The organism is Rhodanobacter sp. ANJX3 (assembly GCF_014200755.1).
Taxonomy (GTDB): Bacteria; Pseudomonadota; Gammaproteobacteria; order Xanthomonadales; family Rhodanobacteraceae; genus Rhodanobacter.
Window position 1 is genome coordinate 1 of sequence record NZ_JACHCM010000011.1, and the last position, 57,508, is coordinate 57,508.

The following is a 57,508-nucleotide window of genomic DNA, read 5'->3' on the forward strand; positions in this document are numbered from 1 at the left end:
GGTCCAGCGTTTGATTTCTTCTTCCATCACGATGCTCATGGGGGTGCTCCCTTGGGAAAGTAACACCTGAGCAGGATTTCAGTGGGTCATTACATCGTCGCGCAAGCGGCCGTTGAACGATTCGATGTAAGCGTTCTGGTTCGGCTTACCCGGTTCAATCAGGCGTAACTGCACGCCACGCTCGTGCGCCCAGGTGACCATCGCCTTGCCACAGAACTCTTTGCCGTTGTGCCCAAGGGCAGGCTTCGCGCTGGCTGCGAATCACCTTGGGCAAGCCACGGCTGAGCGCGAGGCAATCCATCACCCGCGTCACGCCGAGGCCTGAGATCGCGCCGACCGACATACCGCTTTTGGCCTGACGCAAGGCAAAAGCGATCTGCTCTTCGCTGAACTTCGATTTTTCATAGCGAAACCGCCTCGCTGCTTGGGGTTAGTTCCGCCGAACTTCTAGATTTTTGGATGGCTCAAATAGCTGGAGGAGGTTACCCTCGACTTAGCCCATTGCTCGTTCCAATTCGGGAATCAGCTTGAAAAGGTCGCCGACCAAGCCGATGTCGGCGATCTCGAAGATAGGCGCTTCGCCGTCCTTGTTGATGGCGACGATGGTACCGGCGTCCTTGATACCGGTCAGGTGCTGGATGGCGCCGGAGATGCCGATGGCCATGTACAGCTCAGGGGCGATGATCTTGCCGGTCTGGCCGACCTGCATTTCGTTCGGTACGTAGCCTGCATCCACAGCAGCGCGCGAGGCGCCTACGGCAGCGCCGATCTTGTCGGCAAACTTGTAGATGATGTCAAAGTTTTCTTTCGAGCCGACGCCGCGGCCGCCGGAGACGACCTTGCTGGCGCTCTGCAGGTCGGGGCGATCGCTGCTGCCCTGCTTAAGTTCGACGAAGCGCGTATGTGTCGGCAGCGTAACGTCGAGCGAAAGTGCCTCGATCGGCGCGCTGTTCGCGCCGCTGTTGGCGGCCGGCCACGAGGCCGTGCGGATGGTAGCCACCACGGCATGATCGGCATTGGCCTCGACCGTGACGATAGCGTTGCCGGCGTAGATCGGCCGCTTGAAGGTGTGGCTCGATTCGACGCTCATGACGTCGCTGACCTGAGCCACGCCGAGCAGGGCGGCGACGCGCGGTGCGACGTCCTTGCCGAACGTGGTGGACGGCGCAAACACATGGCTGTAGCCGTTTGCAGCCTTGGCGATCTGCGGCGCCAATACGGCGGCGAGCGGGTGCGCGTTCTCGGCGCGGGCGACGGTCAGCACTTTGCTGACGCCTTCGATCCTGGCGGCATCGGCGGCGACCGCGTCGATGCTGTCACCGAGCACCAGCACATCGATGGACTCGGCTTTGACGGCAACGGCGGCGCTCACGGCGCGGGCGGTGGACGAATTGAGTTTGCCGTCCAGATGTTCGGCAATGACGAGAATCTTGCTCATGGGAAATCTCCAGGATTTCTATATAAATGTCGGCGGCCGGATGTCAGGTTGCTTCTTACAGCAAACCTTTCTGCTTCAGCGCTGCAACGAGTTCGGCGGCATCCTTCACCATCACGCCTTTGCCGCGTTTGACCGGGGGCGCGTAATGGGTGGTTTTCAGATGGTCGTGTGCTTCCACGCCCAGCGAGGCGAAATCGATGCTGTCGATCGGCTTGGCCTTGGCCTTCATGATATCGGGCAGCTTGATGAAGCGCGGCTCGTTGAGGCGCAGGTCGGTGGTGATGACGGCCGGCAGCTCGACTTCGATGGTTTCCAGGCCGGCGTCGACTTCGCGCGTCACCGTCGCTTTGCCGTCGGCAATCTCGACCTTGCCGGCAAAGGTGGCCTGCGGGCGATCCCACAGGGCTGCGAGCATCTGGCCGGTCTGGTTGGCGTCGTCGTCGATCGCCTGTTTGCCGACGATAAACAGCCCGGGCTGTTCTTTTTCGATCAGTTTGAGAAACACCCGCGCCGCGGTCAGCGGCTGCACGGCGTCGGAAGTCACCACGTGAATGGCGCGGTTGGCGCCCATCGCCAGGCCGTTGCGCAGATGGGCGGTGAGGTCGGCCGGGCCGATACCGACCACGACGACTTCCTCGGCCACACCCTTCTCGCGCAGGCGCAGCGCCTCCTCCAGCGCAATATCGTCGAACGGATTGGCCGACAGCTTGACGCCGTCGGTGACCACGCCGCTGCCGTCGGGTTTGACCTGAATGCGCACGTTGTAATCCACCACGCGCTTGTAGCCGACCAGAATTTTCATCAACGATTCCTCTAAATAATGTCCACGGGGACGCGTGTAGCGATGAGACAGTGCACTATTCTAACCCGAGCGGACGTCCGGCCCGACTGCGTTCCGGCCTGTGAAGCGGCTATCTGGCAGATTTACGGGTGAGGACTTCAGTATCATGCTCGATCGTCGTATAAAGCGGACACGAAAATTGCCGTTTGAAACGATTCCGCTGTTCAAGCGGCATTTGGACGCAGCGGTCGGAAGACGACGTATGGCGACTGTCCGGTTCGGTTTCTGCGCTTTTCTCAATGAGCAGCCATGCCCCTTCGCCTCTCCATTGTGATGTGTACCTACAACGGGGCGGAGTATCTGCAGGCGCAGCTCGACAGCCTGCTGGCGCAGACGCGTTTGCCGGACGAGATCGTGATCAGCGACGACGCGTCGACCGATGCCACGATGATGACGCTCGATGCGTTTGCCGCAATCGCCGGGAAGCACGGTGTCGACGTCAGGATTTCAAGACACACCGGCAATGTGGGCTTTGTGGAAAACTTTTCCTCGGCGCTGCGGCAGGCCACCGGCGACGTGGTGTTTCTTTGTGATCAGGACGATGTCTGGTGCCCCGATAAGCTGGCCGTGATGGCGGCGCGATTCGCGCAGGATCCAGATCTGTTGCTACTTCACAGCGATGCGCGGCTGGTCGATGCGCAGGGCCGCTCGCTGAATTGCTCGATGTTCGAGGCGCTGCAGATGACCGCCCAGGAAAAGCAGGCCATCCACGATGGCCGCGCGTTCGAGGTGGTGATGCGGCGCAGTTTCGTGACTGGCGCCACGGCAGCCATGCGTCGCGAGGTGATTGGGCTGGCGCTGCCGATCGCAGCGGACTGGATTCACGATGAATGGATCACGGCGGTAGTGTCGGCGGTCGGAAAAATGGATTTCGTCGACGCACCGCTGATCGACTACCGCCAGCACGGTGGCAACCAGATCGGTGCGCGCAAGCGCACGTTGGCGACGAAGTGGCAGGATCTGATTCTTCCCCGCGGTAGGTTTCTGGCTGACGAGGCGACGCGGTTGAGGCGCCTGGAAACGTTTTTTTCGCAGGCCGGTTTCTTCGATGGCACGGCACGGGCGTCCCAGGTTGCGTATAAGCGCGCGCACTTCGAGCATCGCATGGCGATTGGCCGGCTGCCCCGCTATCGGCGAGCGATACCTATTTTGCGGGAAGCTTACGCGGGCGACTACCGACGTTATGGCACCGGCATTCGTTCGATGCTGCGGGATATGTTACGGCATGACTGACACCCTCGCGACCGATACGTCCGCGGTATGCGCGGTCATCGTGACCTACCAGCCGGATGCTGCCGCCCTGAACGCGCTGCTCGATGCCGTGACGCCACAGGTCGGCGCCGTGGTGGTGGTCGATAACGCCAGCGATGGTGTCTGGCGGCAGACCATCGAGCACACCCGACCGGATATCGCCCTGCTGCGGCAGCCGTGCAACGTGGGACTGGCGGTCGCACAGAACGCGGGCATCGATTGGGCACGAGGGCGTGGATACAGCCACGTGCTGCTGCTGGATCAGGATAGCGAGCCGTGTGCAGGGATGGTGGCCGCTTTGTTGAAGGCGCTGCTGGCACTTTCGACAGACAACAAGGTGGCTGCGGTCGGTCCGCGTTTTCATGACCGGCGCGAGGATCGCGATGCGCCTTTCGTGCGCGTGGGCTTTCCACGCAGCCAGAAGCTGTGGTGCGAGAGCGATGCGCAGTGCATTGCCTGCGATTTTCTGATCAGCTCGGGCGCACTGATTCCCCTGGCCGTGATCGATCAAGTCGGTGCCATGGATGCCGGGCTGTTTATCGACAACGTCGATATGGAGTGGAGCTTCCGCGCTCGTGCAAAGGGTTACGCGCTGTATGGAGTCTGTGCCGCCACCATGCATCATCACCTGGGCGACGAGCGGCGACCGCTGCCGTTCGGCCTGGGCAAGATCGTGGTGCACGGACCGTCGCGGCTGTACTACATGATGCGCAACCGGCTGCGGCTGTACGGCATGCGGCAGACGCCTGCCGTCTGGATAGCGCAGGACGTACCGCGTGTGCTGGTGAAGCTGTTGTTTTTCGGCGTGCTGATCGGGCCGCGCTGGCGCAACCTGCGTTTCATGCTGCGCGGATTGTGGGATGGCCTGATGGGCCGGCAGGGCGCCTGCCCGGCCGACCTGTTGCGCTGACAGAACCGACGCCGCGCCGCCCGAGCCGGCGCCATTACATGTTCTGGTAATTCGGCCCCGAGCCACCTTCCGGCGTCACCCAGTTGATGATCTGGTACGGGTCCTTGATATCGCAGGTCTTGCAGTGCACGCAGTTGGCGGCGTTGATCTGCAGGCGCTTGCCGGCCGCATCGTCGACGATCTCGTAGACGCTGGCCGGGCAGAAGCGCGTGCAGGGGTTGCCATATTCCTCGGCGCATGTCGTGACGCAGATCGACGTGTCCGACACGTGCAGGTGAATCGGTTGATCCTCGTCGTGCTCGGTCGCGGCAAAGTACACGCCGGCGAGACGGTCGCGCGGCGGTAGCGTGCGCTGCACATAGTCGCGCTTTGGCTCTTCCTGCGCACCGAGCTTGTGCAGCGACGACCAGTCGGCCTTGTTCTTCAGCGTCCACGGCGACGCGCCGCCCAGGGCGGTTTCCCACGCGGCGTTCAGCAGGCCGAACCACAGGCCTTTCTTGAACGCGGGTTTGATGTTGCGGACTTTCTTAAGCTCTGCCACCACGTCGGAGGCGCGCAGCTTGGCGTCGAAGCCGGCGGGCTTCAGCTCATTGGCCACCAGATGTTCGGCGGCGAGCATGCCGCTCTTGATCGCCTGGTGCGTGCCTTTGACTTTCGGCACGTTGAGCAAGCCAGCGGTATCGCCGATCAGCAGTGCGCCGGGCATCTCCACGTTGGGCAGCGACTGGTAGCCGCCGGTGACGATGGCGCGCGCGCCGGCGGAAAGAATTTCGCCGCCCTCGAGCAGCGGCTTCAGCGACGGATGGTTCTTCCACTGCTGGAACGCTTCCCACGGTTTGTAGTCGGGGTCGCTATAGTCTAGGCCGCTGACGTAACCCAGGGCCACGCGGTCGCCGTCCAGGTGATAGATGAAGCTGCCGCCGTAAGTGTGGCTGTCGGCGGGCCAGCCGAAGCTGTGCACGATCTTGCCCGGCGTGGCGCGTCCTGCCGGCAGCTGCCACAGCTCCTTGATGCCGATGGAGTAGGCCTGCGGATCCTTGCCCTGGTCGAGCTTGAAGCGCTTGATCAGCTGCTTGGTCAGGCTGCCGCGCGCGCCCTCGGCCAGCACGGTGACCTTGGCCTTGATGTCGATGCCCTGCGCGTAACCGGCCTTGTGCGACCCGTCCTTCGCCACGCCCATGTCGCCGATGCTGACGCCGGCGACCGAGCCGTCCTCATTGAAGATGGTGTCGGCGGCGGCAAAACCGGGGAACACGTCGACGCCCAGCGCCTCGGCTTGCGGTGCCAGCCACGCACACATGGCGCCGAGCGACACGATGAAGTTGCCGTGGTTGCGCATCCCGGGCGGCACCGGCAGCTTGCGCCCGCTGTCCTTGCTGAGCAGCCAAAATTCGTCCTCGCCTGCCGGGACGCAGATCGGCGGCGGATTGTCGCGCCAGCCGGGCAGCAGCGCGTCCAGCGGCTGCGGTTCGATGACCGCGCCGGAAAGAATCTGCGCGCCGATGGTCGAGGCCTTCTCGATCACGCAGACGCTGACCTCGGGTTTGAGCTGTTTCAAGCGGATCGCAAACGACAGCCCGGCCGGCCCGGCACCGACGACGATCACGTCGTATTCCATCGTCTCGCGCTCGCTCATGGCTGGCTCCGTAGTTACTAAGTTGTGCGTGGGTCGGTTGCAAACCGGTGATCAGGCGGTATTGTCCGGCTTCGTGTGCGGCGCGGCAACGCATGCCGCATAACGTCCAATCCCGGCTCGACTTGCACTCTGTTAACCGTGCAACGCGATAATCGGCAGACATATTCAAGGAGAGACCATGAATTCGACGTCGCCGATTGCCGATCTCGACCTGCGCCGCGCCACGCTGTGCCAGCTGCTGCACTGGCTGGCGAGCGGACGGGTGCAGGCGCGCGCGCTGTCAGAGGTGTATCTGGAGGCGATCGAACGGATCAACCCGCAGATCAATGCCTATATCGATCATCGTCCCAGCCTGGTGCAGGACCAGGCGCATATGGCCGATCGCCGCCGCCGCGACGGCGCGATCGGTCGGCTCGACGGCATTCCGATCGCTTTGAAGGACAACTTCGACGTCGCCGGCTGGCCAACGCGCGCTGGCCTGCCGGGGCGTCGTGAGCCGGTCGAGCACGACGCGCATGTCGTGCAGCGGCTGCGCGCATCGGGTGCCGTGCTGGTGGGTCGAACCAATATGGACGAAGGCGCGCTGAGCACCGTGACCGACAACCCTCATTTCGGCGCCACGCACAATCCGCATCGTCACGGGTATACCGCCGGCGGTTCCTCCGGCGGCGCGGCGGCGGCTGTCGCTGCGGGTCTCGCTGTCGCGGCGATCGGCTCGGATAGCCTCGGCTCGATCCGCATTCCGGCCAGCTACTGTGGCGTCTACGCGCTCAAGCCCACGCATGGCGAACTATCGGCGCGCGGTTTGGTGCCGGCCGCGCGCCGTCTCGATGCCGTTGGACTGCTGGCGCGCGGTGTGGACGATCTCACCGTGCTGCTGCAGGTGCTGGCCGGGTACGACGCCGACGACGCGCGCTCGCGCCGGCGCCGGGTGGCGTTTGCGCTGCCGGACTGGGAGCCGGGTCATCTGCGCGCGGGCTTTCTGCCCGACCTCGCCGCCATCGGCGTGCAGCCGGATGTGATCGACGTGTTCGAGTCGGCGATGGCCAAGTTACCGCATGCGCTGGGCGATCGGCGCACGGTGGATTTCGACGACTGGGATTTCGCGCGCACGCGCCGAGCTGGCCTGTTGTTGATGGAAGCCGAGATGCTCGGTACGTTTGCGGCGGATCTGGCCGACGCGCAGCACCCGGTGTCGCCGCGCTTCCGCGACATGCTCGGCTACGCCGCTGGCAAGAGCGCCGCCGACTATGCTGCCGCCGATCGCGTGCTCGATGCGGCCACGTTGAAGATGCGTCGACTGTTCGCCCAGGTCGACGTGCTGATTCTTCCCACCACCTCGCAGGGTGCGTTTGCACTCGATGGCCCGATACCGGATTCGCAGGCGGATCTGGCCAGCTTTGCCAGTCTCGCCGGCTGCCCGGCGGTCAGTCTGCCGATGGGCACCTTGCCCGATGGCATGCCGATCGGCCTGCAGCTGGTCGGTGCGCGGGGCTCGGACCTGCGCCTGCTGGAACTGGCCGCGGTGTGTGCCGCCACCCTCGACGCCGAGCCGGCGTATCCGGTGATCGCCTGATCATCGCGTACCATGTGAGGTCTTGCATCTACGCGTGCATCTACGCGCCCGGGTCGCCCGGTCATCCACACCACTGCGTATCGTTTTATCCAGGCCATGACCACTGATTTTCTGCCGCCGCATTCCCATCTCGATGACCTCGAAGCCGAGAGTATCCACATCTTCCGCGAGGTGGCGGCGAGTTTTCGGCATCCGGTGATGCTGTATTCCATCGGCAAGGATTCTTCGGTGCTGCTGCACCTGCTGCGCAAGGCGTTCTTTCCGGCCCGCCCGCCGATGCCCCTGCTGCATGTCGATACGACCTGGAAGTTCCGCGAGATGATCGCCTTCCGCAATGAGGTGGCTGCGGCCGGCGATGTCGAGGTGCTCGTGCACATCAACGAGGACGGCGTGCGCCAGGGCATCTCGCCGCAAACGCACGGCGCCACCGTGCATACCGACGTGATGAAGACAGTGGCATTGAAGCAGGCGCTGGACAAACATGGCTTCGATGCTGCCATTGGCGGTGCCCGTCGTGATGAAGAGAAATCGCGGGCCAAGGAGCGGATTTTTTCCTTTCGCAATGCGCAGCATCGCTGGGATCCGAAGAACCAGCGCCCCGAGTTCTGGCATACCTACAACACGCACATCCGCAAGGGCGAGAGCGTGCGGGTTTTTCCGTTGTCCAACTGGACCGAGATGGATGTCTGGCTGTACATCCAGCACGAGAATATTCCGGTCGTGCCGCTGTATTTCGCCAAGCCGCGGCCGGTGGTCGAGCGTGACGGCGCCCTGATCATGGTCGACGACGAGCGTTTCGTTCTGCATCAGGGCGAATCGGTACAACTGCGCGAGGTGCGGTTTCGCACGTTAGGATGCTATCCGCTGACCGGCGCGGTGGAGTCGTCCGCCTCGACGCTGCGGGAGGTCATCGATGAAATGGTGCGCTCGCGCAGCTCCGAACGGCAGGGGCGGGTGATCGATCAGGACCCTTCGGCATCGATGGAGCGCAAGAAGCAGGAGGGCTACTTCTGATGACCGACGCCAAGGATTTGCTTCGCTTCATTACCTGCGGTAGCGTCGACGATGGCAAGAGCACGCTGCTCGGTCGCCTGCTGTACGACGCCGGCATGGTACCCGACGACCAGCTCGCCGCTCTCACACGGGACAGCCGCAAGCTGCACACCGAGCTCGGCGACGCGCTCGATTTTTCGCTGCTGACCGACGGCCTCGACGCCGAGCGCCAGCAGGGCATCACCATCGACGTGGCCTACCGCTACTTTCATACCGCGCGGCGCAGCTTCATCGTCGCCGACTGCCCTGGGCACGAGCAGTACACGCGCAACATGGCCACCGGCGCCTCCCACGCGGAACTCGCCGTGGTGCTGGTGGATGCGCGCAAAGGCCTGCTGACGCAGACGCGCCGGCACACTTATATATGTGGGCTGCTCGGCATCCGTCAGGTGGTGCTGGCGATCAACAAGATGGACCTGGTCGATTTCGATCAGGGTGTGTACGACGCCATCGCCGACGAGTATCGCGAACTGGCGCAGTCGCTCGGCATCGACCGCGTGCAATGTCTGCCGGTGGCCGCGCCGACAGGAGAAAATGTGGGCAGCCGTTCCGCGCGCATGCCTTGGTACGACGGCCCATGCCTGCTGGAGCTGCTCGAGTCGATCGACGTGGCGGCGGCGCAGGTCGGCGACTTCCGCATGCCGGTGCAGTGGGTGAATCGGCCGGATCAGTCGTTTCGCGGCTATGCCGGCACGATTTGCGGCGGCAGCGTGACCCGCGGCGACGAGGTGGTGATTCAGCCAGGGACGCAAACCGCTCGGATCGAGCGCATCGTCGGCCCTGGCGGCGATCTGCCCAGCGCTTCGCGTGGGCAGGCGGTCACGCTGTGTCTCGATCGCGAGGTCGATGCCAGTCGTGGCGACGTCATTTCCACGGCGCTGCGCCCGGCACCGGTGGCCGATCAGTTCAACTGCCACGTACTGTGGCTGGGCGACGCGGTGATGCTGCCCAACCGTACCTATCTGCTGAAGATCGGCGCGCGCGAGGTGAATGCTCGCGTCATGTCGATCAAGTACAAGGTCGACGTCAACACACAGGCGAAGCTGGCGGCGCGTCTGCTCGAACTGAACGAGGTCGGCTACTGCACGATGGGGCTGGATGGCGATATAGCTTTCGAGGCGTTCGCGACCAATCCCACCCTCGGCGGTTTCATCCTGATCGACCGTCAAAGCAACGCCACGGTCGCCTGCGGCATGCTCGACTATGCGCTGGGCCGTTCGTCCAACGTGCAGTGGCAGCATGTCGATATCGACAAGGTAGTACGCGGCAACAGCAAGGGACAGCGTCCGCTGTGCCTGTGGTTCACCGGGCTTTCCGGTGCCGGCAAATCGACCATTGCCAACCTGGTGGAAAAACGGCTGCACGCGCTGGGTTATCACACCTATCTGCTGGACGGCGACAATGTGCGCCACGGCATCAACAAGGATCTGGGTTTCACGCCCCAGGATCGTGTCGAGAACATCCGTCGCATCGCCGAGGTGGCGCATCTGATGGTGGATGCCGGGCTGATCGTGCTGGTGAGCGTGATTTCGCCGTATCGCAGCGAGCGGCGTTCGGCGCGCGAGCTGTTCGCCGAGGATGAGTTCATGGAAGTCTTCGTCGATACGCCGCTGGAGGAGTGCGAGCGGCGCGATGCAAAAGGCCTGTATCAGAAGGCGCGCGCGGGGCTGATCCGCAATTTCACCGGTATCGATGCGCCGTATGAGCGGCCCGAGTCGCCGGATGTGCACCTGCTTTCATCCGGTCGGCACGCCGAAAGTCTGGCTCAGCAGCTGAGCGAACAGCTGTTGGCCAGAATCGTTCCCTCCTACGATGACGAGGATGAACCGGCGCGTTAGATCGCCGACGTAAGCGGGTGCAACCCGTTGGCTGGATAGTGGGTGAGTGCATGGCGTCGAGCCTTTCGAAAACTGCTGCGCAACGTATCGATCTGTCCGGTGCTGATATCACGCTGCATCCGGGGTGGCTGGCGTCGCACGAGGCCGACGCGCTGTATGCGGACCTGCTGGAAAGCGTAGCCTGGGAGACGCACTACATAAAGCTGTTCGGCCGTGAGGTCGCTTCGCCGCGGTTGAGCTGCTGGATCGGCGACGCGGGTACGGGCTATACCTATTCGCGAACGCGCTTCGAGCCGCGGCCCTGGCCGGAATCGCTGGCCAGCTTGCGCGGTCGCCTCGAAACAGACTGCATGGCGTCCTTCAACAGCGTGCTGGCCAATTTCTATCGTGACGGCAGCGACTCGATGGGCTGGCACAGCGACGACGAGTCGGAGCTCGGCGCGCGACCGGTGATCGCCTCGCTGAGCCTGGGCGCCACGCGATCCTTTCGCCTTCGTCGCCGGTTGCCGCGTGGCGTTCGTGTACAGCGCGGCGACACGCTGTGCCTGCCGCTGACGCACGGCAGCCTGCTGCGTATGGCCGGCGATACGCAGCGGCTTTATCGTCATGAGATTCCCAAGACGCGGCAACCTATCGGCGGGCGGATCAACCTCACCTTTCGCTGGATCGATTCGAAACAGGATTGAACACGTCGAAACGTGGCGCTTATGGTCGCCGCTTGGATTGCCCCGAGCAGGCGGCGATAATGCGTGACTTTCCCGCAGGCTGCCGTCATGACCGACAAGACCGTACTCAATGCCACCCACCGCGCGCTGGGCGCCCGCATGGTCGACTTCGGCGGCTGGGACATGCCGATCAACTATGGCTCGCAGATCGAGGAACATCATGCGGTGCGTCGTGATGCGGGCATGTTCGACGTATCGCACATGACCGTGATCGATCTGCACGGCGCGCGCACCCGCGAGTTTCTGCGCCACCTGCTGGCCAACAGCGTCGACAAGCTCAAGGTCGCCGGCAAGGCGCTGTACTCGTGCATGCTCAACGAGCGTGGTGGCGTGATCGACGATCTGATCGTGTACTACTTCGACGACTCGCATTTTCGTCTGGTAGTGAACGCCGCAACGCGCGCCAAGGATATTGCCTGGATCGAGCGGCAGGCGCGCGCTTTCGACGTGGAGGTGAAGGAACGCCCCGAGTTCGCGATGATTGCGGTGCAGGGTCCGAACGCGCGTGCCAAGGTGATCGGTTTGCTGCACGAGGCGGATCGTTTGCGTATCGAGAAGCTCGGCAAGTTTTCCGCTGCCGCCGCACAGGGGCCTCGCGGTATGCCGCTCTTCGTCGCCCGCACGGGCTACACCGGCGAGGACGGTTTCGAGATCATCGTGCCGGAAGAACACGCCATCGCGTTGTGGGAGGCGCTGGCCAAGGCCGGCGTCGTTCCCGCCGGGCTCGGCGCGCGCGATACGCTGCGACTGGAGGCCGGCATGAACCTCTACGGTCAGGATATGGATGAGGACGTCTTGCCGTGGGAGGCCAATCTCGCCTGGACGGTGGCGCTGGACGAAGGACGCGACTTCATCGGGCGGGCCGCGCTCGAGGCGCAAAAAGCCGCAGGGGTTCCGCGCGCGATGGTCGGCCTGGTGCTCGACGACAAGGGCGTGCTGCGGCACGGTCAGAAGGTGCTCACGGCCCAGGGCGAGGGCGAGATTCTTTCCGGCAGCTTTGCCCCGACGCTCAACAAGGCGGTGGCGTTCGCGCGCATTCCCGCCGGTGATCCCGGCGACATCCGCGTGGATATCCGCGGCCGCGAGGTGCCGGTGCGTCTGGTGAAATATCCCTTCGTGCGCGACGGCAAGCCTTGCGAAGGTATCTGAAATCCACGTCCGGGCTGGTTCAGTCGCCGGACGTTTTGCGCTGCGCCGTATGCGGCTAGAATCCACCCATCCCCCTGCTACCCAACCACTGGACCCGATCATGAGTGAGATTCCCGGCGATCTGAAATTTCTCAAGTCCCACGAATGGGCCCGCGTCGAAGACGACGGCCTGGTTCGCGTGGGTATCTCCGACCATGCCCAGAGCCAACTTGGCGATCTGGTGTATGTCGAGCTGCCGGAAGTCGGTGCCGACATCAAGGCGGGTACCGGCGCTGCCGTGGTCGAGTCGGTGAAGGCGGCATCGGACATCTATTCGCCGATCTCCGGTGAAGTGGTCGAGGTCAACGAGATCCTCAGCGACAAGCCGGAGACCATCAACGAAGACGCCTACGGCGACGGCTGGATATTCCTGGTCCGACCCAGCGACCGCGCCGAGCTCGACGAGCTGCTCGATGCCAACGAATACGAAGAGCTGGTCGAGAACGAAGATCACTGAATCTTCGCTTTCGCGTCAAAGATCAACGGCCGCCTTTGCGGCCGTTGATCTTTTCGAACACTCGATTTCTCGATCACGCAAAACGAAGCTATCGAGCGGCTGCGACGGACAGTGGGCTGGTCGATAGGAAGAAGGTGTCGAGCCGAAAAATTTTCACACTCACGCATGCGATGGACGGCTCGTCGATTCCATCTCCAGATGACACATCGCGACGGCAAAAACATCGCCGATCGGCGCGAAGATTTCTCTTCGACGGGTTCACCCGCGGACGATCGGCAGGCTCCTTCGCGTCCGCTTCGAGCGAAGCGTCGGCCTTCAGAAACGAAAAATTCTGGCTCGACAAAAATATATTTTCGTCATGCCAGTGGCGTCCCGTTCATGTCCGCGGCGGCGATCGGATGGAAAAATTTGCGCGCTATTTTCAAGGCATTGAAATACCTTGATTTTGATCCGGAAAGAGAAGTTTTGTATTAAAACCCTTTGAAACAAGGGTTTTTGATGTCTTCGCGTATTTGAATGAAAACATTGTATGGACGTCTGGACGTCCATAGGAATATTTGTCTATGCCTCCGGAAGCGTTGGTGTGCCGGGGTTTGAGGGGGCTACAAAGGGGGTGAAGTGGATTGATTTCATGGCTAAAATCAATTGACAGCTGAAATCTTCAGGGATAGCTTTCGCAACAGATCACGGGGAATGTGCGTTATGGCAACAGCAAAATTCATTAAGCCGTATGTCGAGCACGGTGAAAAGGCAAACGCGGTACGCAAGATCACCGTCTCGATTCCGCTGCATGTTTTGCGGCGGCTTTCCGATTTGCGTACACACCGTCAAGTGAACAACCTTCGGCACGCTACCAACAGCGACTTGTTGGTTGAGGCGTTCCTGCACGCTTTTACTGGGCAACCACTGCCAACTGATGAGGAGCTGAGACGAACTATGGCCACTGCCAAAAAAACCACCGCAAAGAAACCGGCCGCCAAAAAGGCTGCCAAAAAATCCACCGTAAAGAAGGTTGCTGTCAAAAAGACCGCCACCAAGAAAGCCGCCGTGAAGAAAGTCGCCGCCAAGAAGGCTGTGAAGAAGGCGGTAAAGAAGGTTGCTGCCAAGAAGCCGGCAGCGAAGAAGGTTGCCGCCAAGAAGCCGGCTGCCAAGAAAGCCGTGAAGAAAGCTGCACCGGCCAAGGTGGTCAAGGCCACCAAGACCTCCAAGAAGTAAGCAAGGCAACACGTACACCAATAAAACTAGGTCATCGATACTTCTTTCCCCGCGGTGCCCAGCGCGGGGAAAGCACTTCGAAAAGATTCGTCCCGGCTTGCCGGGACGCTTCGTTTCAGGAGTCTGAAACATCCAGCGACCCCTGTTGGGGGCTGACAGGTTCCATGCGATCGCGGGAACCACGCGGTGGCGGCGTAAGGCGAATCGTCTTGGGTGGTTTGGCGCGGCCGCTTCGGCCTTACGCTGAGAGCACTCGCTATTTGCCGTGCTGCCTCATTGGGGTTACCTTTCACACATCCGCGCCGCGACCCGTCAGGGGACTGGTCGCTCCTACAGGGGGAAAAGCGCGGGTATCTATTCGATACCCAAGCGAGAGACCATGGATACCCGATACTTACTCGATACGCGTCGTCGTGCGCGCGGGGCTGCGAAGCCCCTGGTTGTTGCCGTCATTGTTGTACTCGCCGTACTGGTGATCGGCGCGTGGTTTCTGATCATCAAGCCGCATCAGGAGATGATGGCGGAGGATGCCGGAGGCCGCCCGTCCGCACTGATCGCGCCGTCGCCTGGAGCAGCCCCGACGCCACCGGCGAATGTGGCATCCATGGACGTCAACCAGCTGCTCGATGAAGCGCGCCGGGCCATCAACGAACAGCGCTATCTCGCGCCAGCGGGAAACAACGCGTTCGAATTCTATCTACGCGTATTGGCCAAGCAACCGGGCAATCAGGTGGCGGCCGATGCGTTGCGTGAAACGTTCCCGTATGCGGCGACATCCGCGGAGCAGGTGATCAACGCCCGCGACTTCAACGAATCCCAACGTCAGATCGATCTGTTGGCCAAGGCCGACCCGGCCAACTTCACTTTGACCATTCTGCGTTCCAAGCTCGACGCTCAGCGCAAGCTGCAGGACAAGCAAGAGCAGCAGGCGATCGATCAGCAGAAGGCGCAGCAGCTGGCGGCGCAGAGGGCCGCCACAGAAAAGGCCGAAGCGGACAAGCTGGCTGAGCAGCAGAAAGTTCAGGCCGCCGAAACGGCGCAGCTGAGGACGCGCCAGGCTAGTGCGGCGACGCAACCGGCCCAGCAGCAGGCCATAGTGGCAGCGCCGACGGCTGCCGGCCAGAGCGAGCGCGCCGCGGCTGGCGCTATCGGGAAAACCAGTGAGGCGGTTCTGGTGAAGGGTGCCGAGCCCGTGTATCCGCAGAGCGCATTGCGCGCTCACCAGGCCGGCTGGGCTGTGGTGGCATTCACCATCGATCCCAATGGCCGCACCAGTGACGTCCACGTTACGAACTCTCAGCCCAGGCACGTATTCGATCGTGCCGCCATCGATGCGGTGACGCGTTATCGTTTTACTCCGGCGATGAAAAACGGAGAGCCTGTCGCCAGTACGCGAGAGCAAAGAATCGAGTTCAACCTCTGATCGAAGATTCAGGGTGGGAAAGAACGGTGCAGAGATGCGCCGTTCTTTTTGGTATTTGCTGCGGAATCAATGCGGCTTTCGAGCTTTGCGGGGCTTGCCGCTTTTCTTTGTTGTAGCTCCTGGCGCGGTGGCGCTCTCGATGCCCGCCCAATCGACGTGCGGCAGCCCCAGCAGGTTGTCGAACACCATGGGCATGAGTCCGCTGGGCACTGGACCGGTCGAGTTCCACAGAGTCACCACGCCAGCGCGGTACTTCGGAAAGAAGCCGATCATGGTGCGATAGCCGGCCACGGCGCCGGCGTGATAGATCAGCGTTTCGCCGCCGTAATTGTAGACACGCCAGCCCAGCGCGTAGTACGCGGATTTCAGTCGCGCGCTGCGCCAGGGTGTGGCGCGCAGTTCGGTCGGTGTGACCACGCCGGGTGTGTGCAGCACATCGAGCAGGGATTGGGGAAGGACGTCCGGACGTGCGCCCATTTGCGCGGCCAACCACTTTTCCATATCGTGCAGGCTGGCGTTGACGCCGGCCGCTGGCGCGACGCGGTAATAGGTTTCCGTGGGCTCGAACGGGATCCAGCCGTTTGCCGAGGGTCGGTGCGGCCGTGCCCAGCTCGGGCTGGATTCCAGCGCAGCCAGGCCGTAGCTCGCCGTGGTCATGCCCAGCGGATAAAAGATGCGCTTGTCGACCAGGCGATAGAAAAAGTCGCCGGTGCGCGCCAGCACGATGTCGCCGATCATGCCGAAGGCCACGTTCTGATAGCCGTAGCACTGGCCCACGCCACAGGCCATGTCCACTTCATCGAGCTTGCGCACGAGCTCTTCGTAGGACACCTCGCCTTCGAGCATGCTGTCGTAGGTGTTGCGCGGCAGACCGAGGCGCTGGCCGAGGATGTCGCTCACCGTCGCTTGCGCGCTCGCCTGCGCGTCCTTGAGCTTGAAGTACGGCAGCACATCGACCAGCTTGGTATCCCAGCTCAGCTTGCCGTCCTGGACCAGCAGGCCCGTCAGCGCGGTGGCAAACGCTTTGGACAGCGAGGCGAGTCGAAATACGGTGTCGGGTGTGATCGGCTTTTGCGTCGACACGTCGGCGTAGCCGACGGTGCGTTCCAGTACGACCTTGTCATCGATCACCACCGCGGTCGCCAGGCCAGCCACTGCGTCACTCTCGGCGAGCCGATCGAGCCAGCGTTGATAGTCGGCCAGCGTGTCTTTGATACGTGCAGCCGGCAGGTTCTGCTCGACCGCTGCACCAGTGGCGACTTTCGGCGGCGCGGTGACGGCAGGCTGGGCGATCACCGCGGGGCTCGCCAATGCGCCTATGCTCGCGATCAGCAAAAAACACTTTTTCAAAGGCATGGTTTTTTTGGTTTCATGCGGCGAACGAGCGGTCCGCGATTGGATGATATGACGCGTATGGGCGTCGGAATCGACTTCTTATTTCTTTGATTGTCTAGCACTGGATGTCAGTCCACAACGGATAGGACGGTTTTTTGCGTTAGCCGGCAAAGGCGTCGATGTAACGCGGCGCCGAACCCTGTGTGGACGCCCTTGTTTCGGAGCGCGCGCGCTCTGCCTTGAGCTTTGACATAAAGAGCCGGCCTTGGTTCGTCGCCATCGCCACACCGAAGCCGACACGCGCGTCCGGCATCTGGCCAACGTGCGTCAATCGTCCCGAAAGAAACAGCGGCGTCGACAAGCGTGTTTTTGCGTTGCTTTGTCTGTCTACCTTCACGCATATCCGTTGGAGCGCGATCTGCGCGTGCTAGTCTTTTTGCGAACGCCCTGGATAAGCCCGTGAACTCATCTCGTGACGCTGTTGTGGGCAAACCTGACGCGGGTCAATCCGCCGCACCGATGCTGTCGGCAGTGGCGTTTTTCTTCGTGATGACGTCGTACTACATCGTGCGACCCGTGCGCGATCAACTCAGCGGTGCGGTGGGCTCACCGTCGCTCCCGCTTTTCTATGGCGTGGTGTTTGCCGTGATGCTGCTGTTCACGCCCGCCTTCGGTCTGCTGGTTGCTCGTTATCCGCGAAGGCAGCTGCTGGGTTGGAGCTACAGCTTTTTCATTCTGTCGCTGCTCGCCTTCGTGCCGGCCTTCATGGCGCAGGATCGCATCGGAGCGCGTCAGCTCGGTGTCGCCTTTTTCGTGTGGGTCAGCGTGTTCAATCTGTTTGTGGTGTCGCTGTTCTGGAGCTTCATGGCCGACATCTTTTCCAGCCTGCGCGCGCGCAAGGTCTTTTCACTGATTGCGCTGGGCGGCATGGCGGGCGCGATCTTCGGTCCGCTGATCACCAAATTTCTGGTGGTGTGGATCGGCGTGGCGCCGCTGCTGGTGGTGTCGGCTGTCGCGCTGGGGCTGGCGCTGGTCATTCTGTTGACGATTTCCGCGCAGCACGATCGCCAGCCGGGCAGCCACGGTGACGAGGCGGTGGGCGGTTCGCTCTGGGCCGGCGTGCGCGAACTGTGGACGAGGCCGTTCCTGCGTTACATGGCGCTGCTGATGCTGTTCGGTGACGGCATCGGCACGCTTGCCTATGCGCTGGTGGCCGACTACGCCAAGGCGCATATCGTCGGCAATGTCGCGCGTACGTCGTTCTACAACGATCTGGATCTCTACACCAACCTGCTCGGTGCGCTGCTGCAGCTGACGCTGACGCCGTGGCTGCTGATTCGGCGTGGCGCCGGCTGGGGGTTGGTGCTGGCGTCGCTGGTCAATGTGGCATTGCTCGCCGGCGTGGCGTGGGTCGGTGGCGGCGGTGTCGTGCTGTTCGGCTACGGCGTATCCGTGTTGGCGGTAATGATTGTCACCACACGTGGCTTTGCCTATGGCATGACCAAGCCGGCGGTCGATTCGCTGTACACCCGGGTGCCGCGCGAAACGCGCTACAAGGGCAAGAACTTCGTCGAGACGGCCGTCTGGCGCCTGGGCGATGTGCTGGTCACCAGCGGCGTGAATGGCCTGCATGCGTTCGGTTTGGGTGTGGCAGGGCTCGCTGTGGTTGGCACCGGCGTTGCGGCTATCGCCACTGTCGTTGCGCGGCGCGCAGGATGGTCCGCCGATCTGGCGCCGGAGACGCCTCAGCAGGTGACGAAAGCAAAGCACATCGATGAATAAACCCGATCTTCAGCTGGTGATGTAGCGCTGCAGGTGTTCGATCTGCTCGGCCTGCGCGTCGATGACCGCCTTTACCAGATCGCCGATCGAAATCACGCCGACCACAGCACCGTCCTTGACCACGGGCAAATGGCGAACGCGGCTGTCGGTGCATAGGCGCATGCAGTCGAATACGTCGGTATCCAGACTTACCGTAAGCGGTTCGCTGTGCATGATGTCGGAGACGGCCGTGGCGGCCGACGAACGCCCCTGCAGGATCACTTTACGCGCGTAATCGCGTTCCGACACGATGCCCAGCAGATGCTCGCCCCGCATCACCAGCAGCGCGCCCACGCGGTGCTCGGCCATTTGCTTGATCGCGTCGAGCACCGGGGCGTCCGGCGCAATGGTGAAAATCGTGCTGTCCTTGCTTTCGAGCAGATGTCGGACCTGGTGCATGACGGGGTCTCCTGCAGGCCCGGACGGGCCGAGTTCAGCGAGTCTACTGCGGCGCCATGACGGGCGGTAGTGACCTGCCGAAGCCGGTTGAAAGTGCGCGCTTGCCGTTCATCGCGGTGGTTCAGCTCGACTGTCGCGGCGGCCGGTGTTCTTCGATGAAATACAGCGGGCGCCGCTTGCTCTCGGCGTAGTTGCGCCCCAGGTATTCGCCGATCACGCCAAGCGCCAGCAGCTGCACTCCGCCGAGGAACAGAATGACCAGTATCAGCGTAGGGTAGCCGCGCACCACATCGCCGTAGAACAGCGCGCGGATCAGCACGAAGAAACCGTAGACGAAGGCAAAGCCGGCGGACGCGACGCCGACCCAGGTGGCCAGCCGCAGCGGTGCGGTGGAAAACGAGGTGATGCCCTCGATCGCCAGTTGCGCCAGCCGCCAGTAATTCCACTTGGTGATACCGGCCTGGCGAGGGTCGCGCAGGTAACGCACGGCGGTCTGCTTGTAGCCGATCCAGCTGAAAAGCCCTTTCATGAAACGTTGGCGTTCGCGCATCTGGGCCAGCGCATCGAGGGCGCGTCGCGACAGCAGGCGGAAGTCGCCGGTGTCTCGAGGTATCGCAGTATCCGATAGCTTGTTCATGCTGCGATAGAACGCCGCTGCAGTGAATCGCTTGAAGCGTGTTTCGCCGGCGCGCGCGCTGCGCGTCGCGTAGACGACGTCAAAGCCGGCGCGCCACTGTTCCACCAAGGCCGGAATGAGCTCGGGCGGGTCCTGCAGGTCGGAGTCGATCACCACAGCGGCATCGGCCGTCACGTGGTCGAGGCCGGCCGTCATCGCCGCCTCCTTGCCGAAATTACGCGAGAGCTTGAGCGCGCCGGCGCGTGGATCGCTCGCGACCAGGCGCTCGATGATGGACCAGGTGTCGTCCTTGCTGCCGTCATCCACGTAGAGCACGTCGCAATCCAGAGCGAGACCGTCCAGCACCTTGCTCAGGCGCTGATGAAAAGTCGTCAGCACATCCGATTCGTTGTACGCGGGAACAACAACGGTGAGTTGCGGCATGGCAGGCGCCGGGGAAGGGATGCGCCATGCTAACCAAGTAGCGTCGATCAGGCGAATAGGTTGAGGAGACGCTCAGCGCTTAGCGTGCGGCGGCGCCTTGCCTTCGATATAGCCTGGTCCGCCGAGCTGGCTCATCTGCTGTTCGATCCAGCCGGCGCGGCGCAGCACGTACGCGCTGGGCTGGTCGGCATGCAGGCGCCGCGGGCTGGGCAGCACGGCCGCCAGGCGCGCGGCTTGCGACGGGCCGAGCCGCGCAGGCACCGTATGAAAAAACGCGTCGCTGGCGGCGCCGACGCCATAAACCCCGTCGCCCAGCTCGGCGATGTTGGCGTACACCTCCAGAATGCGCTGTTTGGGCCAGGTCATTTCGATCAGCAAGGTGAAATACGCCTCAAGCCCCTTGCGCACAAAGCTGCGCCCGTTCCAAAGGAACAGATTTTTTGCCGTCTGCTGGCTGATCGTGCTGGCGCCGCGCAGTCGGCCGCCGTCGTCGGCCTCGTCGATGGCGCTGTGGATCGAGTCGAAATCGAAGCCGTGGTGGTAGGGAAACTTCTGATCCTCGCCAGCCACCATCGCCAGCGGAACCCACGGCGATATCTGGCTCCACGGCACCCAGCGATGGCGCAGATGAAAATTCGGCTCGTGATGCACCCATGCGCCGATCTGGCGTTCCACCATCACGGCCGATGTCCACGGCGGTATAAAGCGCAGCATCAGCACCATCAGCCACGTCACACCGAACCAGGCCAGTGCGACGATCGCCAGGAGGCGCAGCAGGCGACGCAGCGGAGATCGTCGGGAAAACTCGGACATGGGCGACACGCTATCGGAAGTCCAGCGAGTATAAGGGCGTTGTTCCCCAGCGTCCGCGCCCCCATTTGAAAGCGTTGTCGGTGCGGCTCGCGCAGCCCCGATACTTCGATCTCACGAGGACCACCGTTTTGGAAAAGCTGCCAGTCGACGATGTTCTTTACCGGTTTCTATTGGAGCACGCAGGCATTCGCGGCGCGCTGGTCCGATTGGGCCCGGCATGGCGCGAGGTGGCCGGCCGTGCGCAGTATCCGCCGGCGCTACACGCGGTGCTGGGTGAAGCGCTGGCCGCCAGCGCGCTGCTTACCGGCAACATCAAGCTCGATGGCGCGCTGTCGATCGAGTTGAAAAGCACCGGTGCGCTTCGCCTGCTGTTTGCCGAATGCAATGACCAGGGCAGCCTGCGCGGCCTCGCTCGCTGGAACGATCCGCTGCCCGAGCCGCTGCAGCTGCAGGCGCTGCCCGAAGCCATCATGGCGATCACCATCGGCAATGTGGAGCGCGGCCAGCGCTATCAGGGCCTAGTGGATCTGCAGCACGCGAGCTTGGCCGACGCGTTGGAAAATTACTTCGTTCAATCCGAACAACTGCCGGCGCGGATCGTGCTGGCCACCAGCGGCGACTATGCCGTCGGCCTGATGCTGCAAAAGGTTCCCGATGAAGGCGGCCGCGACGCGTCTCACGACGCGGACGCGTGGAATCGCGTGGTCCAGCTCACCGCTACGTTGGGCACGGAAGAACTGCTCGCCACGGCGCCCGCGGAGCTGCTGTATCGGCTGTATCACGAAGAGTCGGTTCGACTGTTTGAATCGCGCCCTCTCGCCTTCGGCTGCAGCTGCAGTCGGGAGCGTGTCACGGCGATGCTGCGTTCGCTGGGCCGCGAGGAGGTGGAGGCCGCGCTGGAAGCGCGCGATGGCGAGATCGAAGTGATCTGCGAGTTCTGCGCGCAGCGCTACCTGTTCGACCGTATCGACGCCGAGCACCTGCTCAGCGAGAGCCCCGTGTTGAGTACCCCGGATACGGCACAATAGCCATCGGGTTGGCTTGATCCGGGGTACTCAACACGTCGAGCGGCGCTGGCCGCGTGCCTTTCGCAGCGCCGTCGATCGACCGATCAATTCGGTCGCGGCGGCGTGACCGAGCCAAGCCACGTTTCGGCGGCCTGAGCGGCGGCGAACAGGAAGCCCTGGCCATAGCGGCAGCCGACTTTCATCAACGCCTGTCGCTGCGATTCTTCCTCGATGCCTTCGGCGATCACCTTCATCTGCAGCGAATCGGCCAGCACCTGGATTGCGCGAACCAGGGCGAGGCCCTGAGTTTCCTGATCGTCCGCCGGCAGTTCGGTGATGAAGGATCGATCGATCTTCAGCGTCTCGAACGGATATTGGTGCAGATAGCTCAACGACGAGTAACCGGTGCCGAAATCATCCAGTGCAATGCCGACGCCGTGGCTGCGCAGGTTCTGCAGCATCTGCTTCACCTGGTTCGGATTTTCCAGCAGCGCACGCTCGGTGACCTCGATACGAATGCAGTGCGTGGGTACGGCGTAACGATCGAACAGCGCAAGCAGCTTTTGATCCAGGTCCGGTGAGCGGAAGTGCCGGCCCGAGACGTTGATGCTGATGAAACCATCGGCACCGATCAGCTTCATGCCCTGTTTGCATACCTGCTCGAAGATATGCCAGTCGATCGCCTCGGCGCAGCCGCAGTCTTCGGCAATCAGCAAAAAGTCCTGCGGCAGCAGCAGGCCGCGCTGCGGATGGTGCCAGCGCAGCAGCGCCTCGTAGCCGGCGACCCGGCCATCGGCCAGTTCCACGATCGGCTGGTAGAACGGCACGAATTCGTTACGGCTGAGCGCATGGCGAAGGTCGCTCTCCATGTCCAGCAGCGACAGCGCCTGGCGTCGCAGCCGCTCGTCGAACATCGCGGCGCGATGGCGGCCACCGTCCTTGGCGTTGTACATCGCTGCATCGGCGTCACGCAGCAGCTCTTCGGGCTGCTTGTAGTGCGGGCTGGAAAGGGTGATGCCGATCGAGGCCGAGGTGAAGATTTCCTTGGTCCCCAGCCGGAACGGCGTCTGCAGTTCGACGATGATGCGCTCGGCGACGACCATCGCCTTGCTGGTGTCGGCGATGCCCTCGAGCAGCACGGCAAACTCATCGCCGCCGAGGCGGGCGACCACATCGCGGGTTTTCAGGCAGGCGCGGATGCGGCCGCCGACCTGGAACAGCAGATCGTCGCCGACCAGGTGCCCGACCGAATCGTTGATCACCTTGAAGCGGTCCAGATCGATAAAGAGTACGGCGAATTGTTCGGCCGGATTGGCGGTATAGCGCTGCATCGCCTGTTCCAGCCGCTGTAGCAGCAGGGTGCGATTGGGCAGGCCAGTGAGCGAATCATGCAGGGTTTCGTACTTCAGCCGCCGCTCGACGCGCTCGCGCTCGGCGATTTGTTCGCGTAAATCGCGATTGGCCAGCGCCAGCGCGCGGGTGCGTTCGGTGACGCGTCGCTCCAGCCCCGCATACGCCTGTTTCAGCGATGAATCGGCGTAGCGCCGCTGCAGCGCGTTGGCGATGTGGTAGCTGACGAAGGTCAGCAGTTCCTGGTCGCGCTCGTGATAGTTGTGTTCGAGCGAATAGCTTTGCAGCGCGAGCACGCCCATCACTTTGTCGCCCCAGACCAGCGGCACGCCAAGCCAGCAGACCGAGCGCGTGCCGAAGTGGGCGATTTCACCGGCCTCGACCAGTCGATCGATGTCGGTAGGGAATGCCAGGAGCGGCCGCCCGCGGCGCAGCACATATTCCGTGGCGCCGCGGCCGTGCGCGCGCGATGGCCGCACGTTGTCGACTTCATCGACCGAATAGGGAAAGGTCAGCTCGTTGGTTTCCTCATCGACCAGCGCGATATAGAAATTACGCGCGTAGAGCAGGCCGCTGATGGCCTGATGTACGGCGGCGTAGAAATTGTCCAGACTGATCGGGGTATTGGCCAGTTCGGCAATACGGAACAGCGCGGCCTGCAGACGTTCACCGCGCTGGCGCTGCAGCACCTGCTGACGCAGCACGCGGTTGGCTTCGCGCAGCGCTGCCGTGCGATCGGTCACCCTCCGGCCCAGCTCCAGATGCGCCTCGCGCCGCTCCAGCGCGGTCTGTACGTGCTGTGCCACGTAGTTCAGCAGCTCCAGGTCGTGCCGCGAATAATGCGTATCCGCGCGATAGCTCTGCACCACGATGCCGCCGACGACGCGCCCCGCGCGCAGCAGCGGTACGCCCAGCCAATGCTCGCAGCGGGGGCCCACCAGCACGAATCGTTCGCCGAACTGTCGCTCCAGCTCCTCAGTCGAGCCCATCATCGGGCGACCCTCCTGCAGCAGATTCCAGGTCAGGCTGTGCAGCACCTCCTGCAGCGGCATGTCCTGATCGGGCGGCGGCGGATCGGTATCGACCGTGTCGACGTAGTAGGGGAACCGTATGGTGTCGCTCGTGGCGTCGTGCAGCACGATGTAAAAGTTCTCGGCATACATCAGGCTGCTGACGATCGCGTGCAGCGAGCGCATCATTTCCGGCATGTCGTGCTCGGCGCCGGCCTGCTCGGCAATGGCGTACAGCGCCCGCTGCAATCGTTCGGCCAGTGCGAGCCGAGAAATGGCCTCGTACAAACGGCTGGTTTCGGCCAGCTGGCGCAGGCGTGTATTGCCCAGTCGACCCAGCCATGCCAGCTGTTCCCGCACGCCGTCCAGCAGTGGCCTGCCGTCCCATTCCAGCGTCATGACGCGGTCGCCTTGCGGGTCTTGCGCCAGGTCGAGCTGAGTTTCCGCAGCCGCTTGCTCGTCCTTCGGCCGCCAGCGTAGCCGTCCCTCGACGCCCAGGCTGAGCATCATCCGCTCGCAGATCTCCATCACGCCGGCCGCGTCGACCGCGTCGAACAGCTTTTCGACCGCGTAACGCAGGGACGCAAGATCCCGCACCACTAAAAATGGCAGGGACGGGCGGGTCGTGGGTGTGACGCTCATGCGACGTGATCGCTTCCGGGCCGCGCTTGTGGATCGAGGTATCGGTACGTTATTTTCTTGTGTAAGCTTATATCGCGTAAGTTGGCTTGGTAGCCAGCATTGTTGACGCACGGGGAACACTCATAACCTTCCAAGGTCCTTCAGGGGCCTGAAACTGCTTTTTCTTGAGCTGGTGGGGAATGTTTGGCCTGATCAACGGTGTTAGTTATTTGTAAAGTTGAGTTATACTGACCACTCAAGACATTCATTCGGAAACGTTGCCCAGACAAGCCGATGCGCCGACTTTATTCGCCCCTGCTGATGCTTCTGCTGCCGCTCGCCGCGGCCGGGCAGTCTGCGGTCGGCGACGACGCGACGGCCCAGCAGTTGCTTTCACAGCAGCCGGCGCAGATGGCTCCGGTGGGCGCTGGCGTATCGGTCCCGCTGTGGCTGGGTTCCAACGGGCATTTGCTCGCTCTGAAGGCCGACCAGGCAAGCGGCGCCGATGCGCTGCGCAGCAGCACCCTGTTGTCGTTTCACGTGGTCGATGCGGCCAGCGTCAACTCGACCGGTCTGCAATATGGCCTGGCGCCCAATCTTCAGGCCAACGCCGAAGTCAGTCAGCGGACCTGGGTCAACCAGCCAATCCGTATCATCGGCAGCGAAGTCGGGGCTACCTACAACGCCGGCCGTTACAGTCTGGGCCTCAGCGTGGGCGCCAACAGCACGCAGGACAGCAGCGCGACCTTGCCACGCATACTTCCTAGTGCGGCAGCGGGCGTGGATGGCCTATCGAGCTTCGACAGCAGCTCTCAGGTCAACGCGCGCGGTCGCCTGGCGTTGGGCAGTACCAGCGGCATCGATCTGGGTGCCAGCGTAGGCCGCATCCATCTGCTGCCGGGTAACCTGCTGGGGGTGAATACGCTGGATCAGAAAGCGTTGAGCTTCGGCGTGGATCACGGTTCGCTGAGCGGCATGCTGATCGGCCGTACGATGGAGCCTCAGGTCGGTGTTCCCGGTGGCAATATCGCCCCTGACCGTCGCTGGAACAGTATCGATCTGGGCGTCACCTGGCGATTGCCGTGGCGCGGCCAGCTGAGCGTGGGCGCGCAAAACCTCTGGTCGTCCGGCACGTCGACGAATACTCCGGTAGGCCCCGAACCGGATCAGTCGCGCACGCCCTATGTGCAATACCACCAGGATCTCTGATCGTCCGGCAGCCAGCCGATGTGACTTGGTGATCTCGATGACGCCGTCGCCTATGCGACGGCGTTTTCGTTGGTGTTGAAGGGGAACGAATCGGGCCGACGCGACCGGCATCAATTCTTTCGGATGCGCAGATCGCCGCTGAACGTTTCGACATTGATCTTGCCGCCGTCGCTGCCCAGATGCACGTCCAGGCTACTGCCGGGTCCGTGCTCGGCTTTCTCCGGCGTGCCGAAATCGCTGCGCAGATCGCCGCTGAAGCTGCTGGCATGCAGCGAACCGGCGACCGTCGCGGGTAGTTGCAGCAGCACATCGCCGCTCATGCTGTCGATGCCGAGGCTGCCGTCGGGAGCGATGCCGCCGGACAACTGGACATCGCCAGATACCGTGCTCAATGTGAATTTTTTCCAGGGGCCGCCGCTGGCCTGGATATGACCGGAAATGGTCTCCAGTTTCGCCTCGTTGCCGAGTGTCGGTGCAAGGATGTCGCCGCTGACCGTCTGCAGCCCGGCCGTGTCGGCATGACCACTCAACTCGATATTGCCGCTGACGCTGTTCACCTTGAGCGACGGCGTGCGTGCGCTGATGCGCGCCCGGCCGCTGACGCTGTCGATCTGGATACTGCCGCCGTCCAGCCCATCGAGGACCACCGCTGCGCTGACGACATTGACATCCAGCGCGGCGGCCTTGGGCACATGCAGTTCCAGCGTACTCGGCGACATCCTGCTGTCGCTGCTCCAGTTGAGCCAGCCGGAGCCACCCTGCGGTTCGACCTTTATCGAGAGATCGCCATTGCTGCCGGTGATCGCCAGCGGCTTGCTGCCGTCGCCGAGTTGGCCGGTGACCTGCACCTCATTGCGATCCCAGCCGCTGATCGTCACATCGCCTGCCACGTTGCTCACGCTGACGCGGACGGTGGGGCTGGCTTCATGGTGCAGGTTGATCGGCGTTTCGGCCAATGCTCGACCGACGCAGAGGCATAGCAGCAGGGGAATGTAGCGTGCGGTTTTCATAGTTAGTCCAGGTGTTGATCAACCCGCGTCGCTGGCCAGCTGACGCAGCTGGCTTTGTTGACGCTCGGTTTGGATAAGCAGACGCTGCAGCGCCGACGAATGGGGCGCCTGTTGCATCGCCTGCTGCAGCTCCATGCGAGCCGCATTCAGCTGAGTTGCCGCACCCGCCAGTCGGGGATCGGCGGGCTTCCAGTTTTGCACCGAAGGCGCGCTGGCGACCGGCGTTGTCATGGTTGCGTTTCTGGCATGCCATCCAATGGCGCCGGCCAGCGCCACCGACGCGGCAAAGCTGGCGGCGATCAGCCAGCGCCGTCGGCTTCCCGATGGCGTTGTCGCTGTGGGCGCATCACCGGCTGCGGTGGATTCGGCGTCGCCCAGCGCGGCGTCGATCGACGCCCACAGATCCTGACGCGGCGCCAGCGGCTGGCGCAGGTCCCGCATTTGTCGACGCCATTCAAATTCGTTCATATCACTCTCCCGCATCAGCGGATCCCAGCATTTTGCGTAGCAGACCGCGAGCGCGGTGCAGTTGTGCTTTGGACGTACCCACGGCCATGCCCAGCTCGTTGCCGATATCTTCATGTCGCCAGCCTTCGATATCGTGCAGCACTAGTACCGCGCGGGCTCGCGGCGGAAGCAGCGCGATGGCGCGTTCCAACTCCTCGCGTTCGGCTGCGCAGAACGGCGTCTGACCGGGATCGGGCAGGTGTTCGTCGTCGACCATGCTCACCGGATCTGCGCCGCGCGCGCGAATGTCCATCAGTGCGACATTCACGGCGAGCCGGTACAGCCAAGTACCGAAAGCGCTTTCGTAGCGAAAATCCGGCAATTTCTGCCAGGCGCGCACGAAAGCGTCCTGGGTCAGATCTTCCGCTCGGGCGTGGTCATAGCCGGCGAGTCGAAAAACCGCGCCATGCACGCGGCCAACATGCAGGTGATACAGCCGCTGGAACGCGCGCCGGTCACCGCCTGCTGCTGCGCGAACGTCGTCACTGTCGTTGGCTACCGCAGTGGCGACGGGTGACATGAAAAGTCCAATGGCGTGGCTGGCGAGGGTCATCTTGCCAGCTTGGATGCATCCGGGCGCAGAAGGGTTTGAATCGAGCTGCACGTGATGCGTGCCCCGCACTGTGCGCTCTCTCGCCTTGGCGCAGTTTCCGCGTGAGCTCGTAAACGTCCACCGACCGCGCCCCAGGACTCAGATGTTCACGATGATGCCGCTTTTCGACGTGGCTGTTCGACTGCCGCGGTCAGGGCGAGTGCCACACGCTGTTGCTCGTCTCGCAGAGCGTCGGGCAGGCGCGGCGCAAACGTATCGAGATAGTCGCCGATTGCGGCGAGTTCATCCCGCCAGGCGCCGTTGTCGACCTCGAGCAGTGTTTCGAGACTGGCGCTATCGATTTTCAGACCGTCCAGATGAAGTTCGCCGACCTGCGGCAGCGTGCCGATAGCGGTCTCGACACCGGTAACGCGGCCTTCGACGCGATCGATCATCCACTGCAACACGCGCAGGTTGTCGCCAAAGCCCGGCCACAGGAACTTGCCGTCCGTACTTTTGCGGAACCAGTTCACGTGGAAAACTTTCGGCAGCTTGGCACCGGCCCGGTGGAACGACAGCCAGTGCGCAAAATAATCGCCGTAGTGATAGCCGCAGAAGGGTTTCATCGCCATCGAATCGCGGCGAAGCACGCCCACCTCGCCGGTCGCCGCCGCCGTGGTTTCCGAACCCATCGCCGCGCCCATCAGCACGCCATGCGTCCAGTCGCGAGCCTCCATCACCAGCGGCAGCAGCGAGGGGCGACGGCCGCCGAACACGATCGCACTCAGCGGCACGCCCTGCGGCGCCTCGGCTTTGTCCGACCAGGTCGGGCACTGTTTGGCGCTGACGGTGAAACGCGAATTCGGGTGCGCTGCAGGGCCGTTGGCAGGGTCGTAGGGGCGGCCCTGCCAGTCGGTGACCGGGGTACCCGGCAGGCCTTCCCACCACGGCTGGTTGTCGGCCGTTACTGCCACGTTGGTATAGATGGTGTCGTGCGCAATGGTGGCCAGCGCATTGGGATTGCTGCTGTCGCTGGTGCCCGGGGCCACGCCGAAAAAACCGGCCTCGGGGTTGATGGCGTATAGGCGTCCATCGTCGCCTGGTCGCATCCAGCAAATATCGTCCCCGATCGTCCAGACCTTCCAGCCGTTCTGGCGATAGCCTTCCGGCGGAATCAACATGGCGAGGTTGGTCTTTCCGCAGGCGGATGGAAAGGCGGCGGCGATGTAGTGCGTTTCTCCCTGCGGATTTTCGATGCCGACGATCAGCATGTGTTCGGCCAGCCAGCCTTCCGTATGCGCCTGATTGCTGGCGATGCGCAGCGCGTGGCACTTCTTGCCCAGCAGCGCGTTGCCGCCGTAGCCGGAGCCGTACGACTGGATCGAAAGCTCTTCGGGAAAGTGCATGATGAAGCGGCGATCGGGATCGAGTTCACCCGTGGAGTGCAGGCCTTTGACGAAGTGTCCCTCGCGCTCGATGCGCGCCTGCGCGGCGACACCCATGCGGGTCATGATGCGCATGTTGGCGACGACATAGGGGCTGTCGGTGATCTCCACGCCGCAACGCGCCAGCGGCGAATCGATCGGACCCATGCAGTAGGGAATCACGTAAAGCGTGCGGCCGACCATACAGCCGTCGAACAGCGCGTTCATCTTAGCGTGTGCGTCGGCCGGCGCCATCCAGTGATTGTTCGGTCCGCTGTCCTGCCGGTCGGTGTGGCAGACGAAGGTCAAGTGCTCCACACGCGCCACGTCCGACGGACTGGATCGATGCAGATAACAGCCGGGATGCGTCCGCTGGTTCAGCTCGATCAGCTCGCCGGTCCGCAGCATTTGCTGTACCAGGGATCGATATTCGGCGTCCGAACCGTCGCACCAATGCACCCGCTCGGGGCGGGTCAGTGCGGCCACGTCGTTTACCCACTGCTGCAGTGATTCGAGCGAGCTCGCCATCGGTGTCCCTCTCTGGTCTTGCGTGAATTCAGAGCGGAAACGGTAGTTTGCAGAGATTGGCATTGCAAGGCGTATCGCAACAATGCACTCAGCGCAGGCGATACACCGCCCGCATGGGGCGATGCGGATTACGCTGGGATCAGCGTGGCGATCATGTGCTCGACATAGGCGTCGAACTCTTCATGGTTGATGCGCGGCAGGCCCAGCGTGAAGTTCAGCTGCAGAAAGCCGACATAGGCGGCGTAGGTCAATCGGGCGCGGTTGAGCGCTTCGGGCGAGGGCAGGCCGGCCTCGCTGTAGGCGGTGGTGAGAAACTCCATCCGCCGCTGCGATACGCGCGCCATCACCGGGACCACCTGCGGGTGATCGAGCGCCTTGAGCAGGGCGGCGTAAACGCGATGGGGCTGCAGCTCGTGCGCCACGCGGCGAAACAGTTCCGGCAGACGCTTGCGCGGGTCCGCGATCTGCTCGATCTGGTTGATCACCTCGCGCTCGCCGTACTGCTCCCAGCGCTCCAGCGCGGCGTTGAGCAGCGCTTCGCGCGTGCGGAAGTGCCAGTAAAAGCTGCCCTTGGTCACACCAAGCTGCCGCGCCAGCGCCTCGACCGCCAGGGCGCCCACGCCCTGTTCGGCAATCAGGTGCAGCGCGGCTAGCTCCCAATCCTCGGCGGAAAGGCGGGTACGTTCGGGTTTGATCGCGACGTTCATGCGAGCATGGTAGCCACACGTCCCGCGTTTGTAATGCGGTGCCGGCGCAAACGGCGAAAAAACCGCGTCAATGGCCACGCGGGTACGGCAAGCCGGCGTATTGACGGCGCTTGCCGAGTCAGCCCATACTCTTCCGTATGGTTGCCCAGAATACCACCGCCGTCGAGTTGAGCCGTTTCCCCGTTGCTGATCTCGAGCTGGCGGTGGAAACGCATAACCCGGATGGCCGGCCGGCGCTGCTTTTTTCCCACGGCTTCGGGCAAACCCGCGGTGCCTGGTACGGCGCGGCAGCGGCCTTGGCGAAGGAAGGCTGCCGCTGCGTGACTTTCGATTGCCGCGGCCACGGGCAGAGTGATCGGGTAGCTGACGGCGCGTACCGCATGGAGCAATTTGCCGATGACTTGATCCGCCTCAGCAAGGCCCAGCCCGAGCCGCCGATATTGGTCGGCGCGTCGATGGGCGGATTGATAGGCATGCTGGTGGCTGGAGAAGTCAGGCCGTCGCCGTTTCGCGCGCTGGTGCTGGTCGATATCACACCGCGCTGGGAGCCGGCCGGGGTCGAACGCATTCTTGGGTTTATGAAGGCGCACCCCGAAGGGTTCGCCGATTACGCCGAAGCGGCGGACAAAATCGCCGGTTACCTGCCACAGCGTCGCGAGCGCAAGACCGAGGAACAGCTTCGACCGCTGTTGCGCCAGGGCACCGACGGCCGGCTTCGCTGGCACTGGGATCCGGCCCTGCTCGCCGGCGTGGTGAACGATAGCGAGCGCTACCAGCCTCGTCTGCTGGCGGCAACGTCGAAAATCGATGTACCGGTATTGCTGCTTTCCGGCGCACGCAGCGACGTAGTCTCGAGCGATACCGTCAACGAGTTTCTGCTGCGGGTACCGCACGCGCGGCACGTGGAAATCGCCCAGGCCACGCACATGGTGGCGGGCGATGCCAATGATGCCTTCACGCGTGAAGTGACGCGGTTTGTGCAAGATTTGACCCGGTGCGGTCCAGCCGAGTCGAAAGCGAATCTGCAAGTGCATTGAACGACGAAAAAGCTGGATCGACCCGATAACCGGCAAATCGCCGGTGCTGTTCAACCGTGATGAGGTGTTGACATGTCCGTGTTACTGACCATTCTGGCGGCGCTGATTGCTACCGGTGCCTGCGCATATCACCGTACCAGCCTGCGCACGTGGGCGATCGCCACGTTGGCCGCGACGTTCGTGGTCGGGCTGTTCTCGGGCGCCATCGGCACCATGGTGATCCTGCTGATCATCGAGCTGGCCATCGCGGTACCGCTGCTGATGGTGAGCTTCCGTCGCCGCAACATCACGGCGCCGATCCTGAAAACCTTCGCCAAGGTCACGCCGAAGCTTTCCGACACCGAGCAGACGGCGCTGGAAGCCGGCACGATCGGGTTCGAGGGCGAGCTGTTCTCCGGCAAGCCCGATTGGAGCGTGCTGATGAGGCAGCCCAAGCCGGTGCTGAGCGTGGAGGAGCAGGCGTTCATGGACGGTCCGGTGGAAGAGCTTTGCGGCATGCTCGACGACTGGCAGATCACCCACGAGCTGGCGGATCTGCCGCCGAACGTGTGGGACTTCATCAAGAAGAACAAATTCTTCGGCATGATCATTCCGAAGTCGTACGGCGGTCTACAGTTTTCCGCGCTGGCGCATTCGGCGGTGCTGCAGAAGCTGTCGACCATCTCCTCGACGGTGGCTTCGACGGTGGCTGTGCCCAATTCCCTCGGGCCGGCCGAGCTGCTGCTGCATTACGGCAGCGACGAGCAGAAGAACCACTATCTGCCGCGTCTCGCGGTGGGCGAAGATATTCCGTGCTTTGCATTGACCGGTCCCTACGCCGGCTCCGATGCCACATCGCTGCCCGACTACGGCATCGTCTGCAAGCAGACCGTCGACGGCGTCGAGACGCTCGGTCTGAAGCTCACGTTCAACAAGCACTACATCACGCTGGCGCCGATCGCCACCGTGGTCGGCCTGGCCTTCCGCATGTACGATCCCGAGCATCTGCTCGGTGAGAAGGAAGACCTGGGCATCACGCTGGCGCTGCTGCCGCGTGCCACTGCGGGCCTGCAGATCGGCCGCCGTCATTTCCCGCTGAACGTGCCGTTCCAGAACGGTCCGGTGCAAGGCAAGGACGTGTTCGTGCCGATGTCCACGCTGATCGGTGGTCCGCACATGGCCGGTCACGGCTGGCGCATGCTGGTGGAATGCCTGTCGGTGGGTCGCGCGATTTCGCTGCCGTCCAGCGCTACCGGCGCCGTCCGCGGTGCGGTCGCTGCCACGGGCGCCTATGCGCGTATCCGCAAGCAGTTCGGCCTGTCGATCGCCCGCTTCGAGGGCGTCGAAGAGGCGCTGGCGCGCATCGGCGGCCTGACCTACGCCACGGCGGCGCTGTCGAAGTCGACCGCGGCCGCGGTCGACCGTGGCGAAAAGCCGGCGGTCACGTCGGCCATCGCGAAATACCATGCCACCGAGTGGGGCCGCGAGGTCGCCGCCAACACCATGGACGTGCTCGGCGGCAAAGGCGTGCAGATGGGGCCCAAGAATTACGCCGGCCGTTCGTTCCAGGCCGTGCCGATCGCCATCACGGTCGAAGGCGCCAACATCATGACGCGCAGCCTGATGATCTTCGGTCAGGGCGCGATTCGCTGCCACCCTTACGTACTGAAGGAAATGCAGGCGCTGGCGATCGCCGACCGCAGCGAACAGCTGAAAACCTTCGATCGCCTCCTTTTCAGTCACCTGGGCTTCGGCGTGTCCAATGCCGTACGCAGCCTGGTGCTGGGGCTGACCGGGTCGCGCCTGGGCGAAAGCGCCGGCGACGCTTATACCCGTCGCTATTACCGCAAGCTCGACCGCTACTCGGCCGCGCTGGCGCTGTGCGCCGATGTCTTCATGGGCGTGCTGGGCGGCAAGCTGAAATTCAAGGAGAAGCTGTCGGCCCGTCTGGGCGACGTGCTGAGCAATATTTATATCGCCAGCGCCATGCTCAAGCATTACGAGGACAGCGGTCGTCCGGAATCCGATCGCCCGTTGCTGGCCTGGGCGTTCCACGAGTGCATGTGGCGCACGCAGACCGCGCTGGACGGCGCGATCCGCAACTTCCCTGTGCGTCCCGTGGCATGGCTGCTGCGTGCCCTGGTGTTTCCGTTCGGCCGTCGCGAAGTACCGCCGTCCGATCGTCTGGGCCGCCGCGTCGCCGCCTTGATCACCGGGCCGAGCGAGGCGCGCGATCACCTGCTGGAGTACGTCTATCTCACCCCGACGCCCAATAACGTGGTTGGCCGTCTGAACGCGCTGCTGCCGGAAGTGATTCTGGCCGAGCCGGTCGATCGCAAGTTTGCCAAGGCGCAGAAGAGTGGCCAGTTCAAGTCGCTGGAATACGTCGATCAGCTGGCCGAGGCGGAGAAGGCCGGCGTGCTGACGGCGACCGAATCGGCGCTGCTCAAGCATGTGCGCGAGAGCCTGTACGAGTTCATCTCGGTGGACGATTTCCACACTGACGAACTGCGTGCGTTCAAGACGCGTGCCGATCGTCAGGCCGAGGCGCAGGCCGACGCATGGATTCGCAAGCCCGAAGTGCGCACGCCGGAAAGTGCGGAAGGCTGAGACGCGAGGACCTGGCGTTAGTCAGGGTCAAAAAGCGGCGGGCAGTGAATCTGCCCGCCGCTTTTTTGTGCTTGTTGTCTTCGAGCAGCGCTGAACGTGACGTCGCCGCTTAGGCGGCTGCCGCAGGCTGGCCGGCCAGTACGCAACGGCTTTTTCCGGCGCGCTTGGCTTCGTACATGGCGCGGTCGGCGGCCTGGATCAGCTGCTCGTCGGCGTTCTGCCGATCGGTATGAAGATAGGGCGCCACGCCGATGCTGGCGCCCACACGTGCAGTGATTTGGGTTTCGCCGATCGAAAACGCATAGGGCTCGGCCAGTGCGTCACAGAGCGACTGACACAACTGCATGGCCAGCCGCGGGTCATCGATGTCCTCGAGAATCAGCGCGAACTCGTCGCCGCCGAGCCGTGCGACAGTGTCGTTACTGCGCAGTTGCCTTTGCAGGCGCGCGGCGATTTCCTGCAGCAGCACGTCGCCGGCGGGGTGGCCGTGCTCGTCGTTCACATTTTTAAAGCCGTCGATATCGATGCAGGCCAGGGCAAAGCCGCCGCGTTGGCGCTGCGCGCGCTGGATCGAGCCACGCAGGCGATCGTGGAAGAGCATGCGGTTGGGCAGGCCGGTGAGCGTGTCATGGCTGGCCTGATGGCGCACCATGGCCTCGATGCGTTTGCGTTCGGCAATTTCCACCGTGAGCTGCTGGTTGCGCTCGGACAGCGAGGTCAGCGCCTGCTCCAGTTCGGCGCGCGCGGCATACAGTTCGAGAAAGACGCGCACCTTCGATTGCAGGATCACGTCGTTGATCGGTTTGGCCACGTAATCCACCGCGCCGGACCGATAGCCTTTCAGTCGGCTAAGGTCGTCGGCATAGGCGGCGGTGACGAAAATGATCGGCGTCTCGCGCAGTTGTTCGGTTTCGCCGAGCAGGGCGGCGACTTCGAAGCCGTCCATGTCCGGCATGTTGACGTCGAGCAGGATCAGCGCGAACTGATGATCCAGGCAAAGCGCGAGCGCCGCATTGCCGCTGTTCGCCTCGAATATCTCTGCGCCGCAGCGCGCCAGCAGTCGGCGCATGGCGACCAGGTTGGCGGTGGTATCGTCTACAACGAGAATTTTTGGCGGCATCGGATTCAACGCAAGGGTTGGGCCAGACAAAGGCGGTTGAGCAGCGGAGCGATCTCTTCCAGCGGCAGGCAATAGTCGGCCCCCGCTTGTTCCAGCGCGGCTCGGGGCATCGCCGGGGCTTCGGCGCCCTCGGGCGTCTGCACCACGGCCACGCCACCGCGCCGGCGTATTCTCGCCAGTCCCTCGGCGCCATCGCTGTTCGCTCCAGTAAGCACCACACCGATCAGATCGCAGGTATAGACGTCGGCCGCGGAATCGAACATGACGTCGATCGACGGCCGGGAATAGCGCACCTGATCGTCCACGGAAAGGGCAAAGTGGCGATCGTTCTCCAGCAGCAGGTGATAACCTGCCGGTGCCACATGCACGGTGCCGCCGATGGCCTGCTGTCGCTCGCGCGCCTCGACAATCGGCAACGTTGAATGACTGGCCAACAATGCGCACAGACCCGACACGTCGGTCGAAGTATGACAGCAGATCAGCAGGGTTTGCGTCAGTCGTCGATCGAGTCCGCCAAGTATCACGCGCAGCGCGTGGAGGCTGCCCTGGGAGCATCCGATGGCGATCGCCTCAGGCGGACGCATCGTGCTCACCGGAGGGGGCCTGCAGCTTTCGACGGTAGAGCCGCTGGCTGGCGTCGACGGCGGTGAAATCCGCGGCGGCGGGAGCAAAATCGAGGCTTTCGCGCAGTCCCAGACACAGGTAGCCGCCACGCACCAGGCTGTCGCGAAACAGCGCGAGCGTGCGATCTTGCAGCGGATTGGAAAAGTAGATCAGCACGTTGCGGCACAGCACCAGATGCGCCTCGCAAAACACCTTGTCGGTTACGAGGTTGTGATTGGTGAAGGTGATGTTCTTGCGCAGACGTTCGTGCAGGCGGATGAAGTCGTAGCGTGCGCTGTAGTAGCTGGAAAGCGACTGGCTGCCGCCCGCCTCGATGTAGTTGCGCGACCACAGCTGCGCATCCTTGGCCGGGTAGATGCCTTCGTGCGCGCGCTTGAGCGCCGCGGGATTGAAGTCGGTGGCGAAGATGTGGCTGCGCTCGTAAAGGCCGGCTTCTTCCAGCAGAATTGCCAGCGAATAGACTTCCTGACCATAGGCGCAGCCGGCCTGCCACACATTGATGCGCGGGTAGGAGGCCAGCAGCGGCAGCACCTGTTCGCGCAGCGCGCGGAACATCAGCGGATCGCGAAACATCTCCGATACCGGCACCGAAAGCCCTTCGATCACCTGGGTGACGAAATCCGCCTTGTGCAGCAGTCGCGCGGTCAGCGCGCTGATGCTGTCGCAGTGATGCACGTGCATCAGCTGGCGCACGCGCCGGGTCAGCGAGGCCGGCGCGTACTGGCTGAAGTCGAAGCCGTAGCGGCGTTTGAGCGCCGATACGAACAGATCCACCTCGATCCGTTCCAGTTCGATATCAGGCAGCGGTGTCGACATGCGTGCTCAACGCTGCAGCCAGACGCGGATCATCGAGGCGAGTTTGTCGATGTCGATCGGTTTGGAAAGATAATCGCTGGCTCCGGCCTCGATGCATTTCTCGCGATCGCCGCGCATGGCCTTGGCGGTCAGCGCAATGATCGGCAGGCGGGTAAATTGCGTTTGCGCGCGGATCGCCCGAATGGTGTCGTAGCCGTCCATCACCGGCATCATGATATCCATCAGTACAAGTTCCGGCGCCTCGTCGTCGGCCAGCGCCTTCAGCGCCTTCTGGCCGTCCTGCGCCATCGTAACCGCCAGACCCCAGCTGCGCAGCACCTTGGACAGCGCAAACAGGTTGCGCATGTCGTCGTCCACCAGCAGTACCCGTCGGCCGGTCATTTCGGCGCTGGCCAGCGTGTTGCCGCCGTTCGCCAGATGCCGGGGCGCATGCTGGATGCTGTGCAGGAAGAGGCTGACCTCGTCCAGCAACCGCTCGGGCGAGCGAGCGCCCTTGATCACGATCGAATCGGTGTATTGCCGCAGCAGCAGGTTTTCCTCGCGGCTCAGATCGCGGCCGGAATACACCACGACCGGCGGCACGCCCTCGGCCGAGCCGGACAGGTGTTCGAGCAGCTGCAGTCCGGACATGCCGGGCAGGCCCAGATCCAGCACGATACAGTCGTAGCGCGTGGCGGCGGTTTTCTCCAGCGCTTCCTCGGCCGAGCCGGCTTCATCGATCAGCACGTTGTCGGCTCGTAGCATCGTTCGAACGGCCTTACGCGAGTCGGCCTCGTCGTCGACGATCAGCAGATGGCGCTGGTGACCCTCGGCAAAGTGCAGCAGCTTCTCGAAGGCCGCGCCGATCGACTCGCGGCTTACCGGCTTGGTGAGAAAGCCGACCGCGCCCAGCTCAAGCCCGCGCGGGGCTTCGTCGGTGGCGGAAATGAAATGCACGGGAATCGCGCGCGTGCCGGCATCGGTCTTGAGCCGGTCCATCACGGTCCAGCCGTCCATCATCGGCAGCATCACGTCCAGCAGAATGCCGGTGGGATGATGCTCACGGGCCAGCTGCAGGCCGTCTTCGCCATTGCTGGCTGCCAGTGCGCGATAGCCCTTGCGATGGATCATGTCGATCAGGATGCGGGTAAAGGCGGCATCGTCCTCGATCACCAGAATGCACGTCTGTCCTGGTTCGATCGCGCGGCGGTCGTCGTCGATGTTGTCCGGCCGTAGATGCTGATGCGCCGTGCCGCTGCGCACGAAGGGCGGTGCAGCGGTACGCGGAGCACGGTCGATCGCGTCGTCGGTGCGGTCGGGCGGCGTCTCCGGCAGCAGTATGGTGAAACAGCTGCCTCGGCCGGTTTCGCTTTGCAGCAGGATATCACCGCCCATCAGCACGCTCATCTTGCGCGAAATGGCCAGGCCGAGGCCGGTGCCGCCAAACTGCCGGCTGGTACTTGCATCGACCTGTTCGAACGCGTTGAAGATGTGCTGAAACTTGTCGGCCGGAATACCGATGCCCGAATCGGTGACGCTGATCGCGATCACCGACTGTCCGGCCAGGTCTTCCGGAACAGCCAGTTCCGCATCCGGACGTCCGATACGCACGGCAACGTTGCCCTTGGCGGTGAACTTGAACGCATTGCTCAGCAGGTTGTTGGCGATCTGTTCGAGCTTGGCGCCGTCGGTACGCAGAATCGCCGGAAGGTCCGGATCGATAACGATGGTGAAGCCGAGACTCTTCTTTTCCGCCACATGCGCGAACGTACGCATCAGCCGGTGCTGCAGGTCGGCCAGCGGAAGCTCGTCGATCATCAGCTCCATCTTGCCGGCCTCGATCTTGGAAAGGTCGAGGATGTCGTTGATCAGGTGCAGCAGGCTCGTGCCGGAGTCGTGGATGATTCGTGCCGATTCGATCTGCTCCTCGTCCAGATTGCCGGTGTCGTTGTCCGACAGGCTGCGCGACAGGATCAAAAGGCTGTTCAGCGGCGTGCGCAGCTCGTGCGACATGTTGGCCAGGAATTCCGATTTGTACTGGCTGGCGCGCGCCAGCTCCTGGGCCTTTTCCTCGGTTTCCACCTGAAGATCTTCCAGCACATGTTTCTGCCGGTTGAGACTGTCGGTCTTTTCGCGCAGCTCCTCGTTCGAGGCCTGCAGCTCTTCGGCCTGCACGCGCAGCTCTTCTTCGGAAGCGATCAAGCGCTCGGACTGCTCCTGGAGTTCGATCGTCTTGGCCTGCAGCGCCTCGTTGTTGTCGCGCAGAACTTCCCGCTGCTGGCGCATGACCAGTTCGGACAGGCGCAGTTCGTCGGCCTGTTCCTGCGTGCGCTCGAGCAGGTCCAGTGTGTTGACGGCGCGATTGAGGTTTTCCAGGGTTAGCGCCACGATCGGCAGCAATTCATCGAGCAATTGCTGATGCAGCGCATCGATGGCGGTAAAGCCGGCCATCTCGATCACACCGATCAGCCGGTCGCGAAACAGCACCGGCAGAATGGCGATGGTGTTGGGTAGCGCGGCGCCGCTGCCCGAATCGATGTGCACGTAGTTGGCCGGCACGTTGTCGACAAAAATCGGCTTGCGCTCAATGGCACATTGACCGACCAGACCTTCACCCGGCGTAAAACTTTCTGCGGAATGGGCGCCCAGGCGCAGGCCATAGCTGCCCAGCAGATCGAGTCGAAAGCGGGTTTCGTCGAACGAATAGAACAGACCCACCCCCATCTTGAACAACGGCGCCAGTTCGCTGGTCAGCCACTGGGCAAACTCGCGATGCGTGGTGGCTTCCTGCAGCCGGTGCGAAATGCTGCTGACCTGCGTCTTCAGCCACGTTTGCCCCTGCGTATCGATGGCCATCTGCTTGAACACCTGCAGACCGCGCGCGATCTTGCCGATCTCGTCCTGCCGGTTCAGTCGGCCAATCTCGAAGTCGTGATCGTGGTTCGACAGTCGTGCCATCAAATCGGTGAGCCGATGCAGCGGTCGCGTCACCAGTCGCGAGGTGAGCCGCACGATGGTGAAACCGAGCAGCAGCCCGAGCAATATCGCCGCCAGGTTGACCATGCGGGTGGTGCGCAGCGAGCTGTCCTGGCGCTGGGTGCGTTCGGCCAGCAGCTGGTTTTCCTCGTCGGCCATGCGGTCGAGCACGCCCTGCAGTTCCTCGAGGGTGACGGTGCGTTTTTCCAGATAGCTGGATTGGATGCGCTGGCGTTCCAGTACCGCCGCCGCCGTATCGACAGCGGCGAGCTGCGACAACGGGCCGAGCACGTTGAGAGTGAATTCCTGATGCCAGCGGGTCGCCATGGTCTCGATGGCGCCGACACGCGACTGCTGGATGGCATTGTCCGCGGTCAACCGGCGCAACCGAGCGAGGTCCACGTAGATGTCTTTGTTGCCACCGTCGAATATGGCGCGCTGATCCGCGCGTTGGTCCGCACGCTGGGACAGCAAGTAACCGCGCGCGCCGATCTGCTCGGTCTGCACTGCGCGGCGCACGTCAGCAATGGCCAGCATCACCTCGTAGGTATGATTGGTCCACTGGCGATAGACATGCTGCTCTCGCAGCGAGTTCATCGTGACCACGCAGATCAGTAGAAACAGCCCCAGCAGCAGGCCGATGCCGAGTGTGATCTTGCGCTGCAACGGCTGATTGACCAGCCATGATTGCTTCGATAGTGGCGTGGAAGTCTGTGGCATGCGCGGGCCGTCAGGGTTGATGGGCAATTCGGTGGCAGGCATCGGACGATGGGCCACGCAACAGAGTAGCCGTTGTCGCCGTTATGCCATAGCGGCGCGCTCTCGCCAGCTGTGTATGACAATAAGTCAGCGATGGCGTCGGAAAGGTACGATCGAACCGCGACGTAGCGCCACCGTCGCCAGGGCTGCGGTGAGCAGCGAGCACATCAGCAGCGCCACCACCGACGCTTCGGCGCCGAAAACGCCGCCGCTGAGCCACGCCGGGCCTATGCGATGGGAGACCAGCCAGCCATCGACCGTGCTACCGGAAACCGGGATGCCGTAGACCGTGCCCTGCATGATGTTCCATCCGGCATGCAGGCCCATGCATGCCCATAGCGAGCGGGTGACGTGGTACAGCAGGGCCAGCATCACCCCGGCTTCGACGGCGATGGCTGCCGAACTCCACAGCGTGGCACCCGGGTTGAAGCTATGCGCGCCGCCGAAAAACAGCGCCGAGACCGCAACGGCGATCCACGTGCCACAGCCTTCCTCCATGCTGCGAAACAGCACGCCGCGCATCACGATTTCCTCGCCGATGCCGGCGCCAACGCCGGCTACCAGCAGCTGCGGCAGCCAGTTCACCTGCGGATTGGTGCCGGTCACGTGATAGACGCCGAGCAGCCACAGCGCGCCGACGATGGTCGTGAACAGTGCCGCCCCCGTCACCAGGCCACCGACGCCGAAAGTGGGCAAAGTCGCCAGCGACCATTCACGCATGCGCCGCCGCTCGATCCGCTTGACCAGAACGAGATAGGCGATGACTGTCGGCAACAGTTGCAGGCTCAGCGTGACCAGCGCCAGTTTCAACGGCGACGCGGTTTTCGGGGTCCAGCCAAGCATCCCCAGCGCGAGGTGAATGACGACGCCGACGCCGAGCAGCATCGCCGCGAAGAAGGCGATTCGCGCTGCCGCCGAAAACACCAGCCAGCGCTGCCAGCGCGGCGCATCGGGCGGGGTGACGAAGGCGAGCGAAGCGGCTTGCATGGCAATTCCCGGTGATGGTCGTTACGTCGCTCGAACGTCCGCCGCGCGGGCTTTGTCTGCAACTTTGCCGCAGATCAACCGCAGCGCTTAGGCAACCACCGACGCGGCGTGCTCGCGCGTATTGACAAAACGCACCTGCGGCCAGCGCTCCTGTGCCAGCTGCAGGTTGACGCGCGTCGGCGCGATGTAGACCAGCTCGCCGGCGCCGTCGATGGCGAGGTTCATCGCGTTCTTCTCGCGGAATTCGGCCAGCACCTTTTCGTCGTCGCAGTGCACCCAGCGCGCGGTGGTGACGGTGACCGGTTCGAAGCTGGCGTCGACGTTGTATTCGTCTTTCAGCCGATACGCCACCACATCGAACTGCAGCACGCCCACCGCACCCAGGATCAGGTCGTTGCTCATCAGCGGCCGGAAGAACTGGGTGGCGCCTTCCTCGCTGAGCTGGGCCAGACCTTTCTGCAGCGCCTTCATCTTCAGCGGATCGCGCAGGCGCGCGCGGCGAAAAAGCTCCGGCGCAAAGTTCGGGATGCCGGTGAAGTTGACCGACTCGCCTTCGGTGAACGTGTCGCCGATGGTGATGGTGCCATGGTTGTGCAGGCCGATCACGTCGCCGGGGTAGGCGGTTTCGACGATCTCGCGGTCGCTGGCCATGAAGGTCAGCGCGTTGGCGATGCGAACCTCCTTGTTGGTGCGGGTCTGCATCATTTTCATGCCGGCGGTATAGGTGCCCGAGCAGACGCGCATGAAGGCGACGCGATCGCGGTGCGCTGGATCCATGTTCGCCTGGATCTTGAAGACGAAGCCGCTGAGTTTTTCCTCCTCCGGCTCGACCTCGCGCGTGAGCGTGGCGCGCGGGCGTGGCGAGGGTGCGTTCTCGACGAAGAAATCCAGCAGCAGCTGCACGCCGAAATTGTTCACTGCCGAGCCGAAAAACACCGGTGTCTGCCGACCGGCGAGATATTCGTCCATATCGAACGAAGGCGCGGCGCCTTGCACCAGTTCGAGCTCGTCGCGCAGCTCGCGCATCGCCTCGTCGCCGATCTTTTCCAGCAGGCCGGGTGCGTCGAGGCCTTTGAAGATGGTCGAGTCCTGGCGGGTGAAATTCTTGCCCGGCTCGAACACGTGAACTTCGTCCAGCAGCAGGTGATATACGCCCTTCAGGCGCTTGCCCATGCCGATCGGCCAGGTCAGCGGCGCGCAGGCGATGCCCAGCACCGATTCCACTTCGTCCAGCAGTTCGATCGGCGAGCGGCCTTCGCGGTCGAGCTTGTTGATGAAGGTCATGATCGGTGTGTCGCGCAGCCGGCAGACCTCCATCAGCTTGATCGTGCGTTCTTCCACGCCCTTGGCGCAGTCGATCACCATCAGTGCCGAATCCACCGCGGTCAGCACGCGATAGGTGTCTTCGGAAAAGTCCGCATGGCCCGGCGTATCAAGCAGGTTGACGATCTTGCCCTCGTATGGAAATTGCATCACCGACGAGGTCACCGAAATGCCGCGCTCTTTTTCCAGGGCCATCCAGTCCGACGTGGCGTGGCGTGCGGCCTTGCGGCCCTTGACCGAGCCGGCCATCTGGATCGCGCCGCCGAACAGCAGCAGCTTTTCCGTCAGCGTGGTCTTGCCCGCGTCAGGATGGCTGACGATGGCAAACGTGCGGCGGCGGCGGGTTTCTTGAAGATGCGAAGACATGCGGGCGGGTCGGCTGGAGCGTCAACCCGTAATGATACCGCGGATCGGCCGCGCGCCCGTTCCGCTCGTAGGTTGGCGGTGAGCGCAGCGAACCCCAACGTGACGGAATATACGGCGTTGGGGTTCGCTGTGGTCATCGCCAACCTACGTGGGCAACGTGTTATTCGGCGGCGTTGATGGCACAAATCCACCTCACAACTTGTAATTTACGCCGAACAGTACCGTGCGCCCGTAGGTGTCGTATTCGAGCGGGCTGGACAGGGAAACGCCGTTAGGCAGGTTTGAAACCTGCACGGTGGTGTCCGGAGTGTTGGTGAGGTTGTTGACCTGCAGCAGCAGTGACAGGCCGCTCCAGCGGCCTTCGGTGAAGTCGTAGCCGAGCTGCAAGTCGGTTTGCTTGTTGGGCAGGATCTTCGTGTAGCCAAGCTGGTCGAACAGCGCCACAGCTTCGCCGGTGAACGACGACCGGTATCGCTCGGCAATGCGCACGGAGAATCCATGTTTTTCGTAATACAGCTGCAGGTTGGCCACCTTGCGCGACAGGCCTGGCAGGGTGCTCGGGCTGCCGGGAATGGACGAGATCGCGTTGGTGGGAATGGAGCTGTTTGTGAGCGAGAAGTTGGCCTGCGCCCCAAAACCATCCAGCGCATGCGCGATCAGACCGCCTTCCAGCGCGCCGGATAATTCCAGCCCCTGCATGCGCCCACCGGTGCCGTTTTCCGGTCGGGTGAACGCGCCGAAATTGCTGGTCGGCGTGAGCGTGGGAGTGTCGTTGACGTAGTTGGAAAAGTCGTAATTCAGCGTGGTCTGGTTGTAGATGTAGTTGAGGAGATTCTTGTTGAACACCGCTACCGCCACGTAGCTGGACGTGCCGAAGTATTTTTCCCACGACAGGTCGGTGCCGACCGCGATATACGGCAGCAGCTTCGGGTTGCCGCCGCTTCCGGACCACAGCACCTGACCCGTGCCGGGGCCGTCGGTTACAACGGCTACGCCCGCCGACGTGGCCACCTTCTCGTCGTCGATGCGACCGCGCGCCATCGTCTTGGCCAGGCCAAATCGCAGGTATTGCTGATCGCCTAGCTCGGCGACCAGGTTCAGGCTGGGAAGCGCCTTGGTATAACTGGCCCCGCCATCGATGCGGCCGACCAGGGTGTCGCCATCGGTCTGCAGCGCTTCCGACGACTGGTCGGTATGCACGACCTGCACACCGGCGTTGCCGCGCAGCGGGATACTTCCCAGCGAGGTGTCGATGTTGAATTTGAGGTAGCCCAGCGGCACCTTTTCTTCCACCGAGTAGTTGCGGCTGAAGTCGCCCTGGCCGTTGCGCTGGGTCAGATAAAACTGGCTGCCCAGCGCGTCGAGCACGTTGTAGTTGAGGATGCCGGGTATGCCGCCGTAGCCCAGCGACGTGGGGCCCAGCAGATAAGCCGGGTCGATCGGCACGCTGAAGTTGTGGTTGTAAGTGGCGTCATCGGAACCGTTGCCGTTGAGCCACGCGAAAAACACATTGGCCTGCTTCACCTTGATGCGATCGGAGTAGTCCACGCCGAGATTCATGCTGTCGAAGATCCAGCCGAGCTGTCGCGTGGCTTCGAGGCGGATGGCCTTGATCGAATCCTTCTGCTGATCAAACTCCTCGCGGCCGTTGTAGCCGTAATTGTCCGGATCGGTGAACACCACCGTGCCGGGGGCGGCCAGATTCACCGCCGGACGAAAATCCGGATAGCCGTTGTCGGCCGGCGTGTTGAAGTCCACGCTGGTGAACGCGCCGTCCGGCAGGCCGGCGAACAGGTAGGCATCCTGCAGTTTTTTCTTGGCGCTGGAATAGGAGAGATCGGCCGTGCCGGACCAGTCGCCGCCGAACTCGAACTGGTTGTTCCAGCCGGCGGAGAAGAGCTTGTCGCGTTCCTTGGTGTAGTCGTTCTGCAGAATCGGCGCGATGTTGGTCATCGAGCCCGAGGTGACGACAGGATAAGGTTGCGCCTGCGTCAATCCGACGTTGCTGTAGCTGTGTGGGACAGTGTCGTACGGGCTGCTCGACCACTGCGCGTCATTGCTGTAAGTGCGTTGGCGGAAGGCGGAGTAGTAAAGATCCAGCGTGGAGTGGTATGCCTTGCTCGGCGCCCATTCAAGTACCGTTATCAACCCGTTGCGTTGCTGGCTCTCTGACTTGGCACGCAGGGCCATGCCTTCCTGCGACAGCACGTTGTCCGGTATGCCTGGCGTATGCGGGTAGTTGTAGTTCTGCTCAATGCCGGCGGGGCCGTTGTCGACGCTCCAGTACCAAGCCTGATACTGCTTTTCCTGGATCGGCGAATCGAGCTGCGCGAATCCCACGGCAACGCCGAGCGTGTGGTCGAAAAACTGGTCGATGTAGGAGAAGCTGGCCCGATGCCCCGTATCGCCGACGCCGCTGCCTGGATTGAGGTTGCCGTTGGAGGTGGACTCACCGCGAAGGTTCGCCGAAATGGTCCGGTTCGGCAGGTCCAGCGGTTTGATCGTGTGCAGATCGACGGTGCCGGACAGGCCCTGGCCGATCAGGCTGGCGTCGGGCGTCTTATAGACGGCCACGCCGCTGATCAGCTCGGATGGATACTGGTCGTATTCCACGCCGCGGTTTTCGCCGATGGTGGCCTGCTCGCGTCCGTTGAGCGTGGTGCCGGCAAAGTCGGGCGACAGGCCGCGAATCGAGATCTGGTTGGCGCGACCGTCGACGCGCTGCGTGGCCAAGCCGGGCAGGCGGGCGAGACTTTCGGCAATGCTGGAATCAGGCAGCTTGCCGATATCTTCCGCCGAGATCGCTTCGATGATGTCATCGGAAAACTGCTTGGCCTTGATCGAATTCTCGATGCTGGCCCGAATGCCGGTGACCACGACAGTGTCCAGCGTGCTGGCCAAGTCCTCTGGTTTGGCGGCGGGCTTGACCGGTTTTGCCGCTGCCGTTTTAGTGTCCTTGGCGTCTTTATTTGCGGTCGCCGCAGCAGGCTTCGGGTCCTGGCGGCCTTGCGCTGTCGCCGCTGAATCCTGCGCCGAGACGGCCTGGTTGGCCGCGGCCATCAGCAAAGCCAGCGCGCATGTGCTGGCGGCGAGCCTCTGGCGTCGGCCCTGCGGTGCCCGCGTGTGTGCGAACGGCGTCCGCCTAAAATCGTTCATGCAGCTTCCCTACCCTGGAATACATCGCGCCATCACTTGGCGTCCTTTTTTGAGCCGCTACCCGACGGCGCCGGCAATATGCCGGTGAGGTCGTAGGTTTCGTGTCCCCTTCGCCGAGCATGAACGAAAGAAATTGCCGCTGTCATCATGCGATGCAGCACCGACAAGAGCAGACCCCGGTGCCGCGCCCAAAGTTTTAATCATTCCAGGTGTCGCATCACGTCGACCGCGGTCAAAAAAACCCGAGGATCGCTCCCCGGGTTCTTTGATTTCGCGCTGACGGTGAGGGCAGCGCGCTATGAAAGCGAAGCTTACTTCGCTTCCTTCTCCATCAGCTTCTCGACCATGCTGGCCGGCACTTCTTCGTAATGATCGAAGATCATGGTGAAGTTGCCGCGGCCGCTGGTGGCCGAACGCAGGAAGTTGATGTAGCCGAACATTTCCGACAGCGGCACAAAGCCCTGCACGAAGGCCGACATGCCCTTCTGGCCCTGGTCGGAGATGCTGCCGCGACGACGGTTGATGTCGCCGATGACGTCGCCGAGATAGGTCGCTTCGGTGACCACTTCCAGGGCCATGATCGGCTCGAGCAGCTTCGGTTTGGACATCTTCTGTGCCTCGCGGAAGCAGGCGCGCGCGGCAATTTCGAAGGCTAGCGCCGAGGAGTCGACGTCATGGTACTTGCCGTCGATCAGGCGCGCCTTGAAATCCAGCACTTCGTAGCCGGCTACCTGGCCCTGGCGCGACTCGACTTCGATTGCGTGCTGCACGGCCGGGATGTACTCGCGCGGGATGCGGCCACCGACCACTTCGTCGGAGAACACCACGCCCGAGCCGGACTCGCCTGGCTCGAAGATGATCTTCACTTCGGCGAACTGGCCCGAACCACCGGACTGCTTCTTGTGGGTGTAGGTGTGCTCAACGGTCTGGCCGAACGCTTCGCGGAAGCTGACCTTCGGCTTGCCCATGTTGGCGTCTACGCCCAGCTCGGTACGCATGCGATCCAGGGTGATTTCCAGATGCAGCTCACCCATGCCCTTGAGCACGGTCTGGCCGGTTTCCTTGTCGACTTCCATGCGCAGCGACGGATCGGCCTTGACCATCTTGTAGAGCGCAGTGGACATCTTGTCGACGTCGTTGCGCGTCTTCGGCTCGACCGACACGCTGATCACGGGGTCCGGGAAGCGCATGCGCTCGAGCAGGGCCGGGTGCGCCGGATCGCTCAGCGAGTCGCCTGTCTCGGTGTCCTTCATCGAGACGAACGCGCAGATGTCGCCGGCGCGCACTTCGTCGATTTCCTTGGTCGCATTGGCCTGCACTTCCACGATACGACCCACGCGCTCTTTCTTGCCGCGGGTGACGTTCTGCAGCGTGTCGCCCTTCTTGATCACGCCCGAGTAGACGCGGCAGAAGGTGAGGGTGCCGAACTGGTCGTTGATGACCTTGAACGCCAGCGCGCGTGCCGGTGCGTCGTCGCGCACTTCCTGTTCGCCGATGACGTTACCGTCCTCGTCGACCATCGAGATGCCGCCGTTCTCGCCCGGGTAGGGCATGTAGTCGACCACGGCGTCCAGCAGCTGCTGCACACCCTTATTTTTGTACGAGGAGCCGCAGAACACGGGCACCAGCTTGCCGGTGACGCAGCCCTTGCGGATGCACTCCTTCAGCACCTTCGGATCGTGCTCGCCGGTGTTGATGAGCTGCTCGAACGCGTCGTCGTCCATTGCCAGCGCGGTTTCCAGCATTTCTTCGCGCAGCTTCGGCAGCTGATCGATCCAGTCGTTGTCGACGGTGGAACCGAACTTCAGGCGGGCCTTCGCTTCTTCAAAGGAAACGGTTTCCCATTTGCTGTCCTTGTCGTCCGACGCCCAGATATAGGCCACGTTGGCAACCAGGTCGGCCATGCCGCAGAACTCGTCGCTGCTGCCCAGTGGAATCTGGCACAGCAGGGCCGGCGCGCCGAGGCGCTCGCGGATGCCCTTGACGCAGTGCGCGAAGCTGGCGCCGATGCGATCCATCTTGTTGATGTAGCAGACGCGCGGCACGTTGTACTGGTCGGCCAGGCGCCAGTTGGTTTCGGTCTGCGGTTCCACGCCGGCCACGCCGTCGAACACCACCACGGCGCCGTCGAGCACGCGCAGCGAACGGTTCACTTCGATGGTGAAGTCCACGTGTCCCGGGGTGTCGATCACGTTGATCTGGTGACCCTTCCACTCGGTCGACACGGCGGCCGACTGAATGGTGATGCCACGCTTGCGCTCCTGCTCGAGGTAGTCGGTCGTGGTCGAGCCCTTGCCGTCTTTCGTGTCGTGCACGTCGACGATCTGGTGCTTCTTGCCGGTGTAGTACAGAACACGCTCGGTCGTCGTGGTCTTGCCCGCATCGATATGCGCAATGATGCCGATGTTGCGATAAAGGGTGAGTGGTTTGTTTCTGGCCATGACCTGGTTTCCGAAATGTCGAGCGTGGTTGGATGAGTAATCGTTGGGTATATAACGTCGATCGGCGGGCCGCACGGGGCCGTCCGCCTTGCGGCCGCGCTTCATAGGGCGTGCCTTGAACCCGGTTCAAAGGCATCGCCGGCGAAGATCGGCAGCGGCTAACTCATGATTTTAGCGTGTTTTCGGGTCCGAGTTGTGATTCGGCCGATTTTCATGCGCACCCGCACTCGCCGCGCCGTGCTGGGGCAGGGTTTGCGGCTCGCGATGAGCGCCGTCGGTTGGGTGGAATAGGGGCTTCGTCAGCCCTGAATGGCTGTCCGAGAACCCGGGGTGGCGTGGTGGTTTACCGCTGCGACCCGCGCGCCGGAAACGGCACGACCTGGGCCGATGCCGATCCGGGCTGATGCCAGTACGGCGTAGCTGGCCACTGGCCGTCAAAATTGACGCCGCTGGTCAGCGCCTGGCCGACCTGGCCCCGGTCCAGATGCGGCGCGAACTGCGCCACGAACTCCAGCGCTTGCTCGCGCAGCGGACTCTCACGCCGCAGCACGATCCAGGTAGTGCAGGTCGGGAACAGGTGATCGGCCGGCAGCGCGCGCAGGTGCTCCGCGTCCGACGGCTGCAGCGCCATCTCGGCCAGAATGCCTACACCCATGCCGGCGTGGACGTAGGTTTTGATCAGGTCGGCGTCGCCGGCGGTCATGGCGATCTGCGGGTGCAGGCCCGCCGTCTCGAAGATCTGCCGCAGCGACGAATCCGCTTTCAGCGACGAGTCGTAGCTGATCAGCGGCACGCCGGCCAGTTCCGCCAGGGTCAACGGCCGCGTCAGCTGGGCAAAGGCGTGTTCGCGCGGCACCAGGGCGACGCGATGCCAGCGGTAGGCCGGCAGCGCCAGGCCGTTGGTTTTCGGCGGCCCGCCCGACGTGCTGACGATGGCGATATCGGCGCCGTCGCTGTCCAGCACGTCGAGCAGCAGGGCATCGGCCGTCGGCTGAAGGTGCACGCTCAGGTTGGGAAAGCGCTGGCTCAGCGCGCCGATCGTTGCAGGCAGGGCGAAGCGCGCCTGGGTGTGCGTAGTGGCGATGCGCAGCATGGTGCGCGTCACCCCATGCATGGTGGCGACCACCGAGCGGATCGAATCCACTTCGGCAAGGATCATGCGGGCGCTTTCCAGCACGCGGCCACCGACATGGGTCAGGCTTTCCAGGTTGCGCCCGCGCCGGTTGAACATCGGAAAGCCGAGTTCTTCCTCCAGGTGACGCAGGTGCTTGCTCAGCCCGGGCTGGGTGGCATGCACGCGCTCGGCAGCGAGGGAGATATTGAGTCCGCAATCGACGATCGCGACGAGGTGGCGCAGCTGGGTCAGGGTCATGGCTTGTTCGCAATGCGTGTTGGGGGCTGGCTGGGATCCGGTTGAGGAGAAGACGCTACCCCCGCGAACATCGCCCGTTCTTGCCGCATGGCGAACCAGTGCAAAGCGCGCCGCTAGCCCCGGCGGGAGCCACAAAGATGTTGGGCTGCACAATAAATGTCATATGGACGTCTATACATCCATAATGAATGACGAGTCAAGCGCGCATTTCATGCCGGTCGCGGATAATCGCGCCAGCAAGTAGCCGGAATCTATGGTGGCGACGTCACGTATTCGTGCTTCGTGCCCGTATGCGCATCGAAGATTTGCCGATGCTGCCGGTACGACCAGTGATCGCTGCGTCGGTAGTAACCGGCGACCCATGTCTGAAGTTTTTCCAGCATCGCATCCTGTGCTTCCTTCGAGGCGTACTTGTGCGGTTCCCACGGGCGCCGCCGGTTGTTGGCCAGACAGGTCTGGAGCCCCGGATTGAGAAACACCAGCCGGTCGCAGCGCATCGCTGCAGCCGATACGAGCTCTCCGTAGCAGCCTTCGATGACCCAGCGCGAATGAGCATCGAGGAAAGCTTTCAGTGAGCGATCAATCGCGGTGGACGAACGCGGCACGGCGATCTGTCCGGGCTCCCATACGATCGTGTCCAGATCCAGATGAGCCAGCGCGTGCTGCTTGGCCATCGCCTTCGCGTACGTGCTTTTGCCGGAGCCGGAATTGCCGAAGATCAGAATTTTCATGACTTGCGTGTTGGCGAAATTCGTACGTGCTGCCGCGCAGATTCAATCGGCATGCTGCGAGAAATGGGCTGCCGCGCATGCCAGAGATTCGCAACGAAAAATGCGCTGCCGAGCAACGATACGAAGGCACCCGCATCGCCGAGCCAGGGGGCTGCGGCGGGCAGCACCCGCTCCAGTGCGACGGCGAATATTCCGATCGAAGAGCACACAAATCCGAGGCCAGTACGTTTGTCATGCTTCCGGAAACTGGCGATACCGGTGATAAGACAGACCAGCACAACGGCTAATTCCATGTAGAAGTGAGGCATCGTCAGCTCCTGGCAGCGTAGTTATGCGGCGTTCGTCGACACCAGCAGATCTTCGTAGAACGCGCCGAACGGCTCGCTGGGATGCGCGATCTGGATTTCCAGAATCCACAGTCCGCTCGTCGGCGAGGCCTCCAGCGCGCCGAGGTCGCCGCCCTTGTGAATCGCGTGGGGAAAATCGCTGACGCGATGACCCTTGACGGCGTGATTGAGCCGGTAGCCCATCGCCTCGGCACGTTCGTCGGCATATGCGTATAGCGCCTGGCCGCTCAATCCTCGATTTCGCCAAGTGTCGGCCACTTCGTGGAACAGCGCGCGCGCCGCTTCGGCGCAGGCCTGGCGCTGTGGCGCGTCGCCCACCACAAACGTGTCGCCGACATCGCCCTCATGACCATCGAACACCAGGCCGAGGTCGATGAAGTAGCTGTCGTTCTCGCCCAGGCGTACGGCGGGGTCGGATGCTTGCCGATACGTTTTGGTGGTATTCGGGCCGATACGGATCAGTACCGGGTGCCAAAGTCGTTCCATGCCCAGCTTGCGAAAGACTTCGGCCGCCTCCAGCGCGGCCTCGTCTTCGGAGATGCCTGTGCGCATGCGGGCGCGAATGCCGTGCAGCGCTGCCCAGCTTTTGTCGCGGGCGAGCTGCATCCGTTCGATGTCGTAGCGTTTGCCGACGGCTTCGCGCGCTGTAGCAGGCATGCTGTCGAAACCCAGGGAGAGTTGCTGACGGAGTGACACGATCAGCCCAAATGCAAAAGCAGTAAAGCGATCAGCGCGGGTAGCGCCTGAATCCACAGAATCTTCCGGCTGGCCGTGAGGCCGCCGAAGATGCCGGCCACCAGTACGCAGACGAGAAAGAATGTTTTTACACCAAAGCCGGCGACGCCGAGGCTCAGGCCCCAGATCAGCCCCGCCGCGAGGAAGCCGTTGTACAGGCCTTGATTGGCCGCCAGCGTTTTGGACGCTTCGGCAAACTCCGCGGTGAGGCCGAAGGCGCGGCGGCCGGCTGGTTTGGTCCACAGAAACATTTCCAGGATGAGGAAATACACGTGGAGCAGCGCAATGATGGCGATGACGACAGTGGCGACGACGGACATGAGCTTCCCCGGGTGGCGACGTCCGCCGGCGGTTGCGGCGGTGATCGTGTCGGCCAGTGTCGCAGCCGGATCAGCCCATCGCAAATTCGCCGTTCAGTGGCTCAGTGTGGAACTGCATCGATAGGTAGGAGGGCCGGTGGAACCACGTCCACCGGCATAGCCAGCTGCCGCAGCCAGCGATAGTGCGACGCGATGCCCGCGGCAAAGCTGCGATGCGTGCGATAAGTGATGCCATATTCTCGACAGGTGGCCTCGACTACGCGCGCTACGGCCGGGTAATGCACGTGCGAAATGCGCGGAAACAGATGGTGCTCGATCTGGAAATTGAGCCCGCCGATCAGCCAGCTCAGCACGCGGCTGTCGCGCGAAAAATCCACCGTGGTCTCCAGTTGGTGGATCGCCCACGGCGTGTCCATCTGCCGGCTCTGGGCGTTCGGTGCGGGAAAGTCGGCTTCCTCGACCACGTGCGCCATCTGGAAAACCAGCGCCAGCAGCACACCGGCCACGGCCGAGGTGGTCGTGTAGAACAGCAGCACCGCGCCGATCGAATGGAGCATCAGCGGCAGTCCGAAGGCGAGCGTAAAAAACACCAGCTTGCCGATCACGAAGCCCACCAGGTCCCAGCCATGCGGTCGATCGAACGGGCGCTCGCCGACTCTGCCGGTAATCATGTCGCGGAAGTCGCCATAGACATGCCAGCGAATGGCGGTGACGCCGTAGAGTACCCATAGATACAGGTGCTGCCAGCGGTGCCAGGGACGCCATGGCTGTTCGGGCGACAGTCGTCCCAGCACGCCCAGATCGATATCGCTGTCGTGCCCGGCCACATTGACCCAAGTGTGGTGAAAGCGTGCGTGCTTCCACTGCCAGATATACGAGCTGCCGCCGACCAGATCCAGGGTCAGCGCCATCAGTCGGTTGATCCAGCGCCGATCCGAATACGCCTGATGGCCGCCGTCATGCATCACGTTGAAGCCGATGCCGGCAACGGTGCTGCCGAGCACCGTACTGATCGCCAGAGCCAGCCATCCATTGGTCGCGAAAAACACCAGCGCAATGTAGCTGGCGGCAAACATGGCCAGGATGACGGCGGTTTTCAGATACATGGCCGCACTGTCGCGCTGGCGGGTGCCGCTGTGCTTGAACTGCGCGTCGACGCGTCGACGCAGTTCGCGATGAAAGCGGTTGTCGCCGTTGAACTTCAGGCGTTCGGACAGGGCGTCGGGTAACGGCGCCGCGGCGGCCGTCCTGCGATGCGATAAATCGAAGGACATGGGCAGCCAGACGAGTGATGTGATTGCCAGCCTAGCTCATTCGCGGTTATGCGCGCGTTGTGGGGCCTTTCGACGACAGGGGCGGCTAAACAGCCGCCTTGAACGTCACGACCAGCACGTCGCGATGCGCCGGCTTGGTCGGATCGAACGGCGTCACCGCGGTTACGCCGTGGCTGACCTTGGCGTCGTCGACCAGGGCCGCGTCCAGCGGGTGGGTAAGCGTGAAGCTGCCGAGCAGATTGCCGCTGCCGCCGTGGATGGTCGTGATGCCGCTTTCGATATTGGTGCGGTCGATCAGCAGCACCAGCACGTAGTCCACACCGTCACGATGCACGCCTTCGGGCGTGGGTTCGCCTGCTTCGCCAATGGTAGCCTCGATGCGGAACTGGTGTACCTCGACGTGCCAGTGCGCCACGCGCGGCGCCAGCGAGCCGAACAGCGCGTGGCTGAACGCAAGAATGCGGCCAAAGCTGGGGCCGTCGGTGATCTTCGGCCGGATCGGCACGAACCAGCGCTCGATGCCGCCCTGCAGCTTGTTGTGCTGCAGGGTCTGCACGTGCGGCTGCTGTGGGTTGCGGGTGATGCCGCCGTCGGCGTCGATGGTGAACGTGGCATGGCGGCGGCGACGCTTGCGCCCCTTGGCGGCCAGATAGGCGTCGGGCGCCAGATCGTTCCAGCTTTCGGTAAATGTCTGCCAGTCTTCCAGCGAGCGGGGATCGCCCAGCAACCCATCCATGGTCTCGGCGCCGAGGAAGGCAAAGCCCTCGCCTTGCAGCCGGGCGTGCAGGGCGGACAGATCGGATTGAGTAGTCATGCTCTTACGTTACCAGCAGCCAAGGCTATGCAGATATTCGGGTCGGCCATAGCTTGGGCTTCATCCGCCAGGAAACGCGGCATCCAGCCACGCCGGCACAGGAATATTTTTTTCGCGCAGAAAGTTGGGGTTGAACAATTTCGCCTGGTAGCGTGTGCCGGCGTCGCAGAGAATCGTCACCACGGTGTGGCCTGGGCCCAGCTCGCGCGCAAGCCGAATCGCGCCGGCCACGTTGACGCCGCTGGAGCCGCCCACGCACCAGCCTTCGTCGTGCAGCAGCCGATGCGCCAGCGGAACCGATTCGTCATCCGGGATGGACCAGGCCAGATCGATCGGCGCGCCGTCGAAGTTGGCGGTAACGCGGCTGGAGCCGATGCCCTCGCTGATGGAATGGCCGCTGGCGATCAGTTCGCCGGTATTGACGTAGTTCGCCAGCGCCGAGCCGGCCGGATCGGCTAGGGCGATGCGCACTTGCGGCTTGCGCGCTTTCAACGCGCGACCCACGCCCGCCAGCGTGCCGCCGGTACCCGACGCGCAGACGAAGCCGTCGACTCGGCCATGCGTTTGCTCCCAGATCTCGGTGCCGGTAGTGACCTCGTGGAAATCGCGGTTGGCGGTGTTGTCGAACTGGTTGGCGAACCAGGCGTTGCCGGGATCCGCCGCGTTCATGGCCTCGGCGTGCGCGCGGGCTTGGTGGGCGTAGTGGCCGGGATCCTTATACGGCACGGCGGGCACCAGCCGCACTTCGGCGCCGGTGAGGCGCAGCGCGTCGATCTTTTCGCGGCTCTGCGTTTCGGGCATGAAGATGACGGTGCGATAGCCGAGGCTGGCGCCCAGCAGGCCCAGGCCGATGCCGGTATTGCCGGCCGTGCCCTCGACGACGGTGCCCCCGGCGCGGATCAGCCGACGATCGCGCGCGTCCTGCAGCAGGCCCAGCGCGGTCCGATCCTTGATCGAGCCGCCCGGATTCATCAGCTCCGCCTTCGCAAGCACCTCACAGCCGGTGAGTTCCGAGGCATGACGCAGGCGCAGTAGCGGGGTGCGGCCGATGGCGCTGGCGAAGTCGGTGTGATGGCTCATGGGTAGTTTTCGCCACTGGCTGAAGTCAGAAGCCAAGTCTAGAGCGAATTGGTCTGATCAAAGGCGATCGGGCCGCCGGTGTAGCGGATTGCCGCCAGGATGGCGTCGGTCGCCGGTTCAACGCGGCTGCGCATTGGCGTAAAACGATGTTTCTCGATTTTGGTGGCGGTCGACGGTTTATACGTTTAGATGTTTAGACGTCTATTGACAATAAAAATCTCAGCCTTTACTGTCGACTCACTCATCGAGACCGGCTGAGGGACAGGCCCATTGAAGCCGGGGCAACCTGCGGAATGTTTTCGCAACGGTGCTAATTCCTGCGGAAGCGCCATCTAGCGCCAATCCGGAAGATGGGCGTCATGTCTCTCGCAGCGCTTTGCTGTCGATCCTACGCATGACGACCTCTCCGGCCCTTCGCAGGACGATGCCGACCGGAGAGACCGAATGACCTGTTCGCCCGAAGCCCTTGCCGCCTCCAGCACCAGCGCCGCGATCGACGCGATACTGGCACCGCTGCGCCACCGCCCCAGCCTGACCGTTCGGCGCAGCATGCGCCGCGTCACGCTGACCCCGAAATACGGCAGCGACGCGGTCGAAGTCGACGTGCGCTATGCGTGGACGGGGGCGCCGGATGCGCCCACGCTGATCGTGCAGGGCGGTATTTCGGCCGATCGCGATGTGGTGACGCTGGATCGCGGTGCCGCACCGGGTTGGTGGCAGCCGCTGGTCGGCGCCGGTGCCGCCATCGATTTGAATCAATGGCGCGTACTGTCGATCGACTGGCTGAGCCCGGCCGAACTGGGCACGAATGCCATCTCCAGCGAGGATCAGGCCGACGCCCTGGCCGCGCTGCTGCAGTCGCTGAACGTGCCGCAGGCGCACGCCTTTATCGGTTCATCCTATGGCGCCATGGTGGGTCTGGCGTTTGCCGCGCGTCATCCGCATGGGGTCGATCGACTGGTGCTGCTGGCCGGGGCGCATCGGCCGCACCCGCTGGCCACCGCCCAGCGCAGTGTGCAGCGCGGCATCGTGCGCATGGGTCAGGCCAGCGGGCAGGTGAACGAGGCGCTGTCGCTGGCGCGTCAGCTGGCGATGACCACGTACCGCGGCAGCACCGAGTTCGGCAAGCGCTTCGCCGGTGGTCCGGAGTTTCGCGACGGCCGCTTCCATTTTCCGGTCGAGGATTATCTGGAGCACGCCGGCCGCCGCTTCGTCGAACACTTCGACGCGGATCGCTTCCTGGCGCTGTCCGAATCGATCGACCTGCATGACATCGCGCCGGAGCTGGTGCCCGTGCGCTCGACCCTGATCGGCTTTCCGTCCGACCGGCTGGTGCCGTTGTCCGACCTGTGCGAGCTGCAGAGTCGGCTGCACGGTTCGGCCACGCTGGAAGTGGTCGATTCGCCGTACGGCCATGATGCCTTTCTGAAAGAGCCCGAACAGCTCGCGCCGCTGCTGCGCGGCGCGCTGAATTAATCGATGCGGCCTGATCGACTCAAGCCTCTCTTGCATCAACAACACATCAAACGGTTCCGGAGACTTCCATGAGCAAGTGCACCCCTTGTACCACCGCCGTGCGTGCCGGCATCGAAACCGATACCCAGCACGGTGCGGTAGTGCCTGCGCTGCATTTGTCGAGCAACTACAGCTTCGAGGGCTTCGGTCGCAAGCGCGCTTACGACTATTCGCGCAGCGGCAACCCGACCCGCGATCTTCTCGGCAACGCGCTGGCCGAGCTGGAGCAGGGTGCCGGTGCGGTGGTGACCTCCAGCGGCATG

General features: G+C 63.1%; 48 protein-coding genes, 1 pseudogene and 1 riboswitch (1 of these 50 cut by a window edge). Of the genes and pseudogenes, 18 read left to right on the plus strand and 31 right to left on the minus strand.

What is annotated here, in order from left to right; translation table 11 throughout:
* Window positions 1–93 precede the first annotated feature (93 nt).
* The 3 genes and pseudogenes from HDE76_RS19365 to HDE76_RS19375 form a co-directional block, all read right to left on the minus strand.
* Window positions 94–328 (minus strand): annotated as a pseudogene (locus HDE76_RS19365) (integrase core domain-containing protein); the annotation flags it as partial.
* A gap of 165 nt (window positions 329–493) precedes the next feature.
* Window positions 494–1,438: an FAD-binding protein gene (locus HDE76_RS19370; protein ID WP_179482459.1), complete on the minus strand. Its 945-nt coding sequence runs from the start codon at window positions 1,436–1,438 to the stop codon at window positions 494–496.
* Between the two features lie 55 nt (window positions 1,439–1,493).
* A complete protein-coding gene (locus tag HDE76_RS19375; RefSeq protein WP_179482457.1) occupies window positions 1,494–2,240 on the minus strand; it encodes an electron transfer flavoprotein subunit beta/FixA family protein in 747 nt (248 codons plus the stop codon).
* Between the two features lie 288 nt (window positions 2,241–2,528).
* On the opposite strand from HDE76_RS19375, the gene HDE76_RS19380 reads away from it, so the two are divergent.
* A complete protein-coding gene (locus HDE76_RS19380; RefSeq protein ID WP_255481701.1) occupies window positions 2,529–3,512 on the plus strand; it encodes a glycosyltransferase family 2 protein in 984 nt (327 codons plus the stop codon).
* On the plus strand, window positions 3,505–4,440 hold the full coding sequence (locus tag HDE76_RS19385; protein WP_184510011.1) for a glycosyltransferase family 2 protein: 936 nt from the start codon (window positions 3,505–3,507) through the stop codon (window positions 4,438–4,440). The genes HDE76_RS19380 and HDE76_RS19385 overlap by 8 nt, the downstream gene beginning before the upstream one ends.
* A gap of 34 nt (window positions 4,441–4,474) precedes the next feature.
* Here HDE76_RS19385 and HDE76_RS19390 read toward each other — a convergent pair whose 3' ends face one another.
* A complete protein-coding gene (locus tag HDE76_RS19390; RefSeq protein WP_179482453.1) occupies window positions 4,475–6,076 on the minus strand; it encodes an electron transfer flavoprotein-ubiquinone oxidoreductase in 1,602 nt (533 codons plus the stop codon).
* A gap of 178 nt (window positions 6,077–6,254) precedes the next feature.
* On the opposite strand from HDE76_RS19390, the gene HDE76_RS19395 reads away from it, so the two are divergent.
* From HDE76_RS19395 to HDE76_RS19435, 9 genes are all read left to right on the plus strand, one after another.
* Entirely contained in the window at window positions 6,255–7,652 is a 1,398-nt protein-coding gene (locus tag HDE76_RS19395) for an amidase (protein WP_184510013.1), read from the plus strand.
* Window positions 7,653–7,748: 96 nt separating this feature from the next.
* Window positions 7,749–8,666 (plus strand): sulfate adenylyltransferase subunit CysD, encoded by a 918-nt coding sequence (gene cysD, locus HDE76_RS19400; RefSeq protein WP_179482449.1) that lies wholly within the window; start codon window positions 7,749–7,751, stop codon window positions 8,664–8,666.
* Window positions 8,666–10,543 carry an adenylyl-sulfate kinase gene (gene cysC / locus HDE76_RS19405; RefSeq protein ID WP_184510015.1) on the plus strand — a complete coding sequence of 626 codons (1,878 nt, stop codon included), beginning with the start codon at window positions 8,666–8,668 and terminating at the stop codon, window positions 10,541–10,543. Before cysD ends, cysC begins: the two co-directional genes overlap by 1 nt.
* Before the next feature lie 50 nt (window positions 10,544–10,593).
* Window positions 10,594–11,229 (plus strand): alpha-ketoglutarate-dependent dioxygenase AlkB, encoded by a 636-nt coding sequence (locus HDE76_RS19410; RefSeq protein WP_184510017.1) that lies wholly within the window; start codon window positions 10,594–10,596, stop codon window positions 11,227–11,229.
* An 87-nt stretch (window positions 11,230–11,316) separates the two neighbouring features.
* On the plus strand, window positions 11,317–12,417 hold the full coding sequence (gene gcvT / locus HDE76_RS19415) for a glycine cleavage system aminomethyltransferase GcvT (RefSeq protein ID WP_179482442.1): 1,101 nt from the start codon (window positions 11,317–11,319) through the stop codon (window positions 12,415–12,417).
* A gap of 100 nt (window positions 12,418–12,517) precedes the next feature.
* Window positions 12,518–12,913, plus strand: a complete 396-nt coding sequence (gcvH, locus tag HDE76_RS19420; RefSeq protein WP_179482440.1) for a glycine cleavage system protein GcvH — start codon at window positions 12,518–12,520, stop codon at window positions 12,911–12,913.
* 198 nt (window positions 12,914–13,111) lie between these two features.
* The gene (locus HDE76_RS19425; protein WP_179482438.1) at window positions 13,112–13,387 is read left to right on the plus strand and encodes a hypothetical protein; all 276 of its coding nucleotides are present in this window, start codon (window positions 13,112–13,114) and stop codon (window positions 13,385–13,387) included.
* Window positions 13,388–13,615: 228 nt separating this feature from the next.
* Window positions 13,616–14,128 carry a met regulon transcriptional regulator MetJ gene (gene metJ, locus HDE76_RS19430; RefSeq protein WP_179482436.1) on the plus strand — a complete coding sequence of 171 codons (513 nt, stop codon included), beginning with the start codon at window positions 13,616–13,618 and terminating at the stop codon, window positions 14,126–14,128.
* A gap of 379 nt (window positions 14,129–14,507) precedes the next feature.
* Window positions 14,508–15,551, plus strand: coding sequence for an energy transducer TonB (locus tag HDE76_RS19435; RefSeq protein WP_184510019.1), 1,044 nt, complete (start codon window positions 14,508–14,510; stop codon window positions 15,549–15,551).
* 66 nt (window positions 15,552–15,617) lie between these two features.
* Here HDE76_RS19435 and HDE76_RS19440 read toward each other — a convergent pair whose 3' ends face one another.
* Window positions 15,618–16,907: a serine hydrolase domain-containing protein gene (locus HDE76_RS19440; protein WP_184510021.1), complete on the minus strand. Its 1,290-nt coding sequence runs from the start codon at window positions 16,905–16,907 to the stop codon at window positions 15,618–15,620.
* A gap of 139 nt (window positions 16,908–17,046) precedes the next feature.
* Entirely contained in the window at window positions 17,047–17,247 is a 201-nt protein-coding gene (locus tag HDE76_RS19445) for a hypothetical protein (protein ID WP_179482430.1), read from the minus strand.
* 158 nt (window positions 17,248–17,405) lie between these two features.
* On the opposite strand from HDE76_RS19445, the gene HDE76_RS19450 reads away from it, so the two are divergent.
* Complete coding sequence (locus HDE76_RS19450) at window positions 17,406–18,668, plus strand: MFS transporter (protein ID WP_184510086.1); 1,263 nt, start codon at window positions 17,406–17,408, stop codon at window positions 18,666–18,668.
* A 9-nt stretch (window positions 18,669–18,677) separates the two neighbouring features.
* Here the strand turns inward: HDE76_RS19450 and HDE76_RS19455 are convergent, their stop codons facing one another.
* The 3 genes from HDE76_RS19455 to mtgA all read right to left on the minus strand — a co-directional run bounded on the left by HDE76_RS19455 (window position 18,678) and on the right by mtgA (window position 20,979).
* Window positions 18,678–19,106, minus strand: coding sequence for a CBS domain-containing protein (locus HDE76_RS19455; RefSeq protein ID WP_179482428.1), 429 nt, complete (start codon window positions 19,104–19,106; stop codon window positions 18,678–18,680).
* A gap of 121 nt (window positions 19,107–19,227) precedes the next feature.
* Window positions 19,228–20,166 (minus strand): glycosyltransferase family 2 protein, encoded by a 939-nt coding sequence (locus tag HDE76_RS19460; RefSeq protein WP_179482426.1) that lies wholly within the window; start codon window positions 20,164–20,166, stop codon window positions 19,228–19,230.
* Between the two features lie 72 nt (window positions 20,167–20,238).
* Window positions 20,239–20,979: a monofunctional biosynthetic peptidoglycan transglycosylase gene (gene mtgA, locus HDE76_RS19465; protein WP_184510024.1), complete on the minus strand. Its 741-nt coding sequence runs from the start codon at window positions 20,977–20,979 to the stop codon at window positions 20,239–20,241.
* A 128-nt stretch (window positions 20,980–21,107) separates the two neighbouring features.
* Between mtgA and HDE76_RS19470 the strand changes: the two genes are divergently transcribed.
* Entirely contained in the window at window positions 21,108–22,007 is a 900-nt protein-coding gene (locus HDE76_RS19470) for an Hsp33 family molecular chaperone HslO (RefSeq protein WP_184510026.1), read from the plus strand.
* Between the two features lie 83 nt (window positions 22,008–22,090).
* On the opposite strand, the gene HDE76_RS19475 is transcribed toward HDE76_RS19470, so the two are convergent.
* Window positions 22,091–24,988, minus strand: coding sequence for an EAL domain-containing protein (locus HDE76_RS19475; protein ID WP_179482420.1), 2,898 nt, complete (start codon window positions 24,986–24,988; stop codon window positions 22,091–22,093).
* A gap of 273 nt (window positions 24,989–25,261) precedes the next feature.
* On the opposite strand from HDE76_RS19475, the gene HDE76_RS19480 reads away from it, so the two are divergent.
* Entirely contained in the window at window positions 25,262–26,176 is a 915-nt protein-coding gene (locus HDE76_RS19480) for a hypothetical protein (RefSeq protein WP_179482418.1), read from the plus strand.
* Window positions 26,177–26,286: 110 nt separating this feature from the next.
* On the opposite strand, the gene HDE76_RS19485 is transcribed toward HDE76_RS19480, so the two are convergent.
* The 5 genes from HDE76_RS19485 to HDE76_RS19505 all read right to left on the minus strand — a co-directional run bounded on the left by HDE76_RS19485 (window position 26,287) and on the right by HDE76_RS19505 (window position 30,884).
* The gene (locus tag HDE76_RS19485) at window positions 26,287–27,186 is read right to left on the minus strand and encodes a DUF4097 family beta strand repeat-containing protein (RefSeq protein WP_179482416.1); all 900 of its coding nucleotides are present in this window, start codon (window positions 27,184–27,186) and stop codon (window positions 26,287–26,289) included.
* A gap of 18 nt (window positions 27,187–27,204) precedes the next feature.
* The gene (locus HDE76_RS19490; RefSeq protein ID WP_179482414.1) at window positions 27,205–27,654 is read right to left on the minus strand and encodes a hypothetical protein; all 450 of its coding nucleotides are present in this window, start codon (window positions 27,652–27,654) and stop codon (window positions 27,205–27,207) included.
* Window position 27,655: 1 nt separating this feature from the next.
* Window positions 27,656–28,213, minus strand: coding sequence for a sigma-70 family RNA polymerase sigma factor (locus HDE76_RS19495; RefSeq protein ID WP_179482412.1), 558 nt, complete (start codon window positions 28,211–28,213; stop codon window positions 27,656–27,658).
* Between the two features lie 179 nt (window positions 28,214–28,392).
* A complete protein-coding gene (locus tag HDE76_RS19500; protein WP_179482410.1) occupies window positions 28,393–30,240 on the minus strand; it encodes a phosphoenolpyruvate carboxykinase (GTP) in 1,848 nt (615 codons plus the stop codon).
* Window positions 30,241–30,305: 65 nt separating this feature from the next.
* On the minus strand, window positions 30,306–30,884 hold the full coding sequence (locus HDE76_RS19505; protein WP_179482408.1) for a TetR/AcrR family transcriptional regulator: 579 nt from the start codon (window positions 30,882–30,884) through the stop codon (window positions 30,306–30,308).
* Window positions 30,885–31,021: 137 nt separating this feature from the next.
* Here HDE76_RS19505 and HDE76_RS19510 point away from each other — a divergent pair, with 137 nt between their 5' ends.
* A complete protein-coding gene (locus tag HDE76_RS19510; protein ID WP_184510028.1) occupies window positions 31,022–31,921 on the plus strand; it encodes an alpha/beta hydrolase in 900 nt (299 codons plus the stop codon).
* A gap of 72 nt (window positions 31,922–31,993) precedes the next feature.
* Window positions 31,994–34,510 (plus strand): acyl-CoA dehydrogenase, encoded by a 2,517-nt coding sequence (locus HDE76_RS19515; protein ID WP_184510030.1) that lies wholly within the window; start codon window positions 31,994–31,996, stop codon window positions 34,508–34,510.
* 109 nt (window positions 34,511–34,619) lie between these two features.
* On the opposite strand, the gene HDE76_RS19520 is transcribed toward HDE76_RS19515, so the two are convergent.
* The 16 genes from HDE76_RS19520 to HDE76_RS19595 form a co-directional block, all read right to left on the minus strand.
* On the minus strand, window positions 34,620–35,630 hold the full coding sequence (locus tag HDE76_RS19520) for a diguanylate cyclase (protein WP_179482402.1): 1,011 nt from the start codon (window positions 35,628–35,630) through the stop codon (window positions 34,620–34,622).
* Window positions 35,631–35,635: 5 nt separating this feature from the next.
* Window positions 35,636–36,214, minus strand: a complete 579-nt coding sequence (locus tag HDE76_RS19525) for a chemotaxis protein CheB (RefSeq protein WP_184510033.1) — start codon at window positions 36,212–36,214, stop codon at window positions 35,636–35,638.
* Window positions 36,201–37,070, minus strand: a complete 870-nt coding sequence (locus tag HDE76_RS19530) for a CheR family methyltransferase (RefSeq protein ID WP_179482398.1) — start codon at window positions 37,068–37,070, stop codon at window positions 36,201–36,203. The genes HDE76_RS19525 and HDE76_RS19530 overlap by 14 nt, the downstream gene beginning before the upstream one ends.
* A 6-nt stretch (window positions 37,071–37,076) precedes the next feature.
* The gene (locus HDE76_RS19535) at window positions 37,077–40,745 is read right to left on the minus strand and encodes a response regulator (protein ID WP_184510035.1); all 3,669 of its coding nucleotides are present in this window, start codon (window positions 40,743–40,745) and stop codon (window positions 37,077–37,079) included.
* 126 nt (window positions 40,746–40,871) lie between these two features.
* Window positions 40,872–41,771 carry a type II CAAX endopeptidase family protein gene (locus tag HDE76_RS19540; RefSeq protein ID WP_184510037.1) on the minus strand — a complete coding sequence of 300 codons (900 nt, stop codon included), beginning with the start codon at window positions 41,769–41,771 and terminating at the stop codon, window positions 40,872–40,874.
* 87 nt (window positions 41,772–41,858) lie between these two features.
* Window positions 41,859–43,460: a peptide chain release factor 3 gene (locus tag HDE76_RS19545; protein ID WP_184510039.1), complete on the minus strand. Its 1,602-nt coding sequence runs from the start codon at window positions 43,458–43,460 to the stop codon at window positions 41,859–41,861.
* A 192-nt stretch (window positions 43,461–43,652) separates the two neighbouring features.
* Window positions 43,653–46,616 carry a TonB-dependent receptor gene (locus tag HDE76_RS19550; protein ID WP_184510042.1) on the minus strand — a complete coding sequence of 988 codons (2,964 nt, stop codon included), beginning with the start codon at window positions 46,614–46,616 and terminating at the stop codon, window positions 43,653–43,655.
* Between the two features lie 311 nt (window positions 46,617–46,927).
* Entirely contained in the window at window positions 46,928–49,057 is a 2,130-nt protein-coding gene (fusA, locus tag HDE76_RS19555) for an elongation factor G (RefSeq protein ID WP_179482388.1), read from the minus strand.
* 343 nt (window positions 49,058–49,400) lie between these two features.
* Window positions 49,401–50,429, minus strand: a complete 1,029-nt coding sequence (locus HDE76_RS19560) for a LysR substrate-binding domain-containing protein (RefSeq protein WP_179482386.1) — start codon at window positions 50,427–50,429, stop codon at window positions 49,401–49,403.
* A 251-nt stretch (window positions 50,430–50,680) separates the two neighbouring features.
* On the minus strand, window positions 50,681–51,160 hold the full coding sequence (locus HDE76_RS19565) for a shikimate kinase (RefSeq protein ID WP_179482384.1): 480 nt from the start codon (window positions 51,158–51,160) through the stop codon (window positions 50,681–50,683).
* A complete protein-coding gene (locus tag HDE76_RS19570) occupies window positions 51,157–51,468 on the minus strand; it encodes a hypothetical protein (protein ID WP_179482382.1) in 312 nt (103 codons plus the stop codon). Before HDE76_RS19570 ends, HDE76_RS19565 begins: the two co-directional genes overlap by 4 nt.
* Before the next feature lie 21 nt (window positions 51,469–51,489).
* Entirely contained in the window at window positions 51,490–52,164 is a 675-nt protein-coding gene (locus tag HDE76_RS19575; protein ID WP_179482380.1) for a M24 family metallopeptidase, read from the minus strand.
* Between the two features lie 41 nt (window positions 52,165–52,205).
* Entirely contained in the window at window positions 52,206–52,562 is a 357-nt protein-coding gene (locus HDE76_RS19580; RefSeq protein WP_179482378.1) for a DUF1304 domain-containing protein, read from the minus strand.
* Window positions 52,563–52,663: 101 nt separating this feature from the next.
* Window positions 52,664–53,836 carry an acyl-CoA desaturase gene (locus HDE76_RS19585; RefSeq protein WP_184510044.1) on the minus strand — a complete coding sequence of 391 codons (1,173 nt, stop codon included), beginning with the start codon at window positions 53,834–53,836 and terminating at the stop codon, window positions 52,664–52,666.
* Between the two features lie 85 nt (window positions 53,837–53,921).
* Complete coding sequence (locus tag HDE76_RS19590; RefSeq protein ID WP_179482374.1) at window positions 53,922–54,650, minus strand: 2OG-Fe dioxygenase family protein; 729 nt, start codon at window positions 54,648–54,650, stop codon at window positions 53,922–53,924.
* A 60-nt stretch (window positions 54,651–54,710) separates the two neighbouring features.
* Window positions 54,711–55,730 carry a cysteine synthase A gene (locus tag HDE76_RS19595; RefSeq protein ID WP_179482372.1) on the minus strand — a complete coding sequence of 340 codons (1,020 nt, stop codon included), beginning with the start codon at window positions 55,728–55,730 and terminating at the stop codon, window positions 54,711–54,713.
* Window positions 55,731–55,968: 238 nt separating this feature from the next.
* A riboswitch (SAM riboswitch) is annotated at window positions 55,969–56,087 on the plus strand.
* Between the two features lie 87 nt (window positions 56,088–56,174).
* Here HDE76_RS19595 and HDE76_RS19600 point away from each other — a divergent pair.
* Together HDE76_RS19600 and metB are read left to right on the plus strand one after the other, a co-directional pair.
* Window positions 56,175–57,206: a homoserine O-succinyltransferase gene (locus tag HDE76_RS19600; RefSeq protein WP_184510046.1), complete on the plus strand. Its 1,032-nt coding sequence runs from the start codon at window positions 56,175–56,177 to the stop codon at window positions 57,204–57,206.
* A 68-nt stretch (window positions 57,207–57,274) separates the two neighbouring features.
* Window positions 57,275–57,508: the start of a cystathionine gamma-synthase gene (metB, locus tag HDE76_RS19605; protein ID WP_184510048.1), read on the plus strand. It continues 972 nt past the right edge of the window; only the first 234 of its 1,206 coding nucleotides appear in the window; it begins with the start codon at window positions 57,275–57,277; its stop codon lies beyond the right edge, outside the window.

Excerpts from the sequence above, each read along its gene's own strand:
- HDE76_RS19435 (WP_184510019.1), top strand. The coding sequence starts at position 14,508 with ATGGATACCCGATACTTACTCGATACGCGTCGTCGTGCGCGCGGGGCT.
- gcvH (WP_179482440.1), top strand. The coding sequence starts at position 12,518 with ATGAGTGAGATTCCCGGCGATCTGAAATTTCTCAAGTCCCACGAATGG.
- HDE76_RS19580 (WP_179482378.1), bottom strand. The coding sequence starts at position 52,562 with ATGTCCGTCGTCGCCACTGTCGTCATCGCCATCATTGCGCTGCTCCAC.
- HDE76_RS19540 (WP_184510037.1), bottom strand. The coding sequence starts at position 41,771 with ATGCAAGCCGCTTCGCTCGCCTTCGTCACCCCGCCCGATGCGCCGCGC.
- HDE76_RS19570 (WP_179482382.1), bottom strand. The coding sequence starts at position 51,468 with ATGCCTCACTTCTACATGGAATTAGCCGTTGTGCTGGTCTGTCTTATC.
- gcvT (WP_179482442.1), top strand. The coding sequence starts at position 11,317 with ATGACCGACAAGACCGTACTCAATGCCACCCACCGCGCGCTGGGCGCC.
- HDE76_RS19395 (WP_184510013.1), top strand. The coding sequence starts at position 6,255 with ATGAATTCGACGTCGCCGATTGCCGATCTCGACCTGCGCCGCGCCACG.
- cysD (WP_179482449.1), top strand. The coding sequence starts at position 7,749 with ATGACCACTGATTTTCTGCCGCCGCATTCCCATCTCGATGACCTCGAA.
- HDE76_RS19410 (WP_184510017.1), top strand. The coding sequence starts at position 10,594 with ATGGCGTCGAGCCTTTCGAAAACTGCTGCGCAACGTATCGATCTGTCC.
- HDE76_RS19460 (WP_179482426.1), bottom strand. The coding sequence starts at position 20,166 with ATGCCGCAACTCACCGTTGTTGTTCCCGCGTACAACGAATCGGATGTG.
- HDE76_RS19530 (WP_179482398.1), bottom strand. The coding sequence starts at position 37,070 with ATGTCGACACCGCTGCCTGATATCGAACTGGAACGGATCGAGGTGGAT.
- HDE76_RS19500 (WP_179482410.1), bottom strand. The coding sequence starts at position 30,240 with ATGCCAATCTCTGCAAACTACCGTTTCCGCTCTGAATTCACGCAAGAC.
- HDE76_RS19545 (WP_184510039.1), bottom strand. The coding sequence starts at position 43,460 with ATGTCTTCGCATCTTCAAGAAACCCGCCGCCGCCGCACGTTTGCCATC.
- HDE76_RS19385 (WP_184510011.1), top strand. The coding sequence starts at position 3,505 with ATGACTGACACCCTCGCGACCGATACGTCCGCGGTATGCGCGGTCATC.
- HDE76_RS19505 (WP_179482408.1), bottom strand. The coding sequence starts at position 30,884 with ATGAACGTCGCGATCAAACCCGAACGTACCCGCCTTTCCGCCGAGGAT.
- HDE76_RS19380 (WP_255481701.1), top strand. The coding sequence starts at position 2,529 with ATGCCCCTTCGCCTCTCCATTGTGATGTGTACCTACAACGGGGCGGAG.
- HDE76_RS19455 (WP_179482428.1), bottom strand. The coding sequence starts at position 19,106 with ATGCACCAGGTCCGACATCTGCTCGAAAGCAAGGACAGCACGATTTTC.
- HDE76_RS19370 (WP_179482459.1), bottom strand. The coding sequence starts at position 1,438 with ATGAGCAAGATTCTCGTCATTGCCGAACATCTGGACGGCAAACTCAAT.
- HDE76_RS19600 (WP_184510046.1), top strand. The coding sequence starts at position 56,175 with ATGACCTGTTCGCCCGAAGCCCTTGCCGCCTCCAGCACCAGCGCCGCG.
- HDE76_RS19560 (WP_179482386.1), bottom strand. The coding sequence starts at position 50,429 with ATGACCCTGACCCAGCTGCGCCACCTCGTCGCGATCGTCGATTGCGGA.
- HDE76_RS19375 (WP_179482457.1), bottom strand. The coding sequence starts at position 2,240 with ATGAAAATTCTGGTCGGCTACAAGCGCGTGGTGGATTACAACGTGCGC.
- HDE76_RS19390 (WP_179482453.1), bottom strand. The coding sequence starts at position 6,076 with ATGAGCGAGCGCGAGACGATGGAATACGACGTGATCGTCGTCGGTGCC.
- HDE76_RS19520 (WP_179482402.1), bottom strand. The coding sequence starts at position 35,630 with ATGCCGCCAAAAATTCTCGTTGTAGACGATACCACCGCCAACCTGGTC.
- HDE76_RS19535 (WP_184510035.1), bottom strand. The coding sequence starts at position 40,745 with ATGCCACAGACTTCCACGCCACTATCGAAGCAATCATGGCTGGTCAAT.
- mtgA (WP_184510024.1), bottom strand. The coding sequence starts at position 20,979 with ATGTCCGAGTTTTCCCGACGATCTCCGCTGCGTCGCCTGCTGCGCCTC.
- fusA (WP_179482388.1), bottom strand. The coding sequence starts at position 49,057 with ATGGCCAGAAACAAACCACTCACCCTTTATCGCAACATCGGCATCATT.
- HDE76_RS19575 (WP_179482380.1), bottom strand. The coding sequence starts at position 52,164 with ATGCCTGCTACAGCGCGCGAAGCCGTCGGCAAACGCTACGACATCGAA.
- HDE76_RS19565 (WP_179482384.1), bottom strand. The coding sequence starts at position 51,160 with ATGAAAATTCTGATCTTCGGCAATTCCGGCTCCGGCAAAAGCACGTAC.
- HDE76_RS19495 (WP_179482412.1), bottom strand. The coding sequence starts at position 28,213 with ATGTCACCCGTCGCCACTGCGGTAGCCAACGACAGTGACGACGTTCGC.
- cysC (WP_184510015.1), top strand. The coding sequence starts at position 8,666 with ATGACCGACGCCAAGGATTTGCTTCGCTTCATTACCTGCGGTAGCGTC.
- HDE76_RS19595 (WP_179482372.1), bottom strand. The coding sequence starts at position 55,730 with ATGAGCCATCACACCGACTTCGCCAGCGCCATCGGCCGCACCCCGCTA.
- HDE76_RS19515 (WP_184510030.1), top strand. The coding sequence starts at position 31,994 with ATGTCCGTGTTACTGACCATTCTGGCGGCGCTGATTGCTACCGGTGCC.
- HDE76_RS19525 (WP_184510033.1), bottom strand. The coding sequence starts at position 36,214 with ATGCGTCCGCCTGAGGCGATCGCCATCGGATGCTCCCAGGGCAGCCTC.
- HDE76_RS19550 (WP_184510042.1), bottom strand. The coding sequence starts at position 46,616 with ATGAACGATTTTAGGCGGACGCCGTTCGCACACACGCGGGCACCGCAG.
- HDE76_RS19440 (WP_184510021.1), bottom strand. The coding sequence starts at position 16,907 with ATGCCTTTGAAAAAGTGTTTTTTGCTGATCGCGAGCATAGGCGCATTG.
- HDE76_RS19490 (WP_179482414.1), bottom strand. The coding sequence starts at position 27,654 with ATGAACGAATTTGAATGGCGTCGACAAATGCGGGACCTGCGCCAGCCG.
- HDE76_RS19450 (WP_184510086.1), top strand. The coding sequence starts at position 17,406 with ATGCTGTCGGCAGTGGCGTTTTTCTTCGTGATGACGTCGTACTACATC.
- HDE76_RS19485 (WP_179482416.1), bottom strand. The coding sequence starts at position 27,186 with ATGAAAACCGCACGCTACATTCCCCTGCTGCTATGCCTCTGCGTCGGT.
- HDE76_RS19425 (WP_179482438.1), top strand. The coding sequence starts at position 13,112 with ATGACACATCGCGACGGCAAAAACATCGCCGATCGGCGCGAAGATTTC.
- HDE76_RS19475 (WP_179482420.1), bottom strand. The coding sequence starts at position 24,988 with ATGAGCGTCACACCCACGACCCGCCCGTCCCTGCCATTTTTAGTGGTG.
- metJ (WP_179482436.1), top strand. The coding sequence starts at position 13,616 with ATGGCAACAGCAAAATTCATTAAGCCGTATGTCGAGCACGGTGAAAAG.
- HDE76_RS19480 (WP_179482418.1), top strand. The coding sequence starts at position 25,262 with ATGCGCCGACTTTATTCGCCCCTGCTGATGCTTCTGCTGCCGCTCGCC.
- HDE76_RS19510 (WP_184510028.1), top strand. The coding sequence starts at position 31,022 with ATGGTTGCCCAGAATACCACCGCCGTCGAGTTGAGCCGTTTCCCCGTT.
- HDE76_RS19585 (WP_184510044.1), bottom strand. The coding sequence starts at position 53,836 with ATGTCCTTCGATTTATCGCATCGCAGGACGGCCGCCGCGGCGCCGTTA.
- HDE76_RS19590 (WP_179482374.1), bottom strand. The coding sequence starts at position 54,650 with ATGACTACTCAATCCGATCTGTCCGCCCTGCACGCCCGGCTGCAAGGC.